This window comes from Clostridium sp. C8-1-8, assembly GCF_009928445.1.
In the GTDB taxonomy this organism is placed as follows: domain Bacteria; phylum Bacillota; class Clostridia; order Clostridiales; family Clostridiaceae; genus Clostridium_AR.
On sequence record NZ_JAABNO010000003.1, the window covers coordinates 288,357 to 346,027 of the forward strand.

At 31.7% G+C, this 57,671-nt stretch carries 50 protein-coding genes and 1 other annotated feature (2 of these 51 cut by a window edge); of the genes, 9 read left to right on the top strand and 41 right to left on the bottom strand.

Annotation, left to right across the window (positions count from 1 at the left end; all coding sequences use genetic code 11):
• Positions 1-226, top strand: a binding site (T-box leader) (it extends 41 nt beyond the left edge of the window).
• 364 nt (positions 227-590) lie between these two features.
• On the top strand, positions 591-2,180 hold the full coding sequence (gene asnB / locus GXK57_RS05145; RefSeq protein ID WP_160672440.1) for an asparagine synthase B: 1,590 nt from the start codon (positions 591-593) through the stop codon (positions 2,178-2,180).
• A 711-nt stretch (positions 2,181-2,891) separates the two neighbouring features.
• Positions 2,892-3,281 (top strand): hypothetical protein, encoded by a 390-nt coding sequence (locus GXK57_RS05150; RefSeq protein ID WP_160672443.1) that lies wholly within the window; start codon positions 2,892-2,894, stop codon positions 3,279-3,281.
• On the opposite strand, the gene GXK57_RS05155 is transcribed toward GXK57_RS05150, so the two are convergent.
• From GXK57_RS05155 to GXK57_RS05265, 24 genes are all read right to left on the bottom strand, one after another.
• Positions 3,274-3,846, bottom strand: a complete 573-nt coding sequence (locus GXK57_RS05155) for an HAD-IIIA family hydrolase (RefSeq protein WP_160672446.1) — start codon at positions 3,844-3,846, stop codon at positions 3,274-3,276. The two genes, GXK57_RS05150 and GXK57_RS05155, sit on opposite strands and share 8 nt — an antisense overlap.
• Positions 3,847-4,212: 366 nt before the next feature.
• Complete coding sequence (locus GXK57_RS05160; protein WP_160672449.1) at positions 4,213-4,935, bottom strand: HAD family hydrolase; 723 nt, start codon at positions 4,933-4,935, stop codon at positions 4,213-4,215.
• Positions 4,936-5,048: 113 nt separating this feature from the next.
• Positions 5,049-5,609: an NUDIX hydrolase gene (locus tag GXK57_RS05165; protein WP_160672452.1), complete on the bottom strand. Its 561-nt coding sequence runs from the start codon at positions 5,607-5,609 to the stop codon at positions 5,049-5,051.
• Between the two features lie 38 nt (positions 5,610-5,647).
• Positions 5,648-6,235: a GNAT family N-acetyltransferase gene (locus tag GXK57_RS05170; RefSeq protein WP_160672455.1), complete on the bottom strand. Its 588-nt coding sequence runs from the start codon at positions 6,233-6,235 to the stop codon at positions 5,648-5,650.
• Positions 6,236-6,318: 83 nt separating this feature from the next.
• Positions 6,319-6,825 (bottom strand): HAD family hydrolase, encoded by a 507-nt coding sequence (locus tag GXK57_RS05175; protein WP_160672458.1) that lies wholly within the window; start codon positions 6,823-6,825, stop codon positions 6,319-6,321.
• A gap of 151 nt (positions 6,826-6,976) precedes the next feature.
• Complete coding sequence (locus tag GXK57_RS05180; protein ID WP_243156373.1) at positions 6,977-7,261, bottom strand: hypothetical protein; 285 nt, start codon at positions 7,259-7,261, stop codon at positions 6,977-6,979.
• A gap of 197 nt (positions 7,262-7,458) precedes the next feature.
• A complete protein-coding gene (gene eutC, locus GXK57_RS05185; RefSeq protein ID WP_279285479.1) occupies positions 7,459-8,229 on the bottom strand; it encodes an ethanolamine ammonia-lyase subunit EutC in 771 nt (256 codons plus the stop codon).
• A gap of 3 nt (positions 8,230-8,232) precedes the next feature.
• A complete protein-coding gene (locus GXK57_RS05190; RefSeq protein WP_160672462.1) occupies positions 8,233-9,600 on the bottom strand; it encodes an ethanolamine ammonia-lyase subunit EutB in 1,368 nt (455 codons plus the stop codon).
• Positions 9,601-9,758: 158 nt separating this feature from the next.
• Positions 9,759-10,244 (bottom strand): GNAT family N-acetyltransferase, encoded by a 486-nt coding sequence (locus tag GXK57_RS05195; RefSeq protein WP_160672465.1) that lies wholly within the window; start codon positions 10,242-10,244, stop codon positions 9,759-9,761.
• Positions 10,245-10,402: 158 nt separating this feature from the next.
• Positions 10,403-11,821 (bottom strand): ethanolamine ammonia-lyase reactivating factor EutA, encoded by a 1,419-nt coding sequence (locus GXK57_RS05200; protein WP_243156374.1) that lies wholly within the window; start codon positions 11,819-11,821, stop codon positions 10,403-10,405.
• A 145-nt stretch (positions 11,822-11,966) separates the two neighbouring features.
• On the bottom strand, positions 11,967-12,383 hold the full coding sequence (locus tag GXK57_RS05205) for a GNAT family N-acetyltransferase (RefSeq protein WP_160672471.1): 417 nt from the start codon (positions 12,381-12,383) through the stop codon (positions 11,967-11,969).
• Positions 12,384-12,536: 153 nt separating this feature from the next.
• Positions 12,537-13,028 carry a GNAT family N-acetyltransferase gene (locus tag GXK57_RS05210; RefSeq protein WP_160672474.1) on the bottom strand — a complete coding sequence of 164 codons (492 nt, stop codon included), beginning with the start codon at positions 13,026-13,028 and terminating at the stop codon, positions 12,537-12,539.
• A gap of 574 nt (positions 13,029-13,602) precedes the next feature.
• Positions 13,603-23,931 carry a non-ribosomal peptide synthetase gene (locus GXK57_RS05215; RefSeq protein ID WP_160672477.1) on the bottom strand — a complete coding sequence of 3,443 codons (10,329 nt, stop codon included), beginning with the start codon at positions 23,929-23,931 and terminating at the stop codon, positions 13,603-13,605.
• Positions 23,932-24,712: 781 nt separating this feature from the next.
• Complete coding sequence (locus GXK57_RS05220; protein WP_160672480.1) at positions 24,713-25,552, bottom strand: MurR/RpiR family transcriptional regulator; 840 nt, start codon at positions 25,550-25,552, stop codon at positions 24,713-24,715.
• Between the two features lie 15 nt (positions 25,553-25,567).
• Positions 25,568-26,326, bottom strand: coding sequence for a PHP-associated domain-containing protein (locus GXK57_RS05225; protein WP_160672483.1), 759 nt, complete (start codon positions 26,324-26,326; stop codon positions 25,568-25,570).
• A complete protein-coding gene (locus GXK57_RS05230; protein ID WP_160672486.1) occupies positions 26,323-27,435 on the bottom strand; it encodes an ABC transporter ATP-binding protein in 1,113 nt (370 codons plus the stop codon). Before GXK57_RS05230 ends, GXK57_RS05225 begins: the two co-directional genes overlap by 4 nt.
• A gap of 1 nt (position 27,436) precedes the next feature.
• A complete protein-coding gene (locus GXK57_RS05235; protein WP_160672489.1) occupies positions 27,437-29,233 on the bottom strand; it encodes an iron ABC transporter permease in 1,797 nt (598 codons plus the stop codon).
• Between the two features lie 266 nt (positions 29,234-29,499).
• A complete protein-coding gene (locus tag GXK57_RS05240) occupies positions 29,500-30,675 on the bottom strand; it encodes an extracellular solute-binding protein (RefSeq protein WP_160672492.1) in 1,176 nt (391 codons plus the stop codon).
• Positions 30,676-30,986: 311 nt separating this feature from the next.
• Entirely contained in the window at positions 30,987-31,673 is a 687-nt protein-coding gene (locus tag GXK57_RS05245) for a hypothetical protein (protein WP_160672495.1), read from the bottom strand.
• Positions 31,674-31,897: 224 nt separating this feature from the next.
• Positions 31,898-32,029: a hypothetical protein gene (locus tag GXK57_RS26830; RefSeq protein ID WP_279285481.1), complete on the bottom strand. Its 132-nt coding sequence runs from the start codon at positions 32,027-32,029 to the stop codon at positions 31,898-31,900.
• 380 nt (positions 32,030-32,409) lie between these two features.
• Positions 32,410-33,342, bottom strand: a complete 933-nt coding sequence (locus GXK57_RS05250) for a hypothetical protein (RefSeq protein ID WP_160672498.1) — start codon at positions 33,340-33,342, stop codon at positions 32,410-32,412.
• Between the two features lie 60 nt (positions 33,343-33,402).
• Positions 33,403-34,242 (bottom strand): helix-turn-helix domain-containing protein, encoded by an 840-nt coding sequence (locus GXK57_RS05255; protein WP_160672501.1) that lies wholly within the window; start codon positions 34,240-34,242, stop codon positions 33,403-33,405.
• Positions 34,243-34,573: 331 nt separating this feature from the next.
• A complete protein-coding gene (locus tag GXK57_RS05260) occupies positions 34,574-35,776 on the bottom strand; it encodes a tetratricopeptide repeat protein (RefSeq protein ID WP_160672504.1) in 1,203 nt (400 codons plus the stop codon).
• 275 nt (positions 35,777-36,051) lie between these two features.
• Entirely contained in the window at positions 36,052-36,330 is a 279-nt protein-coding gene (locus tag GXK57_RS05265) for a DUF3892 domain-containing protein (RefSeq protein ID WP_160672507.1), read from the bottom strand.
• Positions 36,331-36,932: 602 nt separating this feature from the next.
• On the opposite strand from GXK57_RS05265, the gene GXK57_RS05270 reads away from it, so the two are divergent.
• From GXK57_RS05270 to GXK57_RS05280, 3 genes are all read left to right on the top strand, one after another.
• Positions 36,933-37,808, top strand: coding sequence for a LysR family transcriptional regulator (locus tag GXK57_RS05270; RefSeq protein WP_160672510.1), 876 nt, complete (start codon positions 36,933-36,935; stop codon positions 37,806-37,808).
• Positions 37,809-37,912: 104 nt separating this feature from the next.
• Positions 37,913-38,854 carry an NAD(P)H-binding protein gene (locus tag GXK57_RS05275; RefSeq protein ID WP_160672513.1) on the top strand — a complete coding sequence of 314 codons (942 nt, stop codon included), beginning with the start codon at positions 37,913-37,915 and terminating at the stop codon, positions 38,852-38,854.
• Between the two features lie 290 nt (positions 38,855-39,144).
• Positions 39,145-40,083 carry a metallophosphoesterase gene (locus tag GXK57_RS05280; RefSeq protein ID WP_160672516.1) on the top strand — a complete coding sequence of 313 codons (939 nt, stop codon included), beginning with the start codon at positions 39,145-39,147 and terminating at the stop codon, positions 40,081-40,083.
• 374 nt (positions 40,084-40,457) lie between these two features.
• On the opposite strand, the gene GXK57_RS05285 is transcribed toward GXK57_RS05280, so the two are convergent.
• The gene (locus GXK57_RS05285) at positions 40,458-40,691 is read right to left on the bottom strand and encodes a hypothetical protein (protein ID WP_160672519.1); all 234 of its coding nucleotides are present in this window, start codon (positions 40,689-40,691) and stop codon (positions 40,458-40,460) included.
• A 705-nt stretch (positions 40,692-41,396) separates the two neighbouring features.
• Between GXK57_RS05285 and GXK57_RS05290 the strand changes: the two genes are divergently transcribed.
• The 4 genes from GXK57_RS05290 to GXK57_RS05305 all read left to right on the top strand — a co-directional run bounded on the left by GXK57_RS05290 (position 41,397) and on the right by GXK57_RS05305 (position 43,927).
• A complete protein-coding gene (locus GXK57_RS05290) occupies positions 41,397-41,744 on the top strand; it encodes a MerR family transcriptional regulator (RefSeq protein ID WP_160672522.1) in 348 nt (115 codons plus the stop codon).
• Positions 41,745-41,779: 35 nt separating this feature from the next.
• Positions 41,780-42,565: an amidohydrolase family protein gene (locus tag GXK57_RS05295; protein ID WP_160672525.1), complete on the top strand. Its 786-nt coding sequence runs from the start codon at positions 41,780-41,782 to the stop codon at positions 42,563-42,565.
• A gap of 273 nt (positions 42,566-42,838) precedes the next feature.
• On the top strand, positions 42,839-43,372 hold the full coding sequence (locus GXK57_RS05300) for a GNAT family N-acetyltransferase (RefSeq protein WP_160672528.1): 534 nt from the start codon (positions 42,839-42,841) through the stop codon (positions 43,370-43,372).
• A 66-nt stretch (positions 43,373-43,438) separates the two neighbouring features.
• Positions 43,439-43,927 carry a GNAT family N-acetyltransferase gene (locus GXK57_RS05305; protein WP_160672531.1) on the top strand — a complete coding sequence of 163 codons (489 nt, stop codon included), beginning with the start codon at positions 43,439-43,441 and terminating at the stop codon, positions 43,925-43,927.
• Positions 43,928-44,161: 234 nt separating this feature from the next.
• Here GXK57_RS05305 and GXK57_RS05310 read toward each other — a convergent pair whose 3' ends face one another.
• The 16 genes from GXK57_RS05310 to GXK57_RS05385 form a co-directional block, all read right to left on the bottom strand.
• The gene (locus GXK57_RS05310; protein ID WP_160672534.1) at positions 44,162-45,712 is read right to left on the bottom strand and encodes an ABC-F family ATP-binding cassette domain-containing protein; all 1,551 of its coding nucleotides are present in this window, start codon (positions 45,710-45,712) and stop codon (positions 44,162-44,164) included.
• A gap of 261 nt (positions 45,713-45,973) precedes the next feature.
• Entirely contained in the window at positions 45,974-46,249 is a 276-nt protein-coding gene (locus GXK57_RS05315; RefSeq protein ID WP_160672536.1) for a CD3324 family protein, read from the bottom strand.
• A gap of 421 nt (positions 46,250-46,670) precedes the next feature.
• Positions 46,671-47,354: a 5'-methylthioadenosine/adenosylhomocysteine nucleosidase gene (locus GXK57_RS05320; protein ID WP_160672539.1), complete on the bottom strand. Its 684-nt coding sequence runs from the start codon at positions 47,352-47,354 to the stop codon at positions 46,671-46,673.
• A gap of 17 nt (positions 47,355-47,371) precedes the next feature.
• Positions 47,372-47,863 (bottom strand): GNAT family N-acetyltransferase, encoded by a 492-nt coding sequence (locus GXK57_RS05325; protein ID WP_160672542.1) that lies wholly within the window; start codon positions 47,861-47,863, stop codon positions 47,372-47,374.
• A gap of 189 nt (positions 47,864-48,052) precedes the next feature.
• Entirely contained in the window at positions 48,053-48,241 is a 189-nt protein-coding gene (locus GXK57_RS05330) for a hypothetical protein (protein ID WP_160672545.1), read from the bottom strand.
• Between the two features lie 174 nt (positions 48,242-48,415).
• Complete coding sequence (locus GXK57_RS05335) at positions 48,416-48,871, bottom strand: GNAT family N-acetyltransferase (RefSeq protein WP_160672548.1); 456 nt, start codon at positions 48,869-48,871, stop codon at positions 48,416-48,418.
• Between the two features lie 46 nt (positions 48,872-48,917).
• On the bottom strand, positions 48,918-49,778 hold the full coding sequence (locus tag GXK57_RS05340; RefSeq protein ID WP_160672551.1) for a metallophosphoesterase family protein: 861 nt from the start codon (positions 49,776-49,778) through the stop codon (positions 48,918-48,920).
• Between the two features lie 115 nt (positions 49,779-49,893).
• Entirely contained in the window at positions 49,894-50,298 is a 405-nt protein-coding gene (locus GXK57_RS05345; RefSeq protein ID WP_160672554.1) for a hypothetical protein, read from the bottom strand.
• A 518-nt stretch (positions 50,299-50,816) separates the two neighbouring features.
• Positions 50,817-51,851, bottom strand: coding sequence for a helix-turn-helix transcriptional regulator (locus GXK57_RS05350; protein WP_160672557.1), 1,035 nt, complete (start codon positions 51,849-51,851; stop codon positions 50,817-50,819).
• A gap of 235 nt (positions 51,852-52,086) precedes the next feature.
• Positions 52,087-52,851 carry a GNAT family N-acetyltransferase gene (locus GXK57_RS26980; protein WP_160672560.1) on the bottom strand — a complete coding sequence of 255 codons (765 nt, stop codon included), beginning with the start codon at positions 52,849-52,851 and terminating at the stop codon, positions 52,087-52,089.
• A gap of 79 nt (positions 52,852-52,930) precedes the next feature.
• A complete protein-coding gene (locus tag GXK57_RS05360) occupies positions 52,931-53,389 on the bottom strand; it encodes an HIT family protein (protein WP_160672563.1) in 459 nt (152 codons plus the stop codon).
• A 177-nt stretch (positions 53,390-53,566) separates the two neighbouring features.
• Positions 53,567-54,070 carry a kinase gene (locus GXK57_RS05365; RefSeq protein ID WP_160672565.1) on the bottom strand — a complete coding sequence of 168 codons (504 nt, stop codon included), beginning with the start codon at positions 54,068-54,070 and terminating at the stop codon, positions 53,567-53,569.
• A gap of 415 nt (positions 54,071-54,485) precedes the next feature.
• Positions 54,486-55,013 (bottom strand): GNAT family N-acetyltransferase, encoded by a 528-nt coding sequence (locus GXK57_RS05370; RefSeq protein ID WP_243156375.1) that lies wholly within the window; start codon positions 55,011-55,013, stop codon positions 54,486-54,488.
• A gap of 191 nt (positions 55,014-55,204) precedes the next feature.
• Positions 55,205-56,443, bottom strand: a complete 1,239-nt coding sequence (locus GXK57_RS05375; RefSeq protein WP_160672568.1) for an ABC transporter permease — start codon at positions 56,441-56,443, stop codon at positions 55,205-55,207.
• Between the two features lie 13 nt (positions 56,444-56,456).
• On the bottom strand, positions 56,457-57,332 hold the full coding sequence (locus GXK57_RS05380; protein ID WP_160672571.1) for an ABC transporter ATP-binding protein: 876 nt from the start codon (positions 57,330-57,332) through the stop codon (positions 56,457-56,459).
• Positions 57,329-57,671, bottom strand: partial view of a hypothetical protein gene (locus GXK57_RS05385; protein WP_160672574.1) — the end only. The gene runs 437 nt beyond the window's last position; the window shows 343 of its 780 coding nt (coding positions 438-780); its start codon lies beyond the right edge, outside the window; it ends in the stop codon at positions 57,329-57,331. The genes GXK57_RS05380 and GXK57_RS05385 overlap by 4 nt, the downstream gene beginning before the upstream one ends.

Below are 57,671 nucleotides of genomic sequence, written 5' to 3' on the forward strand. Positions count from 1 at the left end.
AAAGCGAGTCAGTGGTGGTGTGAGACTGATACGAAGCTGATAATGAAGAACATCCCGGAGCTTCCAAACGAAATTTTTTTAAAGAGTAGTCTTGGACGGAGCCAGACCGTTACAGCGTGGACAGTATCGAATTCAATTTTTATCTATCATGATTCCGTACTGATTAAGGAGAGCTTTTTAAGCTAATTTAGGTGGTACCGCGGAAGTATAGTCTTTCGTCCTATATAAAATATAGGATGAAGGGCTTTTTTTATTACCTTTTAGCAAAAATCATACTCTAAACATATATCCGGATAACAAATTTTTATTATAAACATAGAGTTATGTATGATTGGCTAATAAGTAAATATATGCTGCTTGAAAGAATTTCTTCACATACTTTCATAAATGGCAGCTACTTAAAAATTATATTTTATACAAATCCATGGATAATTATGCAAAAACAATCAACATTACCATCATGAGAAAAAAAGAAGAAAACTAACTTACTGCTACACTCTCCCTGCACTTATTGGGAAAAGCAGATGTTCAAAATAACTATTAAAAATTATATTAAAGATTATATTTTAAATTTGGGGAGGAGTATTAATATGTGTACTATTATGTGTTATACAGGAACAGACATGAAACATGAGAAATTTGCTGAGGCTTTACAAAGAACTGAGTTAAGAGGTCCAGATATGACTGAAATTCTAACTTTACCTTCTGGTATCCTAGGCTTTCAAAGACTTGCTATCATGGACTTAAGCTTTAGCGGAATGCAGCCTTTTACAAGAAAGAGAGATGCTTCTATCTGCAACGGTGAAATATATGGTTTCCGTAAGCTAAAAGAAGATCTAATAGCAAAGGGACACAAATTCATATCAGATAGTGACTGTGAAGTGTTACTTCCAATGTACTATGAATATGGTTTAGATATGTTTTCAAAACTTGATGCAGAGTATGCAACGGTTATCTATGATGGAGAACAGGACATCTTCATAGCAGCAAGGGATCCAATAGGAATCCGTCCTCTATTCTACGGTTACTCTGAATCTGGGAAAATAATGTTTGCTAGCGAAGCTAAGAACTTAGTTGGACTTACAGATAAGATCATGCCATTCCCTCCAGGACATTATTATGCGGATGGAAAATTCACTTGCTACTGTGATATAGCTGCTGTAGACGGTGATTACTTAAAAGATGATTTAGATACTATTTGTCAAAACGTTCATGACAAGCTTGTAGCTGCTATAGAAAAACGTATGGATGCTGATGCTCCTGTAGGCTTCTTACTAAGTGGTGGCTTAGATAGCTCTCTAGTGTGTTCAATAGCTCAAAAAATGTACCCAGATAAGCCAATAAAGACTTTCGCTATAGGTATGACTGAGGATGCTATAGATTTAAAATATGCCAAAGAAGTAGCTGACTACATCCATAGCGATCACACTGTTGTTTATATGACTAAGGAAGAAGTTCTTGAATCCTTTGAAGAAGTTATAAAGCTTCTTGGAACCTTCGATATAACTACAATAAGAGCTAGTATCGGAATGTATCTAATCTGCAAAAAGATTCATGAGATTTCTGATGTAAGAGTACTTTTAACTGGTGAAATTTCTGATGAGTTATTTGGTTACAAATACACTGATTTTGCTCCAAGTGCAGATCAATTCCAAAAGGAATCTCAAAAGAGAATCAGAGAGCTATTTATGTATGATGTACTTCGTGCAGATCGTTGCATAAGCTCTAACTCTTTGGAGGCAAGAGTTCCATTTGGAGATTTAGATTTTGTTAAGTATGTTATGGCTATTGACCCTGAAAAGAAAATGAACAAATACAACATGGGTAAATACCTACTAAGACATTCCTTTGAAGGTGACTATCTACCACAAAGTATTTTATACCGTGAAAAAGCAGCCTTCAGCGATGCTGTAGGACATTCTATGGTAGACTACCTTAAGGAATATGCAGAAAAACAATACAGTGATGAAGCCTTCGAAAAGCTATGCGAAAAGTATAAATATCATGCTCAACCATTCACAAAAGAATCTTTACTATACAGAGAAATCTTTGAAAAATATTATCCAGGTCAAGCAGAAATGATAAAGGACTTCTGGATGCCAAACAAGGAATGGGAAGGCTGTAACGTAGACGATCCAAGTGCTAGAGTATTGTCAAACTACGGTGCTAGCGGACTATAATATTTATGATTAAATTTATATGCTTCTCTGTTGTAAGTCTAAGCAACACTTACAACAGAAGAATAAAAAATCTATTGGGCTAATATAGAAAAGTCACCTAACATAACTTCTTAAGTTTTGATAGGTGATTTTTTTATATCTCTACTCTATTTACATACCCACATTTATATTTATAACCTTTGACTCACATTAATTTACTATTCTAAATCAATTACTTATGATTATATCTCCTAAAATCAAACTATTCCAATTACTACATATTGATTTCTTCATTGCATTATTCAATACTAAAAGAACATTCTTATATTTTATATATACTACCTATGCTTTTTATTGCTTTAAGTAGGCTTCAGAGATTCAGTCTAATACTAGAATTAAAGTTGTATTTAGTTTTTCAGATTAGAACTTAAAAGTAAAAATTATATTTTTTACTACTCAATTATCAACCGGTATTAATTGGTAAATCCTGTGTTATAATATCCTTATACCTATGTTGTAAATTATATAAATTGAAATAATGTATTGTGATTTTAATAAAGATAAAGAAATAGTCAGAGGTAGAAATGTGCTTATTAAAAGTACTCTGCCATTATATATACTAAGGTAAAAATATAAAGGCTAGGCTGTATAGTTTAGACAAATTTTATATAGCCTATTATTAGTAATTATTCTTGAGATTTGATTAATAGAATACAGTAACTAGGAGGGTTTATGAGTAAATTAACTAAAATTGCAATAGTTGGTTTAATAACGTTCATATTATCAGTTATAGGAATTGCTAAATTTAGTTTTAATAGTGGATATAAGATTTCAATTAATAATACTACAAATGTAGCTATTGAGAGATTAGAGCTAAAGTATAAGGCTGGTAATGTAATAAAAGCTATTTCCCAAATAGGAGCCAAAGCTTCTTGGACTGGCGCTATTGATACTAATAGTTTTGATGGAGAAAATGCAATAATTTTAACCTACAAAGATAATAAAAACAATCCTCATGAGGAATATGTAGTGGGATATTTAGAAAAAGGTTATCATGGGAATACCAATGTAGTTATTAATAACATTGATGAAAATGGCAAATTAGAATTAGAGGTTAAATAGAATTTTCATTTGAAGTTTTCAAAATCCATTTTACCGCTTCAAGTATATTTTCAGCGATATAATCAGCTTCGTACTGCTCCCAAGTATGTCTAAACTCTGATAAGCTACCTTTGCCTACTCCTGTCAAAACTAAAATAGCCTTTGCCCCAACATTTCTAGCAAGGACAATATCGCTCATACCCATATCTCCTACTACAAAGCTATTATTCACATCAATATTAAGTTTCTTAACAGCCTTGTCCACCATGCCTGTGAAAGGTTTCTTACAGCTGCAATTATCCTCTTTAGTATGGGGACAACAGTATACATCATCAAGGTGTGCACCATTTTCACAAAGCTTTCTTTTTAGTAGCAAAATCTTATAATCAAAATCCTTTTGTGATAAGTACCCTCTTGAGATATTGCTCTGATTAGTTGTTAAAACAGCTAATATACCATTTCTATTTAATTCTTTTATAGCCTCTATAGCAAATGGATAGAAATCAAAGTTTGAAATATCGTCTATACCTGTACCTCCTAAGGTACCTTGCATGTCTAAAAACACAGCCTTATTTTTCTCATTCATAAGCTTAAACCTCCTAGAAACTTTCACTAAATTGGCCTTCTTTAGTTAATTGCTTGGAAATTCTTCTTATCTCAGTATAGGTGAATAAACCTTGATAAGCTTATATGTTTTAGCCTCTGCCTTATCTGCATTTTTGAAAATCATCAACAGTAAAACAAGCTAATGGAATATATTACTTCTTAATATATAAGCCATAATTTCTTCTTTTATTTATGTGTAATTTATAATTCTACTAATGAATATGTACCACTTCAATCCAAAAACTATTTTTAAAGCTCCCATTGCCTCTTAGATGAAAGCTTAATAATATAAATTTAAATATGAAGTGGTAAATAACTATGTATACTAATCTAATACCTTTTAAGCTTATCTATCCTTTGAGGTCAGTGTCTTAAGAATTTTACTCACATCTCCATCCCAAATAAGATAATCACTATCTACCTTTGTGACTTTTCTAGATTGGTTACTATGAATATAAAGACAATCTAACGAAGCAGCTTTTGCACCTTCAACATCACATAGGTGATCATTGCCAATAAAAATACTTTCTTCTCTATCTAGGTTCTCATTATTTATAAGATAATCAAAAAATGCCTTATCTGGTTTACATATTTCAATATCTGAAGAACTATATAGACCATCAAAATAGTCATGTATTCCCAAATATTTTAATTCAGGAACAGTAAATTCTCTTTGTCCATTTGATAGCATGTATATCTTTTTATTTGTTGCCTTTAATTCTGTTAATAGTTCTTTAACACCTGGATACAGACTTATATATTCTGTAGACAATCCTCTAAACAATCTCATAGAGTAACTGATTAACTGCTCGTCCACTTCTATCCCTTTATCCTCATATAGCTTCTTAAAAACTTCTGATAATTTTATATCTGGATATTCTGTTTTATTATTTGCTTTAAGTTTCTTATCAACTTCTTCTAAATATGCTTGTTTCAATTCGCTAGGTTTATATATAGCTCCATTGTAACTATAAAACAGTGAAAGCTTCTTCCAAAGCATGCTTTTTGATTCATTTGTATGAATGTTTATTAAGGTTCCATACAAATCAAATATAAAATTCTTGTACATAAGTTATCTCCTCACCTTTACCCAATATCTTTAAGTTAGTATATTAATTTTTTCCATGTTTATATTATAACAAACATCTGTGAATTTTTTTACAATCTTTACTTATAAATATTCTAGACCTTATTTTCAATTTTAGATATTATCTTGTAGTAGATTTTCTTCATATTGGGTTCAGTTAAGTATTTATCTAGTCCGTATATTGGCAACCATTTTACATCACTATTTTCATCTGGCTTAATATTAACTTTCATATTATCATCAGCTTGGAATAAGTATACAACGGAAATATGTAGGTGTGCCGCAACATAATTTCCCCTTCTAAAATGCCCTGATGCAGAGAGAATATCTAAAGAAGTTATTTTGTCTGATAATAGAACAATTTCTTCCAAACCTGTTTCTTCCTTAATTTCCGATATAGCAACGTTCAATAAATTTTCATTACCATCTGCATGTCCACCAGGTAGAGACCAAGCTTTAAATATGTTATGATGTACCATAAGTACTTTATCTTTAGTTTTGTTTATCACAAAACCAAAGCTTGTTATATGTATAAGCTCATTATCCCTACTTAAAATATCATCAAATAAATTTATATACTTCAGAACTAATGCCTTATCTTTTTTCTCCTGTTCATCAAAAGGAGTAAATTCTTTTATTTGGTCAATCCAATTCATGCTTCCACCTACATTCTTACATATAATAATATGGGAATTTAATAATTTAACTCTAGCTCATATAAATTGCACTCATGTACTCTTTTAAAGGATTTTCTGATTGTTTCTTTATCTTCTCCTATATATTGATTAAAACTACTGCATGTAAATAACTTATTAATAGTGGACTTTGCTATCTTATCGCATTCACTACCTTCAGCATAAACATGAAGATAGGACTCCTTCCATATAAAACCTCTGTTCTTATACCAATCATTTACCCATTTATCATCTCTAGTCCAAGCCTCAAGCTTTTTTATATCTTTAGCTCTCAATCTATCTATTGCTTCATTTAGCAACATGGTTGCCACACCTGATTTTCTGTATTCTGGTAGTACTGCTATATGCCATATTACTCCACCTAATTCAGTGCTGTTATAGCATACAGTGCCTTTTTGTCTTTCATATTCTACATCTATTAATCCAACAATCTTATTATCAACTTCTGCAACTAATTCCACAGAAGGATTCTTATAATGCTCTTTTTCACGGAGCACGTTATCGAAATATGCGCTATCTAAAAAAGACAATACCCTACACTTTACCCATTCATAATTATCAGTATCTTTGTATTCTCTAACTAACATTCTCTCTCCCTATCTAATCAATTATTTTGTGATGTGTTCCGTATAATAATAGTGAATTAACATAATTGCAGATAATAAAACAATTAGATCCGTACCTTTGTATTTTCATTCAAATATTTTTTAAATTCTCTAAAACCATCTTTTGTTGTATTCCAGTGTATAAATTTCATATTTAAAGCTTCAGTCTCTTGTGGAAATCCGCAACTATCATCCATATATATAACTTCATTTGGCTGAACTCCCAGCCTTTTGCATGCAATCTTATATATTTCTGGTTGTGGCTTTTCTGCACCTTCTATCTCTGAATTAACAAAGTCCATAAATTCAGAGTAACCATAGTATTGGTCCCAGTAATGAAATGTTGCTTTCGGTCCATTGTTCACAACACACATTTTAAAGTGCTCCTTTAGTATAGGTAGCACCGCCCATAAGGGCTCATATTTTTTATATGATGTAACAAGCTCTATAATTTCTTCTTTTGTAGCTCTATTCTGTAATAGTCTATTATAGATATATCCCATTCTTTCGTTACCACTTTTATCTTTCTCAACTAAAACACCGTGCCAGTCAAATAATATCCCTTTTATCATAAATAGGCTCCTTATCTTCAAAGTTATAATAAAAAATCATTATATTTTGTATTCAAGCTAGCTTCATCTTTCTTGATCCTATAATTAATTCATTATATTCTTATAAAAACAAATTATAGTTTCTCTTCAAAACTCTCTTTAAAAATTATTCTTAACAGTTCAATAGGAAGCTCTTGCTTATTAAAAATTTGTAGCATACCTTTAGGTGTTGCTCATCTTTATGGAAAATTACTGCTTTTGCCTCCACATTAATATGATCCTTAAAGGGAATGATACGAACAAAATTATCCTTAACATAAAAGGATGGTAGTTTTGCCCATAGTTTTTCCTCTATGTTTTGAGAAGTACTGCTGAGTACAATTTCATGTAATATTAAAAACCTTTGCTTTGTTGATTGTTCAAATTTATCTAAATAGTTACTAATTTCTTCTTTCATTTTTATCTCACCACTCTTTTAGAATTACATCTTTTAGTTTTATAATTAGGCTCAATTTAAGATTATTGCTGAAATTGAGGTGTAAAAACAATAGATACCATATGATCGAGCATTTAGTATTAAATGATTTTTCTATATGGAATAGAGTGAAGAAGCTGTATTGTTAAGGCATAATTCTAAAAGCACTTCATAATTTACTAAAGCTTCAGCTCTATACCGCTTTTCTTCTCCTTCAACAGTATTTCTATTAGTTGCACGATTTGTGCCCCTGCTTCTACTGGAGGCATTCCATTTTTGTGTATATTGGATATTACTGTTCTTTGGGATTCTGGCTTTTTGCTACTGGCTTCATAGGCCATGTAGCAGCTCATACTTTCTCCTGTAGCTAGTCCTGGTCTTTCTCCTATCAATATAAGAGTAACTTTTGCATTTAAGTCTTCACTTATTTTGTCCATGGTAGCAACTCTTGCGTACTTAACAAATATAGGAGTTCCAAGCCTGTAGCCTTTAGCTTTCACTCCATCAACTATCATTGGATATATTTCTTTTAGATTAGTATTTATAGCTGGAGAACTTAAACCATCACCGGCGATGATCTGCACATCAACATCCTTGATGCAGTTTTCTTTTATATATTTTATTACTTGCTCTGAAAAACATTTTCCTAAATCTGGCCTTGTTATATATTGCTCCTTATCTTTTACCAAGGTCTGCACCTTAAAAAATCCAAGCTCATCAACTACATTTTCATCTACATTAGACCATACTGCATCCATAGCAACAGCATGGTCTGCCCGCAACCTTAGATAGGTGCTTGTTTTATATCTATTTCCAGCTCTACCTAAGCAAATTCTTGCTGGGGTTGCTTGCTTTAGCATAAGGCAAGCTTCGTTGTCTACCTGTTTGTCTGTAGAGGCACTATAATTTAAATCTTCTTCGTATTTATTATCTATAAGATAATCTTCCACAGCTTACACCCCCATATTTAGAAATATTGATGGATCTCCAGCTCTACTGGTCAATACGCCATCTTGCATTATTCCAAGCTCATTAAGTCTCATTTCAAACTCTTTTATAGGTCTTTTATTAGTTATCTCCCGTAAGGTAGCAATATCATGATAACTTGTGGATTGGTACATTAGCATAACATCATCTCCACCAGGAACTCCCATAAAATAATTGCAGTTTGCTTGTGCCAATAGTAAGGCTAGATTTTCCAAATCATTTTGATCTGCTTTCATATGATTTGTATAGCAAACATCTACTCCCATTGAAAGTCCAGTAAGCTTGCCCATAAAATGCTCCTCAAGTCCTGCTCTTATCACTTGTGCTCCATCATAAAGATACTCTGGTCCTATAAACCCCACCACTGTATTTACCAAGAAAGGCTTATATTTTTTTGCTAATCCATAGCACCTTGCTTCCATGGTAAGCTGATCCGCCCTATTATGCCCTTCTGAGGATAATTCAGAACCTTGTCCTGTTTCAAAGTACATGAAGTTATCTCCTTTAGAAGACTTGTGAGCTTTCATTAGATGATACCCTTCATCTAGTAATTTCACATCTATACCGAAAGCTCTGTTTGAGATTTCAGATCCAGCTATGCTTTGAAACATCAAATCCATTGGAGCTCCCTTTTTAAGAGCCTCCATTTGAGTGGTTATGTGTGCTAGTACACAATTTTGAGTTGGCAGCTTAAACTTATTCATAAATTCCTTAAAGGCCTTCAATATATTTGAAACTCCTTCAATTGAATCTATTGCTGGGTTAAGACCAATTACTGCATCACCTATTCCATAGCTTATCCCTTCCATAACCGATGCCATTATTCCTTGAAGGTTGTCAGTTGGATGATTAGGCTGAAGTCTTGCTGCGAGGGTTCCTAAATCTCCTATGGTAGTGTTACAGGTTGCTGTATTTATTATTTTCCTAGAGGCACATATAAGATCCATGTTGCTCATAAGCTTAGTTACACCAGCAATAACCTCAGAAGTTAGTCCATCTCTTACAGCTTTTATTTCCTCCCCCGTCTTCTCTAGTAGGAATTCTCTAAATTCTCCTATAGTCATAGATCTTATACTCTTATAAACCTCTTCATTTACACCATCTTGAATCACTCTTGTAACTTCATCCTTATCATAATCAACCGCTGGATTATTTCTCAAATCTGCTATTGTCAACTCTGAAAGAACAATTTTAGCAGCCACTCTTTCCTCTGTTGAGCTTGCACCTATCATAGCCAGATTATCACCAGACTTTTCTTCATTTGCTTTTGCAAGAACTTCCTTTATATCTGAAAAGTTATATACCTTTCCAAAAAGAGTTGTTTTCAACCTCATAGCTTATCCCCCTAATAACCGCTTTTGACTTAAATTAAATATATATACTATACGAATAATAATTGATACATTGTAAAAAACTCTAGGTCATTGGATTTTTTTAATAAGCAGCACTTATATTTTCTTATACGCTTATCCAGCTCAAAGATAGTTCCAGCTTACTCAAGAATCATAACTGAGAATCCAATGTTACCAAACTTAGAGCTTCTTTCAAAAGAACTAACTTTTTTAAATCCAGTTCTTTCATATATTTTTACTGCTCTGCTGTTAAAATCTGCTACAGTTAGTCTAAAAGCCTTTGCTGTTAATTTATCTTTAGCAAAGTCTAGAATAGCCTTAAGAAATTCAATACCTAGTCCACAACCGCACAAATCAGGCTTCATCCCTAAACCAACATCAGTATAACCCTTGCAATCATAAGCCCCAAAGATATTTCCTATTGGAACCTGAGCATCTTCGCCAAAGCAACAATATCCTATAATATTATTTTCACTATCAAGAACTGTATAATAATTTCCCTTAAGAAGTTCTTGTATGCACTCTTCACTTTCATCCATGCTATATATTGAATATGGTTCTTTATACACCCATTTTGTGATTTGCTTTACATCCTTAAGGTTAATCTTATTTATATGTAATTTCATATTAAATCCCCCTTAGCTTTAGCAGTTATTAAAATTTTTATTTTCAAATTATCCTCTCTAAAACTAAAGGAGTTTTAGAAATGTTTTAGGATTGAAGCGGTACCTATTTATATATACATACTACTTTAAAATAAAGCATCGTTGGTTCATTGAAAGCTTTATTTTGAATTGGTATATCTATAAACCAGCGTCTTAATAACTACTGGAATAGCATTGCCTATTGGTAGCCCTATATCTATGTAATCTCCATTTTTTGTAGAGATTTTATCTAGGCATATAATTTTTCTTTCTTCTTTAAGCATTAAAGACATCATCTGTCCTAAGGCCTTTGCAAAGTCATTTTCTAATATTACAATTATTGGACCAGGGATTTCTTCATAGAGCTTTATAATCTCCTTAGAAATTACCTTTAACTCCTGGTAACTTGGACTTTTAGGACCAGCAAAAGAAAGAGCTACTGCAGTATTTTCATAGATGCTTATATATTTCCTTCCCATAGTAAATATTTCATTCATATTTTCATCAAAAATAAAAGGTTTAATTATAGGTATATTCTTAAGAGGCAATATGCTTTTATCAAAGGCAATGGTACTTCCGCTTATGGTTAATGAGTGATTTCCTGCTCCAATGACTGTAGCCCTTATTCTTTCCTTAGGCAGTATAATCTTATCTTTATAATTATTAAAAACTTCGTTTATACATATGCCTAAAAGAGGTCCAATATCATTGTGTCTTGCTAAAGCTTCAAACTTCGTGTCTTCAATTGTTGTTCCTATATATTCTGCAACTCCTCCTGAAAAGCTGATAAGATCTGCTGCAAAAGGCTTTGGCTCCTCAGTTATGAATAATATACTTGTTTCCTTGGTTAATTTACTTAAGCAAGAAGCTTCTAATAAACACTGAGCTAACTTGAAGCATAAAGCTTTAAGCTCCAATAAGCTTGCCTTAGCCCCAAGTTTTATGTCTAGGTTCATATGCTTTAGAAGGAATTCAATTCTTCTGGAAATATAAATAACTCTTCCTTTAGGGTCAAATCTAATAAGCCTACCACCAATATCTAGGGCAAAGGTATCTTGGCAACTTCCATAGTTAAAAACTGCTATGTTAGTTGTTCCTCCTCCGATATCAAGATTTATTACCTTCTTATTAAGATTCTTTGACAACTCTGATGCTCCTGCCCCTTGTGCAGCAAGTAGTGCTTCAAGCTTAGGTCCAGCTGTGGCTACAACAAAGCTTCCTAGATACTCTGAAAGCTTATGAGACACCTCACTAGCATTTTCCTTTCTAGCAGTTTCTCCGGTTATAATCACGGCTCCAGTAGAGATATTATTTTTCTCTATGCCACTTTGTTTAATTGCTTTCTCTACAATAACTTTTATCTTTTGAAAATCTATGGTTACAACATCTAAAAGAGGTGTAAATTCAATAGGGCTTTTATATATAACTTCTTTGTCCTCGATAACAGTTTCTTCTATTAAGGAAGGTCCTACAATGGTTTTGAGCTTTAGCCTGCTTAATATAACTTCTGTAGTCGAAGTTCCAATATCTACGCCTATGCTATATATTACATTTTCCAAGGCATTTCTCACCTCTTTACAATATGAATAAAATTTAAATTTGCTATGTTGCAAGCCAACACTTTTACTATAATAATTTTTAAGGAAAAGTATTTTTAGATTTCGCTAATTTTTAATTTATACAGGTTTTACTTACTCATTGCCTTTATGGTTTCAATATAAGCTTCCTCATTCCATAACCTGAAGAATCATCTGGAATCTTCTGGAATCCCATCTTTTCATAAAAGGGTTCTTTCTCCTTTGCAGCAATAAGTTGAACGGTTGCTCGTCCCCCTATTGGAGTAATGCTATCTGCATGTTTTAATATCATATTAATTATGTTTTTCCCAATACCTTTTCCTTGATACTCAGGTCTTATAACCACATCCACAACTGTGTAATATATTCCATCTCCAATTAATCTTCCCATCCCAATTGGTTGGTCCTCCTCATAGGCAACAACAATATATATACTATTATCAATTGCTTGGACGGCTTGTTCTCTTAAAAAATTCTTCCATCCTACACTTTCTCTTAACTCATAGTAGTCGCTATATTGTAGGGCATTTTCTTTATATATCATATTTTCTTCACCTCTTTTAAAGTTTACTTATTATATTTATTTCTTTAGTGTTTTATGTTTTTATGTATATTTAAAATTACACTGTAGATAAGTAGTTATACAGGAGATTTTCAGTTGAAATTAGATCATTCTTAAGATTGAAGCTATATATTTTTATTTAACTTTTGAATATAGCAGATTGTCAAAATAATCATTATGGAACTTAACAACCTTTTTTAGCAATCCTTCTTTTTCAAAGTTATTTTTTATGGCAACTTTTTCACTTGCCTTATTTTGTGGATCCATCCTAATCTCAAGTCTTACTAAACCAAGCTCTTCAAATGCAATTTTCTCTAATGCTTTTACTACCTCAGTTGCAATTCCTTTATTAAAATATTCTCTGTCTATAAAATATCCCAACTCTCCAATGTGGGAGTTCTCCTGATCAATCCTTATTTCGCATCCACCAACTATAGCATTGTTATATATAATAGAAAAATTATATTCTAAATTATTGTTTCTTTTGTACTCTCTTCTTTCAAGCCACTTTCTCTCTAAGTCAATACTTTCAGGAATTGTAGCATAATAGTATTCAAATTTTCCCTCTGTAAGTATTCTAAAAAATACTTCTGCATCAGAAATTAATGGATACCTCAGTTTAATCATATTTTCTCTCCTCACAACATTTTTTATCATCGTCATATTGTTCTAATATTACCACATACATTTTCCATAGAATCCTAATTATATTATACATGGAATTTTAAGGTACAACCATAAATACTCTATTTATACTTATAGATGTATTACCTTATAATATAATATCTATTTTCAAATGCTCCTCTCAGAAACCAGATGAGCTTTGAAAACAGATTTAGTATTTTATTAGTACATTATTAACAGTGTTTATGCATATCAATATTACTGCTATAAAACCTAGCGGTAGTGTAATATGCTTTCTTTTCTACTGTCTTTTCAAAAAAATCATTTTAGTCTCCCTATAGAAGGTTTTATAATCTCCTAAACAGCAAGTAAGGTACCCAGTAGGATAGACATACTTTTCTGCCAATCCTATTGAGTACCTTATAAACAGCTTCAGTTATTTTTTTATATTTTCTATTCTTAGTGGCATTTAGTGTGCTTATCCCCTATACTTCCACTGTTTACTTAGGCTGTATTTAATAATATTTTTGAAATTAAGTGGTTCTACAGTAAATACTGTATGCGTAACTAATTATAATTAAAAGAATCCTATCCTCTTTCCATGCTCTATCATCTTGGTAATTAGTTCTTGTTTCGGTTTTAACCAACCAAAATCTAGTCTTTCTAATAGCATGTTGGTCTTCTTACAGGTTAAGAGAAAATTGGTAGTACTCTTTTGCCCCATAAGATTTAAATGTAATGACAGCGCATCTTTATATTGTTGTAAATCATCACTATTATCCTGTCCTACAAATTTAAAGAAGTCTTCTAAGGAGACAAATTGTAGATGGTATCCTTCCTTATTTATTAATTGTCCTAGCTTGTAGGTACTAAGCAAGTATTCATTTTTAACATGGTAAGTTTCATTTATAAGCTCACTTCTATCAAATAAGCTTGTAATGGCTTTACTAACATAATCAATATATGATAGATCAATATCATTTTCTGTAGCCTTAGGCATTAAGTTTAAATTAATATAAGCTCTAATTATGCTGTAGAAAGCATTTTCTTTAATATTTTCTTGGAATTTACCGGTGCTGGAATTGAACACTAGATTACCAACCCTAAATATATTACAAATCAAGCCTTCTTCCCTAGCTTTAAGTACTTCTTTTTCTGATTGAAGCTTTGTTTGGATATAATAATTATCTTCTTTTTGTCCTAGGTCACAGTCGTATTCTGTAAATACAACGTCACTACTGTTACTTATAGAACCATTAGCAATACTTAAGGTGGATATATGGTTGTAGTCCTTTAGTTTTTTGTACTTTGCAAACTCAATCAAGTTCTTTGTTCCCTTAACATTGATCTCATAAAAATCACTGTACTTACCATAATGCTTTACATTTGCTGCTGAGTTAATGATGCAATCAATTTTCCCATCTAATTCTTCGTATTCTGATTTTTCAAGATTTAACTTAGACTTTGATATATCTCCATTTAGTATAAATATTCTATGCTCATATATTTTTATAATATCTTCCTCAAAATAATAGCTTAACTTTTGAAGTAATCTTTCTCTTGCAGCTTCCTTGGTATTTCCTCTAATTATTAAATAAAGCTTTGAACTTTTATTTTTCAGTAAATCATATAATATGTGTATACCTAAATAGCCTGTACTTCCAACTAGTAAAATATTTTCATAACTATTAATTTTGTTAAGATTAATATTTTCATAGAGCTTTATTTTCTCCTCATACTGCTGCAGCTTATTGTTCATTTCCTCCTTCTCAGTTGAAGTTTCTTTTAAAGATTTAAAGTCAATTGATTCTTTATCAGTGTATAAGCTTTTTGCTTGTACTCCCTCATTAGTGAAAGCAGTTTTTTCTTCCTCTTCATTGATTTTTCTTGCCAATAAACTTAATTGTCTTATTGTTGGGTTCGCAAATAACTCATTAACCAATATTTTGAGATTATATTTGCTCAAACGGAAGGCAACCTTTATAGCTTTTATTGAATCACCACCTAAAGTAAAGAAATCATCATCTATTCCTATGCTTTTCACACCTAATATTTGACTCCACACCTCTACCAAAACTTTTTCTATATCATTTCTTGGCTCTGTATATTTTACTTCTGTATTAAAATCTAACTTTGGCTCTGGAAGCGCCTTTTTATCTATTTTCCCATTTGAAGTTAGTGGCATCTTCTCTAATTTTATAAAGTATGATGGTATCATATATGCTGGCAGCTTATTTAGTAAATGTTCTCTTAAAACTGTAGTTTTGATTTCTTTATCGCTTATCACATATGCACAAAGGTACTTGCTACCTTCCTGATCTTCTCTATCTATTACCACTGCTTCTTTTATGCTCTCTTCCTTTAAAATCTGACTTTCAATTTCTCCTAGCTCTATTCTAAAGCCCCTTATCTTTACCTGATCATCTATTCTTCCCATGAACTCAATATTTCCGTCAGGTAACCATCTTGCCAAGTCTCCTGTTTTGTACATTTTTACACCAGGCTCAAAAGGGTTGTCTATAAACTTTTCCTTTGTAAGTCCCTCTCTATTTAGGTAGCCTCTTGCTAAGCCTTCTCCGCTTACACATAGTTCTCCTACTACTCCTATTGGCACTAAGCAATTAGTTTTATCCAAAATGTATACACTATAATTATTTATTGGTGTTCCTATTGGTACCGATACATTTTGTGACCCCTCATCACTATAGTGCCATAAGGTGGAGCAAATTGTAGTTTCTGTAGGTCCATAGGCATTGATATAATGCACCTTATCTTTCCACTTATATAGAACATTTTTGCTTATTGCAGAGCCTGCAGTCATTAATAATCTTAGAGTATTTATTTCATTGCTATCTAAATTGTTTAGATAAGCTGGAGGTAAGGTGGCTACGGTTATCTTTTTATCATTTAAGTAGTTTGTAAAATCTTCATAATTATTAATGATTTCCTTTGGAAGTATGTGTAGCTCTGAACCGTTTAGTAATGCCATAGTTATTTCCCAAACAGATGCATCAAAGGATAGGCTGGCAAATTGTATTACCTTATCCTCTTTATCTATTTTCATATTTTTTTCGTACACTACCTTCAAGTTACTTATGCCTAGGTGGGTTACCATTACTCCTTTAGGCCTTCCTGTAGTGCCTGAGGTATATATAACGTAGGCAAGATTCTTTGGATTATAGTCTAAAGCTAAATTTTCTGAGCTCTTTTCATATAGCTGCTCTTCTTCTAAGGAAATCACCTCTTCGTTATAGCTAAAGCTTTCTTGTGTCTTATCTTTTTGTATACAGGCCATTGGGTTATTAACTTTGATATCATACACATCTGTATTTCTTTTTGTTAAAAGCAGCTTTGCACCACTATCCTGAAGCATGTATTCTATTCTGTCCTTTGGATACTTTGTATCTATTGGCAGATAAGCACCTTCCGCTTTTAATACTGCCATTATAGCTACTACCATTTCAATAGATGGCTCTATCATTATGGCAACTATAGTTTCTGCTCCAACCCCTTTACTTTTAAGTATTCTAGCTAGCTTATTAGCTCTTTTGTTTAACTCTATATAGGTTAGCTTCTTTTCTTTAAAAACTAAGGCTGTGTTATCTGGTGTCTTTTCTACTTGCTCTTCAAAAAGTTCATTTATAGTTTTATCCTTAGGGTAAGCTACTTTATCGCCCTTGAAATTTACTAATATTTTATTTTTCTCTCCTTCCGAAAGCATGTCTATCTCTGATAAGCTTACTTCTGGATTGGCTATTACTGACTTCAATATATTTATAAAATGCTCTGTTAGCCTATTTATAGTGTCTTTTTTGAATAATTTTGTGCAATACTCTACCTTAAAGTTTATTTCATTTCCTACTTCCTTTGCCTCTAAGGTTATATCAAACTTGGATTTTGTGCTTTTTATTTCATAAGGCTTAATTGTTATATTGTCCAACGCCATTTCCATTTGCTCGGTATTTTGAAGTACAAACATTGTATCAAATAACGCATTTCTGCTTGATTCTCTTTTGAGCTTCAAGGTATCTACTAATCTGTCAAATTGATAATCTTGATTTTCGTAGGCATCTAATACATTTTTTCTTACTTCTTTTAAAAATTCCTTAAAGGACTTTTCTCCAACTGGATAATTTCTCATTGCTAAAGTATTTATGAACATTCCTACTATGTTCTGCAGCTCATCATGATTCCTTCCAGCTATTGGAGAGCCTACTATAATGTCCTCTTGTCCACTGTACTTGGATAGTAGTATATTATAAGATGCTAACAATGTCATATATAAGGTTGCACCATTGTCTCTTGCTATTTTATTAAGTTTTTCTGTTAATGCTTCCTCTAAATTAAAGCTCACAATATTTCCCTCAAAGCTCTGAAGGTTTGGTCTCTTATAGTCAGTAGGCATATCTAACACTGGTATATTATTCTCAAAAACTTTTAACCAGTATTCTTCTTGTTTTTTCATAACTTTTGAGCCTTGCATTATATTTTCCCAAGCAGAATAATCCTTATACTGTATTTTAAGCTCTTGTAACCTTTCTCCTTGATATAGCTTTGTAAACTCCTCCAAGAGAATATTCATAGAAGTACCGTCTGAAATTATGTGATGCATATCTAACAGCAGCAAGTACTTTTCCTGTTCAAGCTTTACAAGGTTAGCTCTAAATAAAGGCGCCTTGGACAAATCAAAGGATTTTATGAAGCTATCTACCATAAGCTTTATTGCTTGTTCTGAAGCTATAGCTACTTCTTCGTATTCCAGCTTAAATTCTACCTTTTCATGAATCCTTTGCATTAATTCATTGTCCACCAATTCAAAGGAGGTCCTTAAGGCCTCATGTCTTTCGATAAGTTCTCTAAAGCTTTGCTCCATTTTAGCCTTTTCAACAGTTCCTTCCATAATAAAAGCCATAGGAATATTGTAGTTTGTTTTTTCCGTTGCAAGCTGGTTTAGAGTGAACATTCTTTTTTGAGCTGAGGATACTTCATACCTTTCCCTTTCTTCTACTACAGCTATAGCAGTATATTCAAGCCTCTTGGCTGCTTCTATATATTGCTCTAATTGTCTTATAGTTGGATTATTAAATATTTCTCTCACTGATAGTTCAATCTTGAATTCTTTTTGCACGAGAGCTACCAACTGTATAGCCTTTAATGAGTGTCCTCCTAAGACAAAGAAATCATCATCTATGCCTATTCTGTTTATTCCCAAAGTCTGCTCGTATATTTTTATTAATTCTTCTTCCTTCTTATTTCTTGCTGCTACGTATTTTGCACCGGTGTTCACCTCTCCTGAAGGCTCTGGCAGTGCTTTCCTATCTACCTTTCCATTGGCAGTTAGCGGCATTTTCTCCAGTTGTATAAAGTATGCCGGTATCATGTAGTCTGGAAGACTTTGAGACAGTTCTTTTCTTAAATCACCTACATTAATCTCTTTTTCCGCTGTAAAATAAGCGCATAGATATTTATTTTCCTGTTTATCTTGTCTATCTAATACTACTGCCTCTTTAATGTGTACATTTTTTACAAGCTCATTTTCTATCTCTCCAAGCTCTATTCTAAAGCCTCTTATTTTTACTTGATAATCTATTCTACCCAAGAATTCAATATTTCCATCTGGAAGCCATCTCGCCAAGTCACCTGTTTTATACATCCTTGTATCAGCTTCAAAGGGATTCGCCACAAACTTTTCCTTCGTTAATGCTTCTCTGTTTAAATAACCTCTTGCTAATCCAGCTCCTGCTATACACAGCTCTCCAGGTACACCTATGGGCTGTAGCTTATTATATTTATCCACTATATATACCCTACAGTTGGATATTGGTTTTCCTATTGGTATATTATTGTACTCTTTATCTAATATAAAGCTTGTAGTTACTATGGTATTTTCTGTAGGTCCATAATTATTTACCACCTTATAGCTTGTAACTTTATACTGTTTTAATTTATCTCCGCCTGCCAATACAAACCTAAGCTTATCATTGTCCAAAAGCATAAATTGCTCACATACCTGTGTAGGTAAAAAGCTTATGGTTATGTTATTTTTCTTATAATACTCATTGAGTTCTAGCAGGTCTAGCCTAATATTATCCTCTAATACATATATAGACGCGCCAACTATCAAGTAAGGGAAGATCTCCCAAACGCTAGCATCAAAACCAAAGCCAGCATATTTTGTTCCTCTGTCTTTTTCACATAAGTTATAATATTTTTCATACCACTTACACATGTTTATCAAAGATTTGTGTTCAAGCATTACGCCCTTAGGCTTTCCTGTACTTCCTGAGGTATAAATAACATAAGCAAGATTATTAGAATTGCATGCCCCTGTTAGATTACTAGAATCACCTTCATATAACTTAGTGTCATCTAAGTGAATTATTTCTCCATTAAAATTCAACTCGTCTATTAGTAGTTTTTCTCTTTGAGAAATCCTTATATTATTAGTCATACCCTCTTGATTTCTTTGAAGAAGCATCTCTTCACTATCCAACATACTGTTAATTTTTAATAAATCATATTTTTCATTATCATACTTCATATTATTCTTAGTTAATAATAGTCTAGCTCCACTATCCTGAAGCATATATTCTATTCTATCCTTAGGATATTTTATATCTATTGGCAGGTAAGCTCCTTCAGCTTTTAATATAGCCATTATGCCAACTATCATTTCTAAAGAAGGCTCTACCATTATTCCAACTATACTTTCAGGCCCTACTCCCTTACTTTTAAGCAGTTTTGCAAGTTGATTTGACTTTTTATTTAACTCCCTATAGGTTAATTTATCTTCCTTAAATACAACTGCTATATTATTTGGAGTTTTTGCTGCCTGCTCTTCAAAGAGTAGCTTTATAGTTTTATCCTTAGTAAAGTAAGCCTCTGTAGCATTAAATTCTAACAGCATTTTTTCCTTTTCCGCTACTGAGACCATATCTATTTCCGATATGAGTATTTCTTGGTTAGCTGTAACAGCCTTCAATATATTAATAAAGTGCTCCTTTAAGCGTTCTATCGTATCTCTCTTAAATAACTTAGTACAGTATTCTAATTTAAATATTATTTCTTTACCTTTCTCTTTTGCTTCCAAGGTTATGTCAAACTTAGATATTGTACTTTTAAACTCATAGGGTTTTATTCTTAGACCATCAAATGATATTTCCCCACTGTCAGTATTTTGCAACACAAATACGGTATCAAACAATGCATTCCTACTAGAATCTCTTCTAAGCTTTAACGCCTCTACTAATTTATCAAACTGATACTCTTGATTGTCATAGGCACTTAATGCATTCTGTTTTACTTCCTGCAAAAACTTCTTAAAGTTTTTTGTTCCTTCTGGGTGATTTCTCATAGCAAGCGTATTTACAAACATTCCTACTATATTTTGGAGTTCACTATGCTTCCTGCCTGCTATTGGAGAACCTACAATTATATCTTCTTGTCCACTATATTTAGCTAGTAATATATTATAGGCAGCTAGTAAAGTCATATATAAGGTTGCTCCATTGTCTCTAGCTAACTTATTTAGCTTTTCAGTTAAAGCCTCGTCAAATTTGAAGCTCACACTGTCTCCCTCAAAACTTTGAAAACTAGGCCTTGGATAGTCAGTTGGCATATCTAAAACAGGAATATCCTCTTCAAAAAGCTTTAGCCAATATTGTTCTTGCTTTTTCATATCCTCAGACTGCTGTAGCTGGTTTTCCCAAGCAGAGTAATCTTTATATTGAAGCCTTAATTGTTCTAGCTCTTCAGACTGGTATAACTTCTTAAATTCCTCTATAAGAATATTCATAGAAGTTCCATCTGATATTATGTGATGCATATCAAACATTAAGATATGCTTTTCTTCCTTAAGTCTTACAAGCTTCACCCTCACCAAAGGGGCTTTTGATAAATCAAAGGGCTTTACAAAGGCTTTAATAATTTCATCTATTACCTCTTTTTTCTCATCCTTTAGCTCAATATAATCTAACGCAAATTCCGCTTTCTTTTGAACCTTCTGCATTATTTCATTGTCTACTAATTTAAAAGAAGTTCTAAAGGCTTCATGTCTTTCAATAAGCTTTAAAATGATTTCTTCAAACTTTTCTCTCTTTAATCTCCCTTCTATGGTAGCCACCACAGGCAAGTTATAATTTGTATCATCTTTTGCAAGCTGATTTAAAGCGAACATTCTTTTTTGAGCTGAAGAAACCTTATAAAACTCCTGTTCTTCTATTGCTTCTATGTTAGAATATCCACTTTCTTTAGATTTCTCTATATATTTTCCAAGCTTTCTTAAGGTAGAATTATTAAATATATCCCCTACAGATAGCTCTACCTTATACTGTTTTTGTATGGCTGCTGCTATCTGCATGGCCTTTAGAGAATGTCCTCCTAAAGTGAAGAAGTCATCATCTATTCCTATTTTATTAACACCTAGTATCTGACTCCATAAACTTTCGAGGGCTTTCTCTATATCCTTTCTAGGCTCTACATATTCTACGCCTGTTTTAATATCTAAAATTGGTTCTGGTAGCGCTTTTTTATCTATTTTGCCGTTTGAAGTTAGAGGCAGCTTCTCTAGTTTTATAAAGTATGAAGGAATCATATATGCTGGCAGTTTGCTAAGCAAATACTCTTTTAGCTCTGCAGCTTTAATATCTTTGTCACTTACAAAATATGCACAAAGGTACTTGCTTCCCTCTTTATCTTCTCTATCTATTACCACAACCTCTTTTATGCTTTCTTCCTTTAAAAGCTGGCTTTCTATTTCTCCAAGCTCTATTCTAAAGCCCCTTATCTTTACCTGATCATCTATTCTTCCCATAAACTCAAGGTTACCGTCTGGTAGCCATCTTGCCAGGTCTCCTGTTTTATACATTTTTTCACCTGGCTCAAAAGGGTTGTCTATAAACTTTTCCTTTGTGAGCTCCTCTCTGTTTAAGTAACCTCTTGCTAAACCTTCTCCACTTACGCAAAGTTCTCCTACCACCCCTATTGGCAATAAGCTATTATTTTTATCTAAGATATATATACTATAGTTATTTATTGGTTTTCCTATTGGTACTGATAGATTGTCTGAAGCTTCATCGTTATAATGCCATATGGTGGAGCAAATTGTAGTTTCCGTAGGTCCATAGGCATTGATGTAATGTACTTTATCCTTCCATTTGCATAGCAAACTTTCACTTATGGCCGAGCCTGCAGTGATTAACAGTCTAAGAGTTTTTATTTCCTTGCTATCTATATTAGTTAAATAAGCTGGTGGTAAGGTAGCTACAGTTATCTCGTTGTGATTTAAGTAATCTCTAAAGCTTATATAACTATCAATAATCTCTTTAGGCAGTAGATGTAGCTCAGCACCATTTAACAACGCCATAGTTATTTCCCAAACAGAGGCATCAAAGGCAAAGCTGGCAAACTGAATGATCTTATCTTCATCACTTATGTTCATATCCTTCTCATATACTACCTTCAAATTGCTTATACCTATATGATTTAGCATTACCCCCTTAGGCTTTCCAGTGGTTCCTGAGGTGTATATAACGTAGGCAAGATTCTTCGAATTATATGCTATATCTAGGTTTTCTGGGCTTTCTACATATAAATGTTCTTCCTCTAAGAAAATTATTTCCCCCTTATAGTTAAAACTTTCTTTAACATCCTCTTGTAATATATAAGCCCCGTGACTCTCAATATCCATTAAATTCTTTGTTGTTAAAAGTAACCTGGCTCCACTATTCTGAAGCATATATTTTATTCTATCCTTTGGGTACTTTGTATCTATCGGCAGATAAGCACCTTCTGCCTTTAATACAGCCATTATGCCTACTATCATTTCAATTGATGGCTCTACCATTATGGCAACTATTGTTTCCGGACCTACTCCTTTATGTTTAAGTGTTCTAGCAAGTTTATTGGATCTTTCATTTAGCTCCCTATAAGTTAATTTCTTTTCCTGAAACACTAAGGCTGTTTTATTTGGAGTCTTTTCCACCTGCTCCTCAAAGAGCATATTTATAGTTTTATCCTTAGGATATGCTATTTTATTGCCCATGAAAGTCACCAATATTTTCTTCTTTTCCTCTTCTGAAAGCATGTCTATGTCTGATATCCTTATTCCCTGGTTAGCTATTACCACTTTTAGTATATTGGTAAAATGCTCTACTAACCTTTCTATAGTTTTTCTATTAAATAAATTAGTACAATACTCTACTTCAAATACTATTCTGTTATCTATTTCCTTTGCTTCTAATATCAAATCTAGCCTAAGTGCTTCTTTTTGCTTATTAAACGCTAAACTATCAAATACTTTTTCCTTATCCCCAGTGTGCTTTAGCACAAGCATAGTATCAAATAGTGGATTACGTTTTAAATCCTTCTTTATACTTAATTTTTCTACCAAGGCCTCAAACTTATAAGCCTGATTTTCATAGCAATTTACTACTTTCTCCCTTACCTCCTGTAAAAATTCCTTAAAATTCTTCTTACCCTCAGGATAGTTTCTCATAGGAAGAAAGTTTATAAAGCCTTCAGATGTGTTCCTTAAAACATTGTAATCTTCAACTAATACTGGCGAACCTACTACTATATCTTCTTGTCCACTATACTTAGATAGCAATACATTATAAGCTGATAACAAGGTCATATATAAGGTTGCTTCATTGCTAATACTTATTTTCTTTAGTTTCTCTGTTAAAGTTCTATCTAAAGTAAAGCATACTTTATCTCTCCTAAAGTCTTTAAGATATGTTCTTTTATAATCTGTAGGTATATCTAGTGCTGGTATATCATCATCAAAGATTTTTAGCCAATACTCCTCTTGTTTTTTTATAACTTCTAAAGCCTTTATTTCTTTATTATATTTTTTTATTTTACAAACGGAATTTTCTCTTTTATTTATATGTCTCTTTTCTAACATACTTTTCCCTCCAATAAGATTACCTACTTCCTAGCTTAACGCCCAGCTTTTCAAAAATTTAAACATACTCTATTAAAATTTTCGAAAATATTGTAATGAAGTATTCATCTTTAAAAAAATAGAATTTAACATTTCTAATGTACAAGGTTCAAATCAACCTATTACCCCGCTGAAATGCTTCATGTAATTAGTACATACAAAAAAATTAAATATGCTTTTCCCTCCTTTCTGAAAGTATTATTTCAATAACCTTGAATCTAATACACATAATAGATAATACCACAAAAAAATCAACAAGTTACATTTTATTGCAATGAATTAACATTCTAAATAGCTATACTAAGAAAACATGCTTGAAGTCATAAGAACTTATCATTAATTAAGAAACAAAATTTAACTAAAGCTTTTAGAAGTGACTAGGTGACATGAAATGAATTATGTGCTTAAAGAAGAATAGCAGAAAGACTACGGAGTTTATTTTCAAGAAAATCCGTATCAGTTTAACCTTACATAAAGTTCAAGTTTTTTTATAAAACAATGACAACTAATAGCTTTATTAGTTGTCATTATCTTGCTCTTATTTAATTTTTTTAATACTTTGCGATGATAGCATTTTATTATTTTAAGTACTTTATAATTTACAAGTAACTCTCTTTATTTGCTTTACGAGCTAATATTGAAGTGTTTACTTTTTTTACATTCATACTTATTAATGAGTTTTAAGTGCTTTCCTAAAATAATGAATTTGCATCTGTACACCTATTCTAGATTTAGGCTATTTTTAAACTTTCTTAGGCAGTAGCTTTTGATAGGTGTTTCTAAGCTCTTGAAGCCTCTCTAAGTTTTCTAGAGACTGTTCTTTTCGCTCCTTACCTACTGCTACAATTATGCTTTCAATTAAGGCTAGTGGTGCTAGCATGGAGTGAAACTCCCAAAGTTCTCCTCTAGCGGAATAAAGCTTAAAGGTTGCCTTTTCGAGCATTGAGCTTACCATTAAGTCTGTTACTAAAATTGTCTTGCAGCTTATCTTTTCTGCTAAATCAAATAACACCTTTATTTCTGGCGATTCGTGAACAAAGCCAAAAATAAATATTGTATCCTCTGGCTTTATATGAAGTAAATCTTCATAAAGTTCATGTCCACTACTTGTTAACTGTTTTACCTCTATGCCAAAGCGCTTTAATCTAAATTCTAGTAAAGAGGATAAAGAAATAGAAGGTCCTGTTCCATAAATATGTAGCCTCCTGCATTTATCTATGGCTTCTACTATATTTTGAAACTCCTCACTGTCTAATTTATCTACAGTCTGCTTTAAGTAGCTTGAGCCTGCCATTATAGCTTCTGATAACATATTGTAGCTGTCCATCTTTTCAAAGGCAGTTTCGATCTTTGTGGCAGGAGAAACAGAACTCTGTCCTTTTAAGTATTCCTTAAACTCCTTGAAATTTTTAAAACCTATCGCTTCCCAAAAGCGAGATACTGAAGAAACACTTACCTTACACTTGTCAGCTAGATCTTTTTCTACCATGTATGGAATTATCTCTACATTCTGCATGATATAATTTGCAATTTTCTTGTGATTTTTGGTAAACTTTTTATCTGAAAAGTTTAATTCTATCATAAACTTCCTCCACCCTTAATGAGCTTCTAATTGCTTCTTTAAAAGGCTTTTAATCATGGTTGCAGCCTTTATTTTTATCCTTAAATTAGGAGAAATAAATAAGGAATATCTTTCTGCTTCTATTTCCTCTTTTATCTCTTTAACTGTATTACATTCCTTTTCAAACACAGTCATAACACTTCCTATTTGCAAGTATTGATGGGTATCGCTTCCTGCAACTACTGGTACCTTATGCTTCTCTCCCAAGGCTTTTACCATACTAGTCATTTCCTCTATTCCATATACATATAAATCTTTTCCATTTAAATCAAAGCCATGGAATTTATTTAATAGTTCTGGAGCTGCCTTGTATAGAGGGTGATCTTCTCTAAAGGGATGAGAGCCTATAATCAGCATATCATATGGTCTGCACAATTCAAATAATTTTTCAATAGCAATAAAGTTACCCTTTGTGTCATAACCATTTAAAGCTTCTCTTAGAATCCTTATGTCCTTTAGGTTCCCAATCACCAAAATATGTGCCTCTTCTGCTACATCCACCTCCATGCCTGTAAAAGCTTTAAAGCCGTCAACATCATAGTAATCATTTGTATATTCATAATACTGATCTAAGGTGTCATAAACTACTGGAAAGTTAGAGGTATTAAAATGTTCTGTTATAGCAATAGCTGTTAATCCCTCTTCTCTTGCTTCCTTAATCAATTCTTTAAAATTGTCTATGTCAAAAGCCGTTTTCTTTGATAATTTAACGTGTGAATGAAAATCTATCTTCATAATTTTTCTCCTTTAACTGTAACACTTAATAATTCTCCTGATTTTTTATCATAAATATTTACTTTATTTTGCTTATAAGATATCCATAAGGTTGAATCAACTTCATACTCCTTCTCACCAACAATTAAAGCTGTTATAAGCTGCTGTCCAATCATTAACTGTACTTGTGTTTGTGGTCCTGCTGGAAACACTGCAACTACAGTGGCGCTATGACAATTACTTTTAGCTTTCTTATGTATCTTAATGTCTTCGGGCTTTATGGTTATTGTAACTTGTTTTCGAGAGCTTTCTAGAGGCAGAATATTAAAAGTTCCTAAGATTGACTTTATAACCCCATAGCCTTCAACCTCTTCATAAAGTCCCTCTAGAATATTTAGAGATGAATTACCTATAAATTCTGCAACTTGTATATTACAAGGATTTTTATATAGCTCTCTTGGCTTTGCAACCTGTGCTATTTGCCCATTCATGAAAACTGCTACCTTGGTAGATAAAGTCAAGGCTTCATGCTGATCGTGAGTAACATATACAATTGTAGTATTTAACTCCCTATGAAGTCTTTTTAATTCATTTCTCATTTCAACTCTAAGCTTTGCATCCAAGTTGGAAAGTGGCTCATCCATTAACAACACCTTCGGTTTTGTAACAATAGCCCTAGCTATGGCAACTCTCTGCTGTTGTCCGCCAGATAACTCTGTTGGATATCTCTCGCTTAGGCTTTCAATCTGCATTTTCTTTAAGACCTCTAGAGCTAAACTTTTTATTTCTGATTTGGGAATCTTTTTTATCTTGAGACCAAAGGCTATATTTTCATATACCGTCATATGTGGCCAAAGAGCATAGCTTTGAAATACTAAGCTCAACTCTCTCTTTGAGGAATCTAGATGATAGCTACTTTCCCCGTTATCCACTTCCTTATCATCGAAAAATACCTTTCCCTCCTCTGGATTCTCTAAGCCTGCTATGATTCTTAAGGTAGTAGTTTTTCCACAACCAGAGGGACCAAGAAAAGTCATAAATTCGCCGTCTTCTATGTTCAAATCTATATTCTTTATAATTTTATTGTTGTCAAAATACTTACTTATGTTTTTAAGCTGAATACTGCTCATCTTAACGACCGATTCCTTTCGTTAGTTCTACTTTTCCAAAAACCGTTGCTATAAGATATACCATAAGAATTATAAATATGGTAAATATCAATATTGCGTTTGTAAGCTGGGTAAAGCTTTTTTGAGTATAATAGAAAGTCAAAGTGGTTAAAGTTTCTGTTTTTGGTGTAACTAATAAAACTATAAGCTCCATCTCTTTCATTGCGCCTATGAATACTAAAAGGAAGCTTGTAAATATGCTTTTCTTGTTTAAAGGCAATATCACCTTTTTAAACCTAGTAAACCAGCTAGCACCACTGATCTTGGCCACCTCCTCAAGCTCTTCTCCGATCTGAAGTATAGCACTACTTCCCACTCTAGTAGTAAAAGGAAGCTCTTTAACCACAGTGATTAAGATGATTAAGCCTAGTGTTCCATACAGTGCTGGCAAGATAAAGGTAGGCTTCGCAAACATCACAATATATATTGATGACAAGGAAATTCCAGGTATAAGATAGGGTATAAAGGATATCTTGTCTATACATTTTGATAACCTACCTCCTTTTCCCCTAGCAGTAACATATCCTAAGATAAGTCCTATAACTGCAGCTATTACAGCTGAAATCACTGCTATTTCTATGGAATTCTTTAAGCCAAGAAAAAAAGTTTCATTTTTAAAGATCCCAGGTTCTCCTGTATTGATATCATATATGGACTCACCTATCCAGTAATGCAAGGTTAGATTGCTTAAACTTATCACACCATCTTTAAGCAGAAAAGTTTGAAGTAATATAAATATCAACGGCACTATAGAAATCAAAAAAAGAAATGCTAATATTCCTATAGAAACTAATCCTCTCCCTTTTCCTAAAGAAACCAATCTTTGCACCGTGGCCTTTCCTGTAACTGTAACATAACTTTTCTTCTTACCTACAAGCTTCTGGTTAATAACTATTGCCAACATAGATATCCCTATTAATATTAAGCTTAGAACATTGGCCTCTGTGACCATCCTTGAACGCATACTGCTATATAGCATAGTTGAAATTGTGTAGAACTTCACTGGTGCACCTAAAAGCTCTGGTACTGCAAAGGAGCTTATTGCCTTGCTGAAGATAAGTATAAAGGCCGAAAGAATAGATGGTAAAACCATAGGAAAAACTATCTTTTTCAATATATGCATTCTTCCTGCGCCAGAAACCCTTGCGGCTTCTTCAAGCTGACTACTCATAGAGCTTAAAGCAGAACCAACTATGAGATAAAAATATATGCTGTCATGTATGCTTAAGGATGCAACTATAGGTACAAAACCATAGGATATATAATCTGGAGGGTTTATGTGAAATAGGCCTTGAATAATACCTATACTTCCTCCAATTTTTGAGTTCTTGAAAATGGTTAGCCATGCCATAGAAATTACCCAGGATGGGAACAAATAAGGAATTATAACTAAAAATCCCATTAACTTTTTAAAGTGAATATCAGTACGACTTACTATCCAAGCAAGACCTGAACCAATGACCATGGAAATCAAAGCTACCGCTAAGCCTATACCAATAGAATTAATTAGTGGCTTATAAAATAAAGCTCTGCTTACATCGCTATATAAAACTCTTAGCCAATGATAAAATGTAAACTCACCAGGAATGGCCTCTGATACTAAACGTATATCTTCCTGCTTCCATTGAAAAGTAGAAATAACTATCTTTAAAAATGGGATAAGTACGGTATACGCAAGAAAACTTATTGCTATTAAAGAAACTATATTCATTGGATTGCTCAGATAGTTTATTATTTTATTTCTTGTTCGGACCTTCAAGGTACTATCCTCCCCATGCTATATTTAAGTAACATATATCATAACAAGAGCTGTTCTAACCCATTTTATTACTAAGCTTAGCCAACAAAACTTTTATATTGATCTTAATAATAAAAAACTCAGATAAGCTTGTTATATTACCATACTACTTCATGTATAGATGTACCACTTACTAGTAAGCTTCATATTTTCAACTTATCCAATGTGAAACCAGAGGAGTTTTGAAAATAAATTACCATTAGAAGTGCTACATATTTAAAATAGCTTTATTTTTGCTTAATCCAGAAATCTCTTACCTTAGGTGCTGTTTTATATAGCTTTTCTCCCTCAAAATCCCAAAGCTTTAAATCTTCAAACTTAATATCATTTTTAGATTGGACATCATTTCTTGGCACCCAAGAACCAATTGTATTAAATTGATCTGCACCAGCTGCTTTTCCATCAGCTTCTCCCATAATCCATCTAGTAAACAACTTTCCTGCACTTTCATGAGGAGCATTTTTAGCTAAATATACGTAACCTGGATCTGGTACAGAAGTCTTTGGTTTTATATCATAAATTGCATTTACATGCCAATTCTTCTCCTTTATTTTACTCATATCTCCTGATACAGATATACCTAATGCCTTATTTCCAGACTTTGAGATTGCATCAAGTACATCATCACTTCCCTTAAGTACTACTAATCCATTTTGAAATAATTCTTTTATGAATTCATAACCTGCATTTTCAGTACCATTTAGCGTTACTTCTTTTCCAAACTTTTCTTTATAGGCCTTAGCCATGTCATCACTGTTAATAACCATTGTTGTATACAAATCCATAAAGGCTGGTGAACTTAGCGGATCTACAGCATAAACTTTCCCTTTCCATTCAGCAGTAGTCAAGTCCCACCAATTTTTTATAGGAGCTTCTTTAAAATCGTCTGTATTGTAAAATACAGTTCTAAACTCTATGTAGTTAGCGTAAGCTGGAGATTTTGTTTTGAAAGGCTCATCCACATGAGAAGCTATATCCTCAGGCAAATACTTTATATATCGACCTTGCTTTACCATCTCTTCTTGCACAGCACCGCTTACCTCTTTAGTTATAATAACATCTGGATTGTAAGTTCCTGCATCCTCTTCACTAGTAACCTTGTTCATCATTTCATCAGACTTAAGTTTACTAACCTCTACCTTAACTCCAGGGTATTTTTTTTCGAAAGACTTCTTTGCATCATTGGCACGAGCAGATGTTGAGTAAACTACTACCTTGCCTTCTTTTTTAGCCTGTTCATACAACTGATCTACTGACTCATTTTTAGAAGTACTTGTGCTCTTTTGTTGATTAATGGCTTCCTTTGAAGCTTTTTCACTTCCACAACCTGTGATTACCGAACCTATGATTAGCATTGTAACTACGGATATTATTGTCCTTTTTGATAAAACTCCTCTTTTCATAAACTAACCCCTCCAACATATTTCTTTACTTCCACAATTTGAATATAAAGAAATAATGTTAACTTTAGATTAAAACAAGGTTTAGTTTTGGTAAAAAACTATTATTTTATTCAATTTGAAATAAAATTATCATTTTTATATATAAAATAAAGCTTAGATAATTAATCTAAGCTTCATTCACCAATCTATATAATTTATCTTTCCAAAAATATATTTATCTTCTTAATAAGATAGTATTGAAACAATTTTTACTACCTATATAGATGTATTTAAAAAATGTTGTTATCAATTGGTTGAAATTTTTGCAAAACCTAAATTTCTTTAAACTTTGCGCCAAACATTGCCACCTTCAAATTGTTATCTTTTAGCAACTGCTTTGCTTTTTTGCAAAGTGCTAGAGAACTAAATATATTTACTATTGGAATTAGCGATAAAAATAGATACATAGCCTTTTTTTCTCGAATTACCTTGGAGACAAATATCAATCTTACAGTTCCGTTTAATATAAATAGATAGTTTGCCAATGCCAATATAGAAATGATGGCTCCTATTATTATTGATACATAGGCTGCCATTGGGAAAGTTATAACTATTACTCCAGGTAAAAATGATCCCACCAAAAAACATAGCAAAATAAACTCTACTTGTTCTCTTATAACATAAAGTATTACCCCCGCTAAAATAGCATATATTATGTTTATTATAGTGAGATAAATACCAACCTTTGTCAGTCTTAATCCTTTATCTATTCTGCTTAACTCCACTGAATCACTACTATTTCCGACTTTCTTAAGCCTTGAATATGGGAAAATATTCATATCCATGATTAAGAGGATATATATTATACCTACTAAAATGCAGAATATCATTAAGCCTAAGTTGTCTATAAAATTATGTGGCGTAAATATAATAGCAAACAATGAATAAGCTAGATTAACTACTATAAAGCATACTGATGCTGGAAGTATTGCTATTAATAGTATAGTTAAATTAAACATGAATTTTTTTAACTTCCTCATAATTATTGAAATCATAAGAAAAAAAATTATTATAATACTTATCAGATTTAAGAAAATCATATTAATAAAAAGTCCCCCCTATATCTTTTAATGCTAGGCTAATATGATGTATTGATATTATTAATCAGCCTAAAGTTACGTCTGTCCATCTTACACATATCTATCTTTATAAGTACAAAGCTCCATTTCAAATGATGCTATCATTATGATTTACTAGTAAAAAATGACTTTATATAGTTTGTTAACATACCTATTTTACTGTTCGGATAAACCTTGGCAGAAACAACTAAAACTACAAGCAAAATTACTATTGCTAATATATCTTTATAATCCATTGCTATTACTCCTTAAAAATTATAATTAAATCATTGTATCACTATTTTATCTTAACGCTTAAGCACATTATATTGTTAGTAGATTACTCCCAATACATATTATACCATTAAAAAAACTCACTGGAACTGCCTTCAGTGAGTTTCTTGAATATTTTCATTTTCTAATAATTATAAGAAAAATATTGTATTGCATATGTTTTTATAATTAGCCTTAAACAAGTGGTTATTGTATTCTAATAAAACTTTTTAAAAACCTTGCTCTTTCAATGGCTTTGGTAGCTTTCTACCAATTTAAACTGATTACTGCTTCTTTAGGATATTTATCGTTATTTTCAAACCATGACCATGAAATAGGCCAAACATCATTTTGCGGTGCTTTCTTATAAGCTGTTAAACTCTTTAAGATAGGTTAAGTTTCTTAAAATCACATTAGCTTTCCACCAGTTTTTGCTTATTGCCCACTGTTCAGGATAATCAGCCCAGTCCCAGGTTATTGACCATGTGCCTTCTGAACTCAAGGTATCTATAATAAAATCAACTTCGTAATCTGAAAGTTCCTTATTGTCCATGTAAAAAACACTGTTAGGAGTAATCATAAATTGTGAAGGCTTGCACAAATAAGTATCCTTCCAAGCTGCTTTATCTTGTCCAATTGTTACTTTCACCTTATGCTTTAGCCTGTGAAGCATCTTATCAGCGCTGAAAAGTTCTGTTACTCCAGCCCTTATACAATACTCATAAAATCTAATAAAACAATCTATTTCGTGCATGCTCTCTACATTATCAGTATTTAAAAATAAATCAACCGCTTTTTCTGCTATTTCAAATGCCAATTTATAAAGCTTTGTTTCCTTATCTGCAAAGTATAAAATAAAACCAACAAGAGCTATTGTTGGATTGTAGCCCCAGCTTTCAATTACATTTTCTCCATAAGTCCACCAGGGCGCATGGGGATAGTCATTATTACTAGGTGTTGCCGCAAGCCAGTAACCCTCTTTAAAGTCTTGCTTACTATCCAAATATCTCAATATATCTTTAACTATTTCATTGTTTTTGTCTGTAACTTCTAATTCATGCAAAATCTCAGTAGCACACCAAGTTGAAATAGGAGTAGAATATATATTCCAGCTATCAGCTTCAAGTGCATGGGCAAAACCACCATCTGTATTCTGATAGGCCTTTAAAGCAGCTAATACCTCGTCTTTATTTCCTTGTTCAAAATGGTATTTCCATCTTGCTAGGTCTAAGGGCCTTGCATTCCTATACATCCAATTTTTTATTTGTTCAAATTGTTCTTTACTAAGTTTATCCATAATATCACCTCAAAACTATTCTATTAGAATCATCATTCACTGTATTGTAAAAATACGACATCATCTTTTATTAAAAGCAACAGCTCTGGCATCTCTTGGAGTCATACTATGATACTTTTTAAAGTCTCTAAGCAGATGAGCTTGATCAACATAAGCATATTTAGAAACTAAGTCTTGAATGCTTATGCTATTACCTCTTACGATATCCTGCCAAAGATATTGATAACGTATTAGCCCTGAAAGCTTCTTTGGTGATACCCCTACATATTCTAAAAACAACCTTTCGAGCTGCCTCTGACTAATAGTTGTAAACTCCATAATCTCACTAATGTTTGCTGTACCTTTTGACTGCAGTATCTTATACACAGCATTCATCAAATTACTGTTTTGCTTATTTATACTAAGCCTTTTGAGAAGATAATGCTCTACCCTTTCTACTTTATCAACGATACAGGTGCTAGCTAATAATATGTTTTCCAAATCCCTTTTAAGGTTTTTAAAATAAACTTCAGTTTCAGTAAATGTATTTAATGCCTTATTCATAGCTTCGTCAGAAAATAGAGTTACAGCCCAGCAGTAAAACCTAATAGCAAAACTTGATATTGTAGCTGAACTTTCCTGCTTTTCTGTAGTAAATGAGGTATCATTTATTCCACAAAACATATCCGTAAGCTGATTATTGCTTATATCTATATCAAAGATAATATCCATACAGGTATCAGGAGTCACAAGGCTACTTTCTAATTTTGATGAAGGATTATCTATGTAAGGTTTTGGAGTACCCCAGAAGCAACGAATATAGGGCTTTAAATCTTTGCAAGGCTCTATTTCAACATAGGTTTCATCTCTGTTAAAGGGAGTTGCCGTGATCGGATAATAAATGTCACTAAGTTTAAACATGTAGTAGCACCATCCTGAGTATATATTTCATCAACTTTCAAACATTATATACATATCATACCATAGCCAATTAAGTTATCTAATGTAATTAGTTATATATTTAAAATTTTATAGATATTTCAACTTATTTTTTTTTAAAGAGATTTGCATAGAAAAGTAGTTAACTAGAGAAAAATCAACAATTTTAACTAATTTTGCAATTTAGAATAGTAAAATAAAGATTGAGAGAACTTTTAATAGGTTCTCTCAAAAATAGAATTGATATATTTTATCTATACATATAGGAGAGACATGTTACATCTATATCTTTGTATTATAATTATTTTTGCTATTACTCTGATAAAAAGCCTTTGTTTATGGGTAAGAGAAAGTAATCAGGCATATTAATAAATCTACTCGCAAATTCTTTAATTTTATTATAATCTTTCATTTTTTCATATATCGATATTATATCTCTATAATTTTCATACATCATATTAAATTGTTGAAATTCTTCAGCTATATCTATTGCCAACTGAAATACCATTATACTTTCTTCTATGTAACCAAGTTTGTATAACACTCTGCCTTTAGTATTTAAAGTATTAGCTAGTGTTTTCTTGTCGACTTTATTTTTTAATAACTGTGCTTTAGATATATATTCTAAGCTTTTATCGTATTTTTCAATCTCATAATAATATTCACCTATATTATTATATAAATATGATAATAGAATATCATCTGAATCTGCTATTTCATTAACTAAAGTAAAATATTCATCTATTGCTTCTTTATAATTCTTTAGTGACTTTAAGACATTAGCCTTAATTAATCTAGCATTTCTAACAAATGACACAGGAGCATTATTAGATTTATCTAAAATAGACTTATCTAAAACTTCTAAACATTTATCATATTCTTTAGTTTGTACATAAACCAAAGCTAGGTCATGATTGCCCCAAAAAAATGTTTCTTTTAACTTCTCATTCTTATAGGAATATGCTACTGCTTGACTAAAATAATAAACAGCTTCATCATAAATACTCCTCTTTAATTTGCATAACCCAAGCTGCTTATAAATATAGGCTTGTTCATCTTCATCTTTAAGTTCTTTATACTTTCCAAGAGCATCAGTATATTTAATAAATCCATTATAATAATCTTTCTCCCTTAGATACTCTTCCCCATCTAACTTATATAGTAAAGCTAATGAATCATCTAGATTAAACCTGTCAGCGATTTCTATTAGTTTTTCATAATCTTTATGATTATTTTTATTATTTTTTAATATTTTCTCTATGTAATATCTAGCATCCTCCTCTGGCTGCCTTGAAAAATATTCATCATCAATATCAAGGTTTACAGATTTTTTACTGGCAATTTCTTTAAATCTTGATACTAACTTTTGTGAACTAGCTTTACTGACATTTCTTTTTCCGCTCTCCATCATACTTATGAAAGCTCTAGTCATATTTGGTGATTCTAGATCAGATTGATTAACGCTAAACCTATTTCTCATTAGTTTGATCTTTTTATTTGGACCATAAAAATTCACGTAATATACCTCTTTTCACTTGATATATTTATACATTTAATTATAAGTATCCAATAACCTTTGTGCAATAAAATACAAAAATGTTAATTACACCAACCAGTATTCAAGGCTTGTAATACTCAATTCTCCAGAATTAAATAGTAAATATGTGATAAGAAACTCTGTCATATTATCTTCAAATTAGTATCTTCTTTGATTATATTGCAGATTATATTTTACAATTTAATTCACATACAAAAAGAAGCCCTTAATCCAGAGCTTCTTTCTTAAATACTTTATTGAAAATATTGCTTCAAGTCTACCTTATCGTCCCTTACTTCAGTCTGAGGTAGATTGTTCTCACCATCTTCTCCTTCTGTTAGGCACTGAAGGTAGTCTTCCCCAGTGCTATCTGTTACTATCTCTACATCTTTAATTACACCTTGCTTTGCAAAGCCAACTGCATCGCTAGTAGAGATTTCATCTCCATTGTCCAGTTCATAGGATATTACTTTACCCTTTTCATTTTTTATGATTCTTACTATTGTGTGTCCAAGTCTTGTATCTATAGTCATATTCTCATTCCTTTCATAACTTAATACATATTAAGTTTAAGCATTTATTTGATGCCTATACGTAATCCTAATTAATTTATTATGATTTCCTTAAACTACTAGTTTTACTTTCATTATTATAGATTTTCGTTATTTAGAAGTATTTATACAGTTTAGATCGTTTATGTCTAATACCAGGTAATATTATAGTTTCCTAAATAGCTATAAATTAAAACTCGGTTACATTGTTAAGGCTATAACTTTCACTAATATATATGTTTAAAAATTCCTAATAACCCTGTTCATCAAAACTCCTCTATACTCCTACGTAACACAGACAATTGGCAAATATTTAATAAAATTTGACATTATCTTAATGTTATTATAAGCTCAAAACATAATTAAAAATGATGGTTTTTATTCATATAAAAAGATGTACTACTTTAAAATGAAATCAAAATAAAGCTTCGTACATTCATCAAAAGTTTTATTTTTATTTCAAGAATTAAGATAGTATGTCTGTTCAAAGGAATAGATATTAGCTATCTTTTACACTAAGATAAAAAATCTTTCTTTAGATAATTTGTTTAATGAATATTTTTAGAATATAGATTGAGGTTAGCATGAATATTGAAAAGATAAAGTATTTTATTGATCTTGTAGAATGTAGAAATTTTACAGATACAGCAAAAAAAAATTATGTATCACAGACTACTATTAGTCAGCATATTGCATCCCTTGAAAAGGAATTTGGAATGCAGCTTTTTGACAGAAAACAAATTCCTATTGAGCCCACTGAGGCTGGATGGCTATTTTACGGTGAATCGGTGATACTTTGGAAGCAGTACAATACTATGAAGGCTAAAATGGAAAATTATCAAAAGGATCATACCCAAACCTTAGCCATAGAGTATGCTGCAGTAACAGATATCAAAAGTATATTAAAATTTATTCCACCTTTTAAAGAGAATAATCCCAATATTAAAATTGAGCTAAATAAAGTTTTACTGAAAGATGTATCAGAATTTCTTCAAAAAGGAATATATGATGTCGCAATAGCCTTCGACTCTGAGTTTAAAGGAAAAGAGGATATTTTAACAAAGACCTTATATAGTGGAAGTTATTATGCTGTTGTGTACAAGCACCACCCCCTATATAATAATTCCTCTATCTCAAAGGAAGAGCTATATGGTTACCCTCTTGTGATGCTCAGCCCAGAAGCCATCGGTAATTCTTATTATTTAATGATAGAGAATGCCATAGAGGATGGCTACGAACCTAATATACTTAGAACTGCAGATGATGTTGAAACAGAGCTATTTTACATAGTAACAGATAACCTAATTGGATTTTTCCCAGAGAATTATAATCTTACATATATGAGAGATGAAGTACGTTTAATCCCTCTTCAAGACTCTCACCATACCTTTAAGATAGAAATAGGCTACTTAAAGGACAACAAAAACCCTGCATTGAAACTATTCCTAAATCAACTATAAATTGGTTTTTCCAATGGCTCATAGCTTTTTTGTATTGGACTTTAGTTATTTTTTAACATAACATAATATTATAAACTTGTAAAAAGAAAGGTGTGTTGTATATTATGGGTAAACTTTTATTAACTGGAGTAGATGGAAACTTAGGAAAGCAAGCTGCTGATTATTTATTAGAATTAGTTGGTAAGGATCAAGTAATTTTTTGCGGATATAATCCAGCATCCTTAGAGGCTTATAAGGCACAAGGCATAGAAACTCATGTAACTAACTTTAATACAATGGATGGTCTTGAAGAAGCTTTTGCTGGAGCAGATAAATTAGCTTTAATATCGATGCCTTTTGTTGGTAAGAAGCGCCAAAATGCACATAAAAACGTTGTAGACGCTGCTAAAAAAGCTGGTGTAAAGCAAGTTATATATACTTCATTGGTAAATGCTGCTGATGAAACAAATCCAAGTATTGAAAAGATTGACCATGCATATACTGAAGCTTACATAAAAAGCGTTGGATTAGATTATATGTTCCTTAGAAATTCACAATATGCTGAAGCTATGATAACAAATTATTTCACCTTTGTAAAAATGAATCAACCATTACAAAACAGCCAAGGTGATGGAAAAATGGCATATATATCTCGTAAGGACTGTGCAAAAGCAGTAGCTTATGCCCTAGCTTCAAAGGACTATCATGAAGCTATACTTAATATCAATGGAGCTGAATTAATGACTATGGCAGACTTCGTAGCATATGGAAATGCAGCTACTGGCAATACTGTAACTTATAAAGCTATCACTGATGAAGAAAACTATGCTATTTTTGATGCAATGGGAGTTCCAAGAACAACTGATGGTACCTTTAAAAAGGACTCTGAAGCACCATTCTCTTCTGAAGGTATGGTTACATTTGCTCAAGCAATTCGCTTAGGAAAAATGGATTCCTTCACTGATGACTTTAAGAAACTTACTGGACAAGATCCAATTACTGTTAAATACATGTTTGAACATGCAGCTGACTTCCAAGTTGGTGAACGTCATTCATTAGATGCTTAGTATCATTATAAAAAATCTCACTGAAGGCTTCAGTGAGATTTTTTTCGTACAGCAATACTCTATGGATTAGAAGTTAGGTAAAACCTCCAAGTATATTGACAATTTCCTTAAGTTAGTGGATAGTAATAAATAAAAGTATTAATAAAAAGGATATATAAAACATATAAAAGAAGTATAATTGTACAGATATTTGCCAAATAATTTAAATATATTCTTATTAGAATGGGTAGATTAACAATTGGCCATAAATTATTAGAAGTAAATTTTATTTATCCTTAGAGAGGTGTACTATGATAGCTGAAAAGAGGCTAGCTGAAAAAAGATTAACAGAAGCTTATAAAAATGCCAAAGTAGAATACTTTGATAGAAACTCTAAATATATATTTTTTAGTGATTGTCATAGAGGCGATTGTACACCCTCCGATGAATTCGCAAAAAATCAAAATATCTTTTTATTCGCCTTAGAGCACTATTATAGAAATGGCTTTACTTATGTAGAACTAGGTGATGGAGACGAACTTTGGGAACACTCCAACTTTAAACACATAAGATTAGCTCATGATGAAGTATACACACTAATAAAGAAGTATTTTGATGATAATAGATTTATCATGCTATATGGAAACCACAATATACATTTAAAATATAAGGACTTTGTTGAGAAAAACTTTTATAAATTCTATGATGAGTATAATGAGGAAGAAATAGAGCTATTTCCTGGATTAACACCCTATGAATCAGTAGTATTTAGGCATAAATATACTGGCCAGGAAATACTAGCTGTTCACGGTCATCAAGGTGATAGAATGAACGATAGACTATGGCATTTTAACATGATAACAGTAAGATACTTTTGGAAATTTCTTCACTCCGTTGGCTTTATAAATCCTGCAAGTCCTGTAAAAAACGCAGAGAAAATTCATAAAATCGAACGTATTTATGGTAATTGGATAAAAAAGAATAAAACAATGATTATATGTGGTCATACTCATAGACCACACTTTCCAAAGGCCCATGAATTACCTTATTTTAATGACGGCTCCTGCGTTAGAGCAAGTGGAATACAAGGTATTGAAATAGAAGACGGAAAGATACTGCTGATTGAATGGCGAATAAGAACTGACGAATCCGGCGATCTTCATATCAAGCGAAAGGTATTAAGAGGACCTGAACCTATAGAAAACTTTGATTTAAGAAATAAACAAATTGATAGAGAAACCTATTTATAGATGCAACAATACTTATAATATCAAGAGCTCACTTCTTGTCTAAGACGAACTTTGAGAGTAGATTGCCAATAGAAGTGGTACTGATATATAAAGTTATTGCAGCATAATAATTAAAAACTATATTGTAAGAAAAGTATTCGCAAAGTTTAATATAGTCATGAATAAAGAAATAACTAAAGCTTTTATTCATGACTTATGTTTTGCCCTATATTCATAATGCTGTTCAATTTAAGTGTTTATGAAGTTTTAGCAATCCTAGTAAACTTAGAATGAAGTGACTTTTTAACCATACTACTTTTCTAAAGGTATGTTAATAAACTATAGAAGGTAATATATCCTCGCCTTAATTCACTAGAATTATAGGCTTCGTAATTCTATTTTTCTGCATTTTTAGTATACCAATTATCAGCAATTTTTACGGCAACAGTATTTAAAATAAAAATAAGCACTAATATTATGGCAAAATTCAATGCAGTATCTGATGAAATCAGCTTCTTACCAGTTAATCCAAAAAATTCACTTATTACATTTCCCACAATGAACGCAATGGCAAAGGCTCCAAATTCAAGTCTTCTTCTAATCTTTCTGTATTTTTCATTTATGTTCATAAACTCCTCCAATATAAAAATTTATAATATCTTTACTTAATTTTTATGCTAAGCCTTAAGATAAAGCTTATAAGCTTCTATAAAAAAACACTTTTATACCTTGAAATAACTAGTTTTACATAACAAAAATCTTTATAGTTTTCCGAGAAAAATACCCCTTATTAAATTATGTTTCCATAGTTATTTTACTAAATATTTCCAAGGAAATTCCTATTTTTAAAAAGTTAAGCCCTATTTTTATTCATAATCATAAGTTAGTATTGAAAAGTATTTGATATAATTAGTTTATGCTATTTTACAATATAAGCTCAAGTGATACCAAAATATAACAATCATGTATATTAATTATATCATCTACTGAATCAAGATGTACATATAAGCTTTCACCTTTATCATAGAATTTATATTTTCAAATATATGTATTTTTTAATTTCTTATTATTATTAATTTAAGCATATTATAAATATACTATCATGCCAATACCACAACTTATCAGTTTATTTAGGTATCTTTATAATAACTTAATTCATAAATCCTCCATAATATAGGCTTCTGGAGATCATCAGGCATGTGTAAATTAATAGTTTAAGTTAGCTACCTACATAATCAGTACATTAATCAAAATAATAATTTTTCAAATCAAAGCTTGACATTAACACCAATGTCATACTTTAAAATATTCATTAGAAGAGAGGTATATCGAAATTGAATATTAGTACGTTGTCTATTAAAACAGGTGCAAGTGTTCGTTCACTGCGCTACTATGAGTCAAAAGGACTTTTGAAATGTGAGAGATTAGAAAATGGTTATCGTGATTTTCATGCTTCTATGATTGAAAGGGTAAAAACAATTCAGACTTACTTGTCCCTTGGCCTAAGCACAGATGAAATTGGGCAGATTATTGAATGTCCTGTATCAATGATTAGCAAGCAGCCGCTTTGTGACAAAGCTTTGAAGGCTTACAAAATAAAATTATCAGAAGTTGAAAATCAGATTGAGATACTACAAAAGCTAAAATCACAATTGCAAAGAACAATTTCCGATTTCGAATAACCTAACTTGAATATATTTAAAGAGAGGTTATAAATATGATTATTGACAGTCATCAACATGTTATTGTTCCCACTGAAAAACAATTAGCTTTAATGAGTGAAGCAGGTGTTGATAAAACAATACTATTTCCAGCGTCAGTTCACCCAGAAACTACCAATGATTTGGAGTCCTTTGAGAAAGAAATGGAAGCTCTAAATGGAATAGTATCCGGCAAACAAAATGCCATTGAGGCTAAAATAAAATCAATGCAAGAACTGGCTACAGTTATCGAAAATAATCCAACAAAATTCATAGGCTTTGGATCAGTTCCAATAGGATTATCACAACATGAAACCTCGAGCTGGATTCAGGATAAAGTTATTAGAAATAATTTTCGAGGACTTGGGGAATTTACTTTAGCTCCAGGTCAGATTCAGCTGTTAAAACCTATTTTCTCAGCTGCTAGAGAGTTTAACAATCTTCCTTTATGGATTCATACATTTTCACCATTAACTTTAGATGACATAAAAGCCATTTCAGCGCTTGCTAAACAGTATACTGAGGTACCAGTGATATTAGGGCATCTAGGTGGTGCTAATTGGTTAGAAACCATTAAATTAGCTAAGGAGAGTAAAAATTTATTTCTAGACTTATCAGCAACATTTTCAACCCTTGTGGTTTCGCTTGCTATAAATTCGCTACCAGAACGTACCTTGTTTAGTTCAGATGCTCCTTATGGTAATCCATTAATATGTAGAGAAACCATTGAAAGCGTAACTAATGATAGCTATGTTAAAGACCAAGTTCTTGGATTAAATATTGCTGAACTATTAAATTTATAATTTTTTTCAAATAACCTTCTAATAAAAAATCTTGACGCTATTATCAGATAAGTAAAAATGCACTATTGTTAATATATCATTCTCTTATTGTTCTTTTTGTTTTGATTTAATAATAATTTAAACTAATAATGGGATTAATTAAGATTCAATTCTATACGCCTAAATTATATACATTATATGGATCTTGATGCTATAATTGGATTATAATGAATTGCTATACTTCCTGCTTTTATATTGGGTATAGCAAATATTTTTATAAGGATGATAAAGAGTATGAAGTTTAAAGATATAGAAACAGAAAGATTAATACTAAAAAATATATCTATTGATGAAAGGGATTTTATATTTAGTGAATTCTCAGATGATGTAGTAAATAGATATCTATTTGACGCAGAACCCTTGACCGAAATAGAAGGTGCAGATGAAATAATTAATTTTTATATTCAGCCTGAGCCACGATTGCAACACCGTTGGATCATAATACGAAAATCTGATGGAATAAAAATGGGCACTTGTGGTTTTCATTGCTGGAATAACAAAGATAGAACTGTAGATATAGGTTATGATTTGAAGGAAGCTTTTTGGAGAAATGGATATATGCATGAGGCGTTGAAAGAAATCATTGCATTTGCTATAAATAAAATGGATGTAAAAGAGATACGTGCCTGCATTTATATTGATAATCAAAGGTCATCTCACCTTGTTGAAAACCTTGGTTTTGTTTTATCAGGCTCTAGTTATGAATTATTTAGAGGTAAGCAATACTTGCATAATATTTACTCTCTTTACGTTGACAATTTAGCTTAATAAGTAGGTGTGATTTATGAGTAAACAGAAAAGGCTTAAGAAGATTCATAGCAAGGAGGATTAGATTTGGATATAGTAAAGGTAACCCATGGTAATATAGATATCTTTTCTAAGGTCTTAAAGGACTCAGCTTCATGGCTTAATTCTATAAATCAACCTATGTGGAAATATGAAGATATAACCAGTGAACAATTACTAAAAAAGTATCGTATTGAGGATATGAATTTATGCTATGAAAAAGGAAACTTAATCGGGGTATATGTTTTGCAATGGTATGATCCTCTATTTTGGTCAAGCTTAAAAGAAAATGACTCTGGAATCCTACACAAATTAGCTGTTTGTAGAGAAAACGCCAAGAAGGGTGACGGTAGTAAACTAATACAAGCTGCTGAATTAATGTGCAAGGAGCGCAATATCAAATGGTTGAGATTAAACTGTGGTACATTTAGATACAGGCTTAGAAACTTTTATGAAAACAATGGCTTTAAAATGGTGGACAGGGTCTTTATTGATGATAGAGACCAAATTAGATATGAAAAATTTTTAAAACCTTAGTAAATAAATGCCTTGCTAAAGCTAATTTTTTTAGTGAATTTTTTTCTATCTACCTTTCTAGATATAAACTAGTAAAATATGGCTAGCGAATAAGTTTTCTTCCTTTACTGTAGGTCTCAAAAAGCCGTACTAATGTCATAGCTAGGTTTAGCTTACTCAAAGTTATTATCATTTTTATAAAGTAAAAAAGTCAGATTAAGGGAAGCCCTATGGTTTCCCTTAAAAATTGCTTCATTATCCTCTTGTCGCCCATTCTTCACAGTTCCATACCTCTGTGGCTACCTCTTTGTAGAATTCAGGTTCATGGCATACTAAGATAATACTGCCATCGTATTCTTTTAAAGCACGTTTTAGTTCATTCTTAGCGTAGATATCTAAATGATTTGTAGGTTCATCTAATACTAATATGTTGGTAGGTTCATTTATTAGCTTACACAGCCTAACTTTTGCCTGCTCTCCTCCACTTAATATATTAATAGGGCTATCTATATGCTGTCTTGTTAGTCCACATCTAGCAAGTGCCTTTCTCACTTCTGTTTGGGTAAAGTCTGGGAACTGGTTCCAAACTTCATTTAACACTTGTGTAGTGCTTTCTTCTGCAAACTCCTGTTGAAAATATCCTACCTTTTTGTAATCACTTATTCTCACTTCACCATCTATAGGATTTAATAAACCAAGCAAGCTTTTTAATAGCGTGGTCTTTCCTAGTCCATTAGCTCCTATTATTGCAATTTTCTCTCCTCTTTTCATCTTCAGATTAAGAGGCTTACTTAAGGGTTTGTCATATCCTATAACTAAGTTTTGGGTTTGAAATACTACACTTTCTGGAAGTCTTAAGGTCTTAAAATTAAAATAAGGCTTTATTACTTCTTTTTTTATCTCTATTCTTTCAATCTTATCAAGCTTCTTTTCTCTAGATTTAGCCTGTTTTGCAGTTGCCGTTCTCACCTTATTTTTTCTTATATATTCCTCAAGCTTTTCTATTTCTCTTTGCTGCTCCTTGTACTCAATAAACCTCTGCTCTTTCCTTATTTCATATAGTTTTAGAAAATGCTCATAGTTTCCCTCGTATCTTGTTAGGGTCTTGTGTTCAAGATGGTAAACTACATTCACCACACTATTTAAAAAACTATTATCATGGGATATTAATATAAATGCATTTTTATAGTTTATCAAATATTCCTTAAGCCATTGTATATGTTCTTCATCTAGATGATTGGTTGGCTCATCTAATAACAAAATATCTGGCTTTTGTAAAAGTAGTTTGACCAGCAAAACCTTAGTTCTCTGCCCTCCGCTTAAAGCTGAAACCTCCTTATCTAAAAGCTCCTTTATTCCTAGTCCTAATGCAGTTGCCTGTATCTTAGAGGAAATACTATAGAAATCACTTTTATCTAATATCTCCTGGAAAGTAGCAATTCTATTTAGAGCTTTATCCATTTCCTCTTGATCCATATTTCCAAGCTTTATATATAAATCATTGATTTTATTTTCTATTTCAAAAAGTTCAGCAAAAGCTTCCTTTAAAAATTCTAACGCAGTTATGCCCTCCTTTAAGTCCACAAGTTGATCTATATACCCAATGGTATATTTCTTATTCCAATCAATAGTGCCGCTGTCTGGCAAAATCTGATTTGTAATAAGCTTCATAAAGGTTGACTTACCTTCACCGTTGGCTCCAACAAGACCTATATGCTCACCTTTCAATAGTCTAAAAGATACATTACTAAATAATATTCTATCGCCAAAGGAATGACTCATGTTTTCAATGTTTAAAATACTCATCTCTTACCACCTCATTGTATCCCATAACACCATGATATCATCACCTAGGCCAAAGCCCAAGTTCACAAACAAATCTGTAATGTTTATAACCGTGGAAAGCTTAAAAAAGTACTTAAGCTGTTGTGAGACCTTTTTACTACTAGGTTTAGCTAACAAAAAAACTTTATACTTTATTAGAACCTTAGCATTCATGCCCCATTGGAAGACATCAAAAAGGCATATTTTTCATAGCTATAACTGTGAAAAATATGCCTTATATAATTATTCATATTTTTTTTGCTTCCTAATTATTCTTCTAATACTGCTATCTGTTAAGAAATACTGCTCAGCTAATACTTTAACCGCCACTCCAGAAGAGTACTTATTAAATATCTCTTTATCTCGATTTTCAAGATAAGTTTTAGTTTCAGTATTTTCTCCCCAGGATTTTTTGTTTTCATCTTTTCTAGGTATATAGATATATCCACCATCAATATAATTTTGAAGAAGCTCAATTATATTGTGGGGCAATATATTTTCTGCTTTTTCATATTTCATCTTTTCTTCGCTCCAATCTACATTTATTATCTAAATGAAGATGCAAAGATTTATCCAAATATGAAAAACTCAATATTTAAATATTGGCTCCAGGCAAAAGTTTTTCATATATCAAATCTTTGCATGGAGCTTACTACTATGGATAATAACATCTTAAATCACTTCCTTTTTTATTCAACATTATACCATTTAAGTAAGTTATGTCAATTTTATTAAATCTCATTTCTGTGCCACTAAAGAATATTTCTAAAATTAAGTGTCTATTACTATAGTGATTTAGTTATAATTCTTTACTAATATAAAAGCTTTCCTATAGTTGCTAATCTAAAGCAATATTCTTAGACATGCCTCTAATTTATTATATGCAAAAAGTCAATCTCTTTGTCAATTAATGCTTAATAAGTCCATACTTATCTATTCTCTAAATTTTCTCGATTAATTTTTCTAATACCTCAATAGAATTGTTTGCAACAGATACACAGTTATTTTCAAAGACCTCTGCTCCACTTTCATCTTCGGTGTCAGTTATTGACCTTATTGCTATAAATGGAATCTTGTTTACATAACATACATGTGCAATACTAGCTGTTTCCATGTCTACACATAGCGGATTATATTTTTCAATTATATCTTCTCTGCCACTATCACTTATAAATGCTTCACCAGTAACAATTCTTCCAAATAGTATTTTTTGCCTAAACTCATTCTCTTCTACCACCTTTTTGCAAAGATCAACCAAGGTATTATCGGCTTTAAAATATATATTATCCATCCAAGGATGATACTCTGTTAATATACCAGCCTCAACATCATGATATGCAATCTCTGTTGAAATGACAGTATCTCCAACCTTCAATACACTATCAATCCCCCCCGCAACGCCAGTTACTATAACATGGGTGATATTAAACTTGTCTATAAGTATTTGAGTCGCAATAGCTGCATTGACCTTGCAAACACCACAGTAAAGTGCTACCACATCTTTATTGCCATATTCACCGCTATAAAACTTTAACATTGCATAGGCTTCTACCTTTTTACTATGTATTTTATCAATGAAAGGTACTATCTCATTTTCTGATGGTCCTATAATTCCTATTCTCATATATTCACTTCCTTTAATTATAGTGTATGATAATGTGGAATAATATCTTCGTAGGTTCCATCTTTCATCATAAAACCTTGAGGAATAACCCCTAGTTTTATAAATCCAAGTTTTTCATATAGATGAAGAGCATTTACATTAGACTTAACAACTGCATTAAACTGTAAGATTCTAAAACCAAATTCTTTTCCTTTATTCATGCAATGTATAACAAGTTTTTCACCAATATGCTGACCACGCATACCCTTCTTTACTGCATAGCTGGCATTGCAAATATGTCCACAACGCCCTATGTTATTAGGGTGAAGTATATAAAGTCCAACAATTTCTTTACTATTCTTATCATAGGCGATTCCTGTAAAAGTTTGCTCAGTAAAAAATTTATCTCCACTTATCTCTGTAAAAAAGTCCGTTTGTGGAAAGGCAACACCATCTTCAACCACCTGATTCCAGATAGAAATTGCTTCCTTAACATCATTTTTATCATATGCTCTTATTTCAATGTTCATATCTCTATTCCTCCTGCAGACTTTATTGTATATACTTCAATAGCTAGTATCATCATATAAGTCTTATGCTGATATTTATTCCACACTATCTCTAATTTAAAATAAAAAAACAGAAAGCCGAATTTCAAATAAAATATAGGCTTCCTATTGGTACCGAGTATTCTTCTTAATCCCTAAACATTAAGATTTTCATCTAGTATAAGAACTTTGTCTTTTTATTAAGCAATAACCATAATAAATTATACCTATTGCAAAAAAGCTTAATGCCATGCCCTCAAAGTATCCCTTAGTAAAATCTGTCATGTTTTTAAACATAAGGTTTATAAAAAGAAACACTGCGCCAAATGGTACACACATTTTAAGAAATCTATTTCTCATATTGTCCACCTCTTGAAATATATTTCATCATACTTATATTTACATATATGTTTTATTATACTACAAGAAAAGCAGATTATATACTGATCTAATAAATATAATGCAACTGAGAAAGATATCTTTCCTTACACCATGATAAAACATTTTATAAGTTTAGAATAAAAACGTCATAAGTTACTTTAAGCTTAAACTATATAATAATTCATCATCGATTATTCTACCTGTAGACTTGAAGTTAAAGCTTTCATAAAGTTTCTTACCAATTTGATTTTCTGTATCAAAGGATAAAAAAACTTCATTACAATCCTTAAAGTTTTTCATTTCTTCAATGATTTTTCCTAGTGCTCTCTTTCCATAACCTTTTCCCTGATATTTGTAGTCTATCATAATCCTACATATCTCATAAAAATTATGTTCATAGCAAAAACCATACATTGTGAACCCAATCATAATATCTTCATCATATATTGCTTTTGTAATCCATCCCTTTTGAATTTTTGATTGGGCAATAGACAAAGCATTTGAAGCAACAAATTCCTCGCAGATAAAATGTTTTCCTTCTTTATTAGTAGTTAACATAATGCATTGCTCCCAATTCTGATCATCTATATCCTTTAAATATATACTCATAGTTCCCCCTATATCCATCCATCTGATGTGCAATGATTCACTAATTCTATAAGTCTATTAATTCATTTACTGCCTGCTTCCAATACCTTTCAGGTATATCAGGCCAAACGCATTCACCAGTTTCCTTTATACATAAGTCCACTGCTCTTGATAAGACTTTTCCATGAGAAATATCCTTTCCACTGAGAATATTTTCAGTTACTAGACTCCAATAGGGTGCATGTTCATTAAGCTTAACTTCATGAAGTTCTCTGATTACTCGTAGATAGTCATATTCAAGACTAATAAACTCTTCCGACCATGCTCCATCATTGCCATGCAATATTAAAAGCTGAGTCTTTCCACCACTATAAAGAGGTACTCCTACTGATCCTGGATTTAGAACAACTTTCTCATTATGTACAATCTTTCTTTGAATATGAGTATGTCCACATAAAATTATTGACGTTTTTGTACTGTTCATGATTTCTATAGTCTTCGCATTATCTGGCAATAGTTTTTCATTTACCTTATTAGGTGAGCCGTGACAAATAGTTATTGGCGGCATAGCACCATAGATTATTTCCTTTGCTGGCTGTAATTGCTCAAAAAAGGCCAAATCTTTTGATGTAAGAGCTTTGTATGAATATATTAAAGAACCACTGGCAGAATTATTATCTTTCCAGCCTTTTTCACCACCAGCACGGTAATTAAGCCAATAATCCTCCTTGTTACCTTTGATGAAGTAGCATTTATATTTTTCATTCAATTCATATAATATCTTCATTGTTCTTTCAGGGTATGCTAATTCAGCAATATAATCTCCAAGAAAAATAAACTTACTAATATTCTTTGAAAATGCATATTCAAGGCATCGCTCTAAAGCTACGTAATTGCCATGAATGTCTGATAAAACTGCTATATCCATTTTCTCCCTCCAAATTGGAATTATTACTTTACAATTAAGCATTGAATTTCAATTTACTATAATGAAAAAGTCGCTTAATTGAGCTTTTTTTACACATCTGACTTTCTTATTACCATCAAAATAATCTCATTCTTTTCAATAGTTCTACCTCTATTCCAATGCTTACAACATATTCTACTAAAATACTAATAGGCTTTGGTGGAATTAACTCTCCGTTTATACATGAAATATCTAACATAGGACTTCCATCATCTGATATGCATTGTAAAGTCCACTCATATGGATCCATAACTAAATAATATCTTTCCATATTCATATTTGAAGCTTTAAAATTCTTCACTTTCAATAACCGCTGTAAATGAGCATATTGATTATCGTTTAGTTTTATACCTTTAGTTGTGTAACCTCCCTGAAAATTATTATATGTAATTTCCAGTTCTTTACATAGCATATTTACCTTAAATCCGTAAGCTAATATACCACAATTATCTGCATTAAAAACTGCCTTTATATAATGCATAAGATTCCTCCTAGGATAAATTGAATCTGCTTTCTAATCTATATTTTATTTGAGAAAGCACTTTTCTTAGAATATAAAGACCATTGCTATTAGGCCTTATTTTGACCCAAAGCCTCATACCTTATTATACCATATATTCAAAATTAACTCTTATGCTTGAATCTTTCCCTCATATGCCTTTCCAAATTTATATGAAGACAATATGTAAGGATAATAAACTTTTTTAATTCTCACACCAACAAACTAATCTAAATCCTTGATATTTCTATATTTAGCTAATAAGAATTTTTATACTTTCCTACGAAAAAGTCAGGCTCTTTCTCATTATACTTCTGCGAGGACTTTAGCCTTCATCAGCGATTCCTACGAAAAATAAAAACTTTCACATCATAATTTGTTTGAGATTTATCCTCCATGGGGATTCCTAGACAGAAAGATAGCCTTAACCAATTAAGATCAACGGTTAAAGCTATTTATTAATTCTATATTTTGAGCTGAGTTGTTTGTCAGTTTTGGTTTTATTCCAGTAGAAATTTTATTCTAGGGTCATCTTTTACAAAATCAAGTTCTTTATTCTTTTTGATTATTCCTTTCGCTAGGCTTTCATATTTGTCTTTGCTCAATCTTTTGGTAACCTTCCATTTTCTATGTTTGTACAGCTTTGAAACCATGATGCTCATGGTTTCTGCTTCCTTTACCATATTTACTATTAATTCTATAGCTTTTTCTTTATCTTTGTTTTCTTTCGCTAGATATAAATCTAAGCTGTACTTTTGGTATGCTCCTAGCTCAAAGACTTCAACTAATTTTTTAGCCCGTTCTATATAGTCTTCTGTATCAATTGATTTATTTTCTTTTAGAGACATCTCTGCCATCAAAACCAAAATACCAATGGCCTCGTGAGCAGTTTTGAACAGCATTTGCTCACAAACATCATAAGCTTCGTCTATCTTATTCATACTTTTAAGTAGCAGTATCTGTTGAAGCTTTTTACTATAATCCATCTCTAAATTAGGAAGTTTGCGCAGTATCTCCTCAGCTTTTTCATATTCTTCTCTATCTCTGTAAATTGCCACTAATGATATCTTTGCCATAGTTGCTGTTTTTTCATTGTTGCCGGAAGCTACAAGCTCAATCCAAGCAATTATTTTTTCTTCATATTTATCTTTATTATCAATTTGCTGTGAAACTAGAAATAGTCTTAGCATTGAAGCTACTCTTAATATTAATTCATCACAGTTTGAGTATTGCTTAATTAAATCACTACCCATCTCAAAAGCTTTTTCATATCCCTCTTTGGATACCATTTCGCTTACGTCTCTTCCAAATTTGTTAACTTCCGCTTCAGTTAACTCCTCATTAAAAGCTAATAAAGTATTAACATCAACTTTTAGAATTCTCGCAAGAGGTGATAGCAGCGTTATGTCTGGATAGGATATTCCATTTTCCCATTTGTTCACTGCTGGTGTGGTTATGCTTAGATAGTTAGCAACCTGTTCTTGAGTAAGATTTTCTTTTTTCCTGCAATTTCTAATGATCTCACCTATTCTCATAAAGTAAACTCCTTTGCTTATAGAAATACCGCTTCGTAATAGATGATATATTTTCAAATAAAAGCAATACATCTTTATAAATAATAACTTAGGCCTTCGTTACCTAAATCATATCAATATTTTATAACTTAAACAATTGAAGTACTTTCACTTTTCCTTCATAAAAATTAACCATTGGTTAATACATTACTTCATTTGAAAATAGATTCCAGTTCAAAATGATACATCTATACTTTTATTTTTCGATAACAATATAGTTACCTATACTAATTTCTTCTAGAGTTACTTCTGTAAATAAAAGCCCCACATTCCAGCCTTCTATTGCTGATTTTGGAATAGGTGATTTACTTATGAATCCGTAATCTATTTCAGAAACTCGTGCGTGTATTTTTATAATCCCTGTCTCATCAACAATACAAATATCATTACCAGGAGATATCTCTCCTAAGCTTACTCTCCCACAAGCAACAACACCTCTACCTTCTACTGTAAAAGCGCCTTCTATCAAAAGTTTGAAAGAAACTTTATCTTTGCATAACAGTTCATTTCTCTCCATTATTAAATGGACTACCTTCACATTTCCATCCATCTCTGTACCATCTATCTTGAAGCCACACTTCTTTGTATAAAAACTTATATTCTTATCCTTATCTGCTGGAGTTATTAATGTTACCTTCTTCCAATCAGAATAATAATCAAGTACATAATTAATTGCATGTTGTCCAATTCCTCTATTCTGATAATCTGGTACTACACAAAGACATCCCAGATAGTACTCTCCCTCTCCCCTATCTAAAATCGAAACAGCTCCAACGGGAATATCATCATTGTATATTATAAACTTAGGGGACTTTTCAATGGAAGCTTCCATACTCTCTTTTGATTTTCCATAAGCAGGGCATTCTCCATATTTAGTATAGTCCTCATAAAAGGATTGATTATATATTTCTATTAGCAAGTCTGCATCTTCTCTTTTTGCTTTAATATATTTTAAACTCATAAAACACCTCTGAGCTTATCTATTTTAAGATTGTCCCATAATATTATGCTCATATAATTCAATCAAGTTTCAATTTGTATTATATTAGTTTATTTAACTCTAATATAAGCTTTTCTTTCAATTCTTTTAATTCTTCTTCATTAGGTATTGTGGAATCATCATACATTTTTTCTTGCGGATACCACCAAACAGGTCCTTTTCCGTTGATACCATACTGTCCCAAATCATTTTGCCTTCTTGGGAACAGGTGCCAATGCATGTGAGAATCTCCATTACCTAACATTTCGTAATTCATCTTTTCACAACCAGTGGCTTTTTCTACAGCTTCTGCTACAATTGACATTTCCTCTAAAAACTTTAATTTAAACTCATTATTCAACATACTTAATTCTGTTTTATGAACTTTACAGAGAAACAAGGTATACCCTTTAAAGAACTGATTATCTCCAATAACTACATAACCTGTTTCTAATTCCTTTACAAAGTACTTATTTGTTCCTTCTTTTATCATAGAAATCCTATCGCATATAAAACACATATTTGCCTCCATAAATCGCTGTACTTTCAGCGCTTATTAATTTTAAGTATTAATTCATTATAGCTGGTACCCTTTAGTGATAAAATTTGTATCTCCAAATTTTTGTGATAAAGCCTAAAATAATTTAAGAAATAGATTTATGATAGAACTTGTTTATATTATAACTTTAGTAATATATTATCCAAGGACATGCTGATAGATCGTCTCCACTGTTTCATCTATACCTGATTCTTTATGTATATCTACCTCTGGAATAATACCTAATAAGTCTTTTTCCTTCCACCATTGTCTCATTTCTTTTTCTCCAAACTCTTTAGCATTAGGTTTTAACTTATGGCGATTTAAGGTTTCTTCAAAAGGTATATCAAAATAGTACGCAAAAACTTTATCATTAAACTCCTCAAGTATGGTTTCAAATAATCTTCTGTACCAACTTGCATTTAATATGCCTTCTAAAATTATGATATTGCAATGCTTCTTCCCATATAGCACAAGGTCAATTAATAATTGTACCGCCTCTGTATCTGGTCCATCCTTTACAGATAGCATATCTCTTCTAACAACATCCTGGGGAATCAACATTGTTCCTTGTCCAAATTTCTTTTGTAAGGCTTTGGCTGTAGTACTTTTACCACTCCCAGAATTACCTCTTAATATTATTAACTTTGCGTCTTTACTCATAAACTACACACCCTTCTGAAGTACATTATTTCAATGTGGTATTAAAATTCAAAGAGTTCCTATATCGAAACCTAATTTATACCTGCTTAATAATCACCGCTTTTGGTGATTTTCAGCCATGTATAAAATAATAGTTAAGTTAGGAACTCTATATAGGTATCCTTTATAAAAACTTAGTTTATACTTGTTCGATAATCCTTGTTTCTGAAGATCATCGGGCATATTTAAATTAATAGTGAAATTTGATAACTATAGATTTTATTTAAAATTTATTAGATACCTTACTTTAATTAGGAATGTATTCTTAAATCTTTTTACTTATTATTTTAAAATCAAAATCTTAAAATAAAGTGGTACATCTTCTATCTAAATGTACTTAGTTAAGTAGACCTTTCTTTAACTTATACCTTAATTACTAATCTTTGATTGATATCCAATACCTTTGAACTATATTTCCATTATCCTCGGTTATCTCATTTTCGAGAACTCCAGCATTGGCAAGGATAGTCTTTGCTGAACCTATATTATCTTTGTCACAGGTTATTAAAACTTGCTTTATTCCCATATTTCTACACTTTTCAAGAGCTAATTTCAACATTTTAGTTGCATAACCTTTTCTTCTTTGGCTTGGTCTTATTCCATAACCTATATGCCCACCTAACCGTAGAAGCTGCTCATTTAAATAATGCCTTATGCTAACCGCACCTAGCAAGCTATTCTCCTCATTTACCAAAAAGAAAGTATCCGAAGTGGAAAGGTGCACCGGACAGGTTTCTCTTTTTTTATGTGCTTCTAAAGTTTCTAACCAGCTATTATAATCAGTACCATCTCTTCTTATTTTACCTGGATAAATATGCTCCTTTGTGGCTTCCCATTCTTCCATCATCTCAATGTATGAAGCCTTATGGTCCATGGAAGGACAAACTAAACAAACCTTTTCCACTTATAAATCACGACCTCTCAACATTATTTCACTAAGTCATATGGATTCTTAAGGCCCATATTCAAATATATACATATATATACAAATACTTACTTTATATATTGTACCAAATTTTTGTGAGAGATTAAAAGGATTACTTTATTTATTTATCCTATATAGGGACACTAGCTCCATTCCCCTGTCCCTTTAACTTATTGTACTTGATGTTTTCGAAAAGCATTTCCTATGAATGGTAAAAAGCCAATAATCATTACTGAATAAACTAACGCACGCATTGATATTAAACTTAACGTTATCCCACCGAAGGAATATGATAAATAAGATTTGAATTCATGCCACATTGATTTTTCGTAGGGCAGTAGATATAATATATGTTCATATAAACCGTTATCAGCACCATCACTCATAAACAAGGAAATAAATAAAATGGCTATGTCGATTATTAGGACAGTGTATGATGATTTAAATTTAGCTGATAAAAACAGTGTTAAGGATACTACCCCAAGGGTGACTAGATAAAATATACAAACACTTATTAAGGTACATGAGGCAAAGGTGACATTATAAGGTGCAATCGTATCATAAATTTGAATAGGTAGATTCCACCCATCAACTCCAAAGGCTAATAAAGGTATTCCTACTGCAAATATAATATTTAAAAAGAACACTATAGTCACAAATATAAATGTTGCTATTATCTTGGCTCTGATTAGCTTGGTTTTGCCGTATTTAGATGATAGAATCACAGCATCAGCTCTACATTGATACTCACCAGCAAATACTGGTGCAACAGTTATGCATATAGCTAAAAGCATAAAAATTAATGATCCGAAAATACCAAGCATTGACTCCCAACCTTCATGATACCCATAAGTGTATGGCTTTTGTACCTTAGAGTTTTTGTCAATCCAAAATTTCTTTTCTTGCTCAGAGTAATTGCCTCCTTTATGATTTTCATTTAGCAAATTGGAAATCTTGATATCTCTAGCTTTATAAAATTCCGCCCCATTTTTTAAGTTAATTTTGGCCAAATTAGAAACATCGCAATCAGAATCTATCTTAGTGTAGTTTTTAGCTAACATCCAAAGGTAATCATACTTTGGCATTATAAGCTTATCAAAGACATCTTCTTTAAGGGAATTACTCCCGTTTATATCTTTTTCAAAATTTTTGGGATTAGAATATATATTTTGATATTCTTTAATATCTTTTGTTACTTGCTCTTCTGTTAGTTTATTGGAAAGCTTTTTCATGTTTTCTCTTTCTAAAGCTATTGCCTTAAAGCCTTTTACATTTGAATCAAAGCCATTAAAATTTATAACCAGTAATGAAAAAAATATTATAGTTAACATTACCCCCACCAATACAGTTATAATATTAGTTCTCTTTTTTGCCAACTTCATAAGTTCAAACTTTATTAAACTAAACATAAATGCTCCCCCTTTACACCTCTAACCTATCTTGAAAATGATATAAATACAAATCTTCCAAACATGGTTGTACATTAATTGCATCATCTATTGGCTTACTATCACTAACTATCCTTAAATCTACAGAATTATCATTATTATGTTGTAGATTTATAATGCAATATTTAGTACACATATTATCCGCCATTGATCTTGATACTGTACATTTCCACACACAATTTGAGATTTCTTTTATTAATTCATCTACTGAATTTTTTGCAACGATAGTCCCACTTTTCATTATAAGAATCTCGTTTGCTATATACTCAATATCAGATACAATATGAGTAGACAATATTACTATTTTCTCTTTAGAAAAATCTGATATTAGATTACGAAACCTTACTCTCTCTTTTGGATCTAATCCGGCTGTTGGCTCATCTAAAACTAATATTTTAGGATCATTTAATACAGCTTGAGCAATTCCTAGTCTTTGTTTCATTCCTCCTGAAAAAGTCCTAATTTTTTTCTTTGCAACCGACTCTAAGCCTACCATATTTAATAGTTCATTAGTTTTTTCCTTTGCAAAGCCTGGCATTAAGCCTTTTAAAGATGCTATATATAACATAAATTCCTTTGCTGTAAAATCAGGATAATAACCAAAATCTTGAGGTAGATATCCTATCAAATCCCTATAATCTTCCCCCAAGTCTATATTATTTTTACCATCTAATTTAACTTCACCTAAAGTTGGAGTTAATACTCCACAAATCATTCTCATTAAAGTTGTCTTACCAGCTCCATTTGCCCCTAAAAGTCCATATACACCTTCCTGTAAATTCAAAGAAATGTCATCCACTGCTAATTTACTTTCATATTTCTTAGTCAATCTTTCTATGGATAAATTCATATAACTTCCTCCTTAAAAACTTCCTCAAATATATTTAATCTCTTCCATAAGCTTTTAATTTCAATAAAAAGAGCCATTGTAGTAGCAACATAAACAAAAATCCAAACTGATATAAAATCCTGAGCATAAATTCCTAAATCATTAAATTTTGCTAATAGTACAATAGCTATTAGTCCCCCGCTATAACCGACACAGGCATAGCTAAGTTCTCTACCTTTTAAATACTTCATAATTACCATAAAGCCAGTACATACTAAATTGAAAGGTACAAGTGTATACATAATAACCCTAAGCACACTTACATCTATCGACACTCCTACAAATATCATCATAATTATT

Bases quoted from the DNA above. Each gene is read 5' to 3' on its own strand.
- asnB (WP_160672440.1), top strand. From the start codon at position 591: ATGTGTACTATTATGTGTTATACAGGAACAGACATGAAACATGAGAAA.
- GXK57_RS05150 (WP_160672443.1), top strand. From the start codon at position 2,892: ATGAGTAAATTAACTAAAATTGCAATAGTTGGTTTAATAACGTTCATA.
- GXK57_RS05155 (WP_160672446.1), bottom strand. From the start codon at position 3,846: ATGAATGAGAAAAATAAGGCTGTGTTTTTAGACATGCAAGGTACCTTA.
- GXK57_RS05160 (WP_160672449.1), bottom strand. From the start codon at position 4,935: ATGTACAAGAATTTTATATTTGATTTGTATGGAACCTTAATAAACATT.
- GXK57_RS05165 (WP_160672452.1), bottom strand. From the start codon at position 5,609: ATGAATTGGATTGACCAAATAAAAGAATTTACTCCTTTTGATGAACAG.
- GXK57_RS05170 (WP_160672455.1), bottom strand. From the start codon at position 6,235: ATGTTAGTTAGAGAATACAAAGATACTGATAATTATGAATGGGTAAAG.
- GXK57_RS05175 (WP_160672458.1), bottom strand. From the start codon at position 6,825: ATGATAAAAGGGATATTATTTGACTGGCACGGTGTTTTAGTTGAGAAA.
- GXK57_RS05180 (WP_243156373.1), bottom strand. From the start codon at position 7,261: ATGAAAGAAGAAATTAGTAACTATTTAGATAAATTTGAACAATCAACA.
- GXK57_RS05190 (WP_160672462.1), bottom strand. From the start codon at position 9,600: ATGAGGTTGAAAACAACTCTTTTTGGAAAGGTATATAACTTTTCAGAT.
- GXK57_RS05195 (WP_160672465.1), bottom strand. From the start codon at position 10,244: ATGAAATTACATATAAATAAGATTAACCTTAAGGATGTAAAGCAAATC.
- GXK57_RS05205 (WP_160672471.1), bottom strand. From the start codon at position 12,383: ATGATATATAAAGAAAATGCCCTACAATATAGCGACTACTATGAGTTA.
- GXK57_RS05210 (WP_160672474.1), bottom strand. From the start codon at position 13,028: ATGATTAAACTGAGGTATCCATTAATTTCTGATGCAGAAGTATTTTTT.
- GXK57_RS05215 (WP_160672477.1), bottom strand. From the start codon at position 23,931: ATGTTAGAAAAGAGACATATAAATAAAAGAGAAAATTCCGTTTGTAAA.
- GXK57_RS05220 (WP_160672480.1), bottom strand. From the start codon at position 25,552: ATGATAGAATTAAACTTTTCAGATAAAAAGTTTACCAAAAATCACAAG.
- GXK57_RS05225 (WP_160672483.1), bottom strand. From the start codon at position 26,326: ATGAAGATAGATTTTCATTCACACGTTAAATTATCAAAGAAAACGGCT.
- GXK57_RS05230 (WP_160672486.1), bottom strand. From the start codon at position 27,435: ATGAGCAGTATTCAGCTTAAAAACATAAGTAAGTATTTTGACAACAAT.
- GXK57_RS05240 (WP_160672492.1), bottom strand. From the start codon at position 30,675: ATGAAAAGAGGAGTTTTATCAAAAAGGACAATAATATCCGTAGTTACA.
- GXK57_RS05245 (WP_160672495.1), bottom strand. From the start codon at position 31,673: ATGTTTAATTTAACTATACTATTAATAGCAATACTTCCAGCATCAGTA.
- GXK57_RS26830 (WP_279285481.1), bottom strand. From the start codon at position 32,029: ATGGATTATAAAGATATATTAGCAATAGTAATTTTGCTTGTAGTTTTA.
- GXK57_RS05250 (WP_160672498.1), bottom strand. From the start codon at position 33,342: ATGGATAAACTTAGTAAAGAACAATTTGAACAAATAAAAAATTGGATG.
- GXK57_RS05255 (WP_160672501.1), bottom strand. From the start codon at position 34,242: ATGTTTAAACTTAGTGACATTTATTATCCGATCACGGCAACTCCCTTT.
- GXK57_RS05265 (WP_160672507.1), bottom strand. From the start codon at position 36,330: ATGACTATAGATACAAGACTTGGACACACAATAGTAAGAATCATAAAA.
- GXK57_RS05270 (WP_160672510.1), top strand. From the start codon at position 36,933: ATGAATATTGAAAAGATAAAGTATTTTATTGATCTTGTAGAATGTAGA.
- GXK57_RS05275 (WP_160672513.1), top strand. From the start codon at position 37,913: ATGGGTAAACTTTTATTAACTGGAGTAGATGGAAACTTAGGAAAGCAA.
- GXK57_RS05280 (WP_160672516.1), top strand. From the start codon at position 39,145: ATGATAGCTGAAAAGAGGCTAGCTGAAAAAAGATTAACAGAAGCTTAT.
- GXK57_RS05285 (WP_160672519.1), bottom strand. From the start codon at position 40,691: ATGAACATAAATGAAAAATACAGAAAGATTAGAAGAAGACTTGAATTT.
- GXK57_RS05295 (WP_160672525.1), top strand. From the start codon at position 41,780: ATGATTATTGACAGTCATCAACATGTTATTGTTCCCACTGAAAAACAA.
- GXK57_RS05300 (WP_160672528.1), top strand. From the start codon at position 42,839: ATGAAGTTTAAAGATATAGAAACAGAAAGATTAATACTAAAAAATATA.
- GXK57_RS05310 (WP_160672534.1), bottom strand. From the start codon at position 45,712: ATGAGTATTTTAAACATTGAAAACATGAGTCATTCCTTTGGCGATAGA.
- GXK57_RS05315 (WP_160672536.1), bottom strand. From the start codon at position 46,249: ATGAAATATGAAAAAGCAGAAAATATATTGCCCCACAATATAATTGAG.
- GXK57_RS05320 (WP_160672539.1), bottom strand. From the start codon at position 47,354: ATGAGAATAGGAATTATAGGACCATCAGAAAATGAGATAGTACCTTTC.
- GXK57_RS05325 (WP_160672542.1), bottom strand. From the start codon at position 47,863: ATGAACATTGAAATAAGAGCATATGATAAAAATGATGTTAAGGAAGCA.
- GXK57_RS05330 (WP_160672545.1), bottom strand. From the start codon at position 48,241: ATGAGAAATAGATTTCTTAAAATGTGTGTACCATTTGGCGCAGTGTTT.
- GXK57_RS05335 (WP_160672548.1), bottom strand. From the start codon at position 48,871: ATGAGTATATATTTAAAGGATATAGATGATCAGAATTGGGAGCAATGC.
- GXK57_RS05340 (WP_160672551.1), bottom strand. From the start codon at position 49,778: ATGGATATAGCAGTTTTATCAGACATTCATGGCAATTACGTAGCTTTA.
- GXK57_RS05345 (WP_160672554.1), bottom strand. From the start codon at position 50,298: ATGCATTATATAAAGGCAGTTTTTAATGCAGATAATTGTGGTATATTA.
- GXK57_RS05350 (WP_160672557.1), bottom strand. From the start codon at position 51,851: ATGAGAATAGGTGAGATCATTAGAAATTGCAGGAAAAAAGAAAATCTT.
- GXK57_RS26980 (WP_160672560.1), bottom strand. From the start codon at position 52,851: ATGAGTTTAAAATATATTAAAGCAAAAAGAGAAGATGCAGACTTGCTA.
- GXK57_RS05360 (WP_160672563.1), bottom strand. From the start codon at position 53,389: ATGTGTTTTATATGCGATAGGATTTCTATGATAAAAGAAGGAACAAAT.
- GXK57_RS05365 (WP_160672565.1), bottom strand. From the start codon at position 54,070: ATGAGTAAAGACGCAAAGTTAATAATATTAAGAGGTAATTCTGGGAGT.
- GXK57_RS05375 (WP_160672568.1), bottom strand. From the start codon at position 56,443: ATGTTTAGTTTAATAAAGTTTGAACTTATGAAGTTGGCAAAAAAGAGA.
- GXK57_RS05380 (WP_160672571.1), bottom strand. From the start codon at position 57,332: ATGAATTTATCCATAGAAAGATTGACTAAGAAATATGAAAGTAAATTA.